41 protein-coding genes, 2 tRNA genes and 1 pseudogene (1 of these 44 running past the window's edge) are annotated in these 42,033 nt (G+C 57.8%); 12 read left to right on the top strand and 32 right to left on the bottom strand.

Annotated features, from left to right (window positions below):
* Nucleotides 1-767: 767 nt before the first annotated feature.
* The 9 genes from EDF70_RS19205 to tssI form a co-directional block, all read right to left on the bottom strand.
* Nucleotides 768-1,874, bottom strand: coding sequence for a hypothetical protein (locus tag EDF70_RS19205; protein ID WP_132276789.1), 1,107 nt, complete (start codon nt 1,872-1,874; stop codon nt 768-770).
* Between the two features lie 3 nt (nt 1,875-1,877).
* Nucleotides 1,878-2,726, bottom strand: a complete 849-nt coding sequence (locus EDF70_RS19200) for a hypothetical protein (RefSeq protein ID WP_132276787.1) — start codon at nt 2,724-2,726, stop codon at nt 1,878-1,880.
* A 23-nt stretch (nt 2,727-2,749) separates the two neighbouring features.
* Nucleotides 2,750-3,682, bottom strand: coding sequence for a DUF3396 domain-containing protein (locus EDF70_RS19195; protein WP_132276785.1), 933 nt, complete (start codon nt 3,680-3,682; stop codon nt 2,750-2,752).
* A gap of 22 nt (nt 3,683-3,704) precedes the next feature.
* Nucleotides 3,705-4,814 carry a DUF4150 domain-containing protein gene (locus EDF70_RS19190; RefSeq protein ID WP_132276783.1) on the bottom strand — a complete coding sequence of 370 codons (1,110 nt, stop codon included), beginning with the start codon at nt 4,812-4,814 and terminating at the stop codon, nt 3,705-3,707.
* A gap of 2 nt (nt 4,815-4,816) precedes the next feature.
* Complete coding sequence (locus EDF70_RS19185) at nt 4,817-5,908, bottom strand: DUF2169 domain-containing protein (protein ID WP_132276781.1); 1,092 nt, start codon at nt 5,906-5,908, stop codon at nt 4,817-4,819.
* A gap of 20 nt (nt 5,909-5,928) precedes the next feature.
* Nucleotides 5,929-6,372, bottom strand: a complete 444-nt coding sequence (locus EDF70_RS19180; RefSeq protein ID WP_132276779.1) for a hypothetical protein — start codon at nt 6,370-6,372, stop codon at nt 5,929-5,931.
* A gap of 262 nt (nt 6,373-6,634) precedes the next feature.
* The gene (locus EDF70_RS19175; RefSeq protein ID WP_132276777.1) at nt 6,635-7,855 is read right to left on the bottom strand and encodes a hypothetical protein; all 1,221 of its coding nucleotides are present in this window, start codon (nt 7,853-7,855) and stop codon (nt 6,635-6,637) included.
* 6 nt (nt 7,856-7,861) lie between these two features.
* Nucleotides 7,862-9,145: a hypothetical protein gene (locus tag EDF70_RS19170; protein WP_132276775.1), complete on the bottom strand. Its 1,284-nt coding sequence runs from the start codon at nt 9,143-9,145 to the stop codon at nt 7,862-7,864.
* Nucleotides 9,146-9,150: 5 nt separating this feature from the next.
* Nucleotides 9,151-11,265 (bottom strand): type VI secretion system tip protein TssI/VgrG, encoded by a 2,115-nt coding sequence (gene tssI, locus EDF70_RS19165; protein WP_132276773.1) that lies wholly within the window; start codon nt 11,263-11,265, stop codon nt 9,151-9,153.
* A gap of 210 nt (nt 11,266-11,475) precedes the next feature.
* Between tssI and EDF70_RS19160 the strand changes: the two genes are divergently transcribed.
* Nucleotides 11,476-12,495, top strand: coding sequence for a hypothetical protein (locus EDF70_RS19160; RefSeq protein WP_245519233.1), 1,020 nt, complete (start codon nt 11,476-11,478; stop codon nt 12,493-12,495).
* Entirely contained in the window at nt 12,495-12,746 is a 252-nt protein-coding gene (locus EDF70_RS19155) for a hypothetical protein (protein ID WP_132276771.1), read from the top strand. The genes EDF70_RS19160 and EDF70_RS19155 overlap by 1 nt, the downstream gene beginning before the upstream one ends.
* 15 nt (nt 12,747-12,761) lie before the next feature.
* Here EDF70_RS19155 and traA read toward each other — a convergent pair whose 3' ends face one another.
* Complete coding sequence (traA, locus tag EDF70_RS19150) at nt 12,762-15,989, bottom strand: Ti-type conjugative transfer relaxase TraA (RefSeq protein ID WP_132276769.1); 3,228 nt, start codon at nt 15,987-15,989, stop codon at nt 12,762-12,764.
* A 191-nt stretch (nt 15,990-16,180) separates the two neighbouring features.
* Between traA and EDF70_RS19145 the strand changes: the two genes are divergently transcribed.
* The 3 genes from EDF70_RS19145 to EDF70_RS19135 are packed head-to-tail and all read left to right on the top strand — an operon-like array spanning nt 16,181 to nt 18,950.
* The gene (locus EDF70_RS19145; RefSeq protein ID WP_132276767.1) at nt 16,181-17,071 is read left to right on the top strand and encodes an NYN domain-containing protein; all 891 of its coding nucleotides are present in this window, start codon (nt 16,181-16,183) and stop codon (nt 17,069-17,071) included.
* Nucleotides 17,068-17,367 carry a mobilization protein gene (locus EDF70_RS19140; RefSeq protein WP_132276765.1) on the top strand — a complete coding sequence of 100 codons (300 nt, stop codon included), beginning with the start codon at nt 17,068-17,070 and terminating at the stop codon, nt 17,365-17,367. The genes EDF70_RS19145 and EDF70_RS19140 overlap by 4 nt, the downstream gene beginning before the upstream one ends.
* Nucleotides 17,364-18,950 (top strand): type IV secretory system conjugative DNA transfer family protein, encoded by a 1,587-nt coding sequence (locus EDF70_RS19135; protein WP_132276763.1) that lies wholly within the window; start codon nt 17,364-17,366, stop codon nt 18,948-18,950. Before EDF70_RS19140 ends, EDF70_RS19135 begins: the two co-directional genes overlap by 4 nt.
* Here EDF70_RS19135 and EDF70_RS19130 read toward each other — a convergent pair.
* Together EDF70_RS19130 and EDF70_RS19125 are read right to left on the bottom strand one after the other, a co-directional pair.
* A complete protein-coding gene (locus EDF70_RS19130) occupies nt 18,925-19,326 on the bottom strand; it encodes a hypothetical protein (RefSeq protein WP_132276761.1) in 402 nt (133 codons plus the stop codon). The two genes, EDF70_RS19135 and EDF70_RS19130, sit on opposite strands and share 26 nt — an antisense overlap.
* Nucleotides 19,327-19,449: 123 nt before the next feature.
* A complete protein-coding gene (locus tag EDF70_RS19125) occupies nt 19,450-19,668 on the bottom strand; it encodes a helix-turn-helix domain-containing protein (RefSeq protein WP_132276871.1) in 219 nt (72 codons plus the stop codon).
* A gap of 156 nt (nt 19,669-19,824) precedes the next feature.
* Between EDF70_RS19125 and EDF70_RS19120 the strand changes: the two genes are divergently transcribed.
* The gene (locus tag EDF70_RS19120) at nt 19,825-20,520 is read left to right on the top strand and encodes a hypothetical protein (RefSeq protein ID WP_132276759.1); all 696 of its coding nucleotides are present in this window, start codon (nt 19,825-19,827) and stop codon (nt 20,518-20,520) included.
* Between the two features lie 209 nt (nt 20,521-20,729).
* Here EDF70_RS19120 and EDF70_RS19115 read toward each other — a convergent pair whose 3' ends face one another.
* Together EDF70_RS19115 and EDF70_RS19110 are read right to left on the bottom strand one after the other, a co-directional pair.
* Nucleotides 20,730-21,986, bottom strand: a complete 1,257-nt coding sequence (locus EDF70_RS19115; protein WP_132276757.1) for a type II toxin-antitoxin system HipA family toxin — start codon at nt 21,984-21,986, stop codon at nt 20,730-20,732.
* Nucleotides 21,983-22,213 carry a helix-turn-helix transcriptional regulator gene (locus EDF70_RS19110; RefSeq protein WP_132276869.1) on the bottom strand — a complete coding sequence of 77 codons (231 nt, stop codon included), beginning with the start codon at nt 22,211-22,213 and terminating at the stop codon, nt 21,983-21,985. The genes EDF70_RS19115 and EDF70_RS19110 overlap by 4 nt, the downstream gene beginning before the upstream one ends.
* A gap of 601 nt (nt 22,214-22,814) precedes the next feature.
* Here EDF70_RS19110 and EDF70_RS19105 point away from each other — a divergent pair.
* Nucleotides 22,815-22,967 (top strand): annotated as a pseudogene (locus tag EDF70_RS19105) (AAA family ATPase); the annotation flags it as partial.
* Nucleotides 22,968-23,229: 262 nt separating this feature from the next.
* Here the strand turns inward: EDF70_RS19105 and EDF70_RS19100 are convergent.
* Nucleotides 23,230-23,520, bottom strand: a complete 291-nt coding sequence (locus EDF70_RS19100) for a hypothetical protein (RefSeq protein ID WP_132276753.1) — start codon at nt 23,518-23,520, stop codon at nt 23,230-23,232.
* Nucleotides 23,517-24,191 (bottom strand): ParA family protein, encoded by a 675-nt coding sequence (locus EDF70_RS19095; protein WP_132276751.1) that lies wholly within the window; start codon nt 24,189-24,191, stop codon nt 23,517-23,519. Before EDF70_RS19095 ends, EDF70_RS19100 begins: the two co-directional genes overlap by 4 nt.
* A gap of 578 nt (nt 24,192-24,769) precedes the next feature.
* Here EDF70_RS19095 and EDF70_RS19090 point away from each other — a divergent pair.
* Entirely contained in the window at nt 24,770-25,006 is a 237-nt protein-coding gene (locus EDF70_RS19090) for a hypothetical protein (RefSeq protein ID WP_245519232.1), read from the top strand.
* Nucleotides 25,003-26,094 (top strand): tyrosine-type recombinase/integrase, encoded by a 1,092-nt coding sequence (locus EDF70_RS19085; protein ID WP_132276749.1) that lies wholly within the window; start codon nt 25,003-25,005, stop codon nt 26,092-26,094. Before EDF70_RS19090 ends, EDF70_RS19085 begins: the two co-directional genes overlap by 4 nt.
* A 70-nt stretch (nt 26,095-26,164) precedes the next feature.
* Here EDF70_RS19085 and EDF70_RS19080 read toward each other — a convergent pair.
* The 11 genes from EDF70_RS19080 to EDF70_RS19030 form a co-directional block, all read right to left on the bottom strand.
* Nucleotides 26,165-26,240: transfer RNA gene (locus EDF70_RS19080), tRNA-Phe, on the bottom strand.
* Nucleotides 26,241-26,431: 191 nt separating this feature from the next.
* The gene (yacG, locus tag EDF70_RS19075) at nt 26,432-26,641 is read right to left on the bottom strand and encodes a DNA gyrase inhibitor YacG (protein ID WP_132276747.1); all 210 of its coding nucleotides are present in this window, start codon (nt 26,639-26,641) and stop codon (nt 26,432-26,434) included.
* 96 nt (nt 26,642-26,737) lie between these two features.
* Nucleotides 26,738-27,358 (bottom strand): Maf-like protein, encoded by a 621-nt coding sequence (locus EDF70_RS19070; RefSeq protein ID WP_132276745.1) that lies wholly within the window; start codon nt 27,356-27,358, stop codon nt 26,738-26,740.
* A gap of 9 nt (nt 27,359-27,367) precedes the next feature.
* Entirely contained in the window at nt 27,368-27,586 is a 219-nt protein-coding gene (infA, locus tag EDF70_RS19065; RefSeq protein WP_004435948.1) for a translation initiation factor IF-1, read from the bottom strand.
* A 156-nt stretch (nt 27,587-27,742) separates the two neighbouring features.
* Nucleotides 27,743-28,222, bottom strand: a complete 480-nt coding sequence (locus EDF70_RS19060) for a low molecular weight phosphatase family protein (RefSeq protein WP_132276865.1) — start codon at nt 28,220-28,222, stop codon at nt 27,743-27,745.
* Nucleotides 28,223-28,236: 14 nt separating this feature from the next.
* A complete protein-coding gene (locus EDF70_RS19055; protein WP_132276743.1) occupies nt 28,237-28,710 on the bottom strand; it encodes a UPF0262 family protein in 474 nt (157 codons plus the stop codon).
* Nucleotides 28,711-28,713: 3 nt separating this feature from the next.
* Nucleotides 28,714-30,012, bottom strand: coding sequence for a histidinol dehydrogenase (gene hisD / locus EDF70_RS19050; RefSeq protein WP_132276741.1), 1,299 nt, complete (start codon nt 30,010-30,012; stop codon nt 28,714-28,716).
* Between the two features lie 61 nt (nt 30,013-30,073).
* Nucleotides 30,074-30,505, bottom strand: a complete 432-nt coding sequence (locus EDF70_RS19045) for a DUF2948 family protein (protein WP_132276739.1) — start codon at nt 30,503-30,505, stop codon at nt 30,074-30,076.
* A gap of 170 nt (nt 30,506-30,675) precedes the next feature.
* Nucleotides 30,676-31,518, bottom strand: a complete 843-nt coding sequence (locus tag EDF70_RS19040; protein WP_132276737.1) for an oxidoreductase — start codon at nt 31,516-31,518, stop codon at nt 30,676-30,678.
* Nucleotides 31,519-31,673: 155 nt separating this feature from the next.
* Nucleotides 31,674-32,966: a UDP-N-acetylglucosamine 1-carboxyvinyltransferase gene (gene murA, locus EDF70_RS19035; protein WP_132276735.1), complete on the bottom strand. Its 1,293-nt coding sequence runs from the start codon at nt 32,964-32,966 to the stop codon at nt 31,674-31,676.
* Nucleotides 32,967-33,097: 131 nt separating this feature from the next.
* The gene (locus EDF70_RS19030; protein WP_165932068.1) at nt 33,098-33,334 is read right to left on the bottom strand and encodes a hypothetical protein; all 237 of its coding nucleotides are present in this window, start codon (nt 33,332-33,334) and stop codon (nt 33,098-33,100) included.
* A gap of 154 nt (nt 33,335-33,488) precedes the next feature.
* Here EDF70_RS19030 and EDF70_RS19025 point away from each other — a divergent pair.
* A tRNA-Thr gene (locus EDF70_RS19025) sits at nt 33,489-33,563 on the top strand.
* Nucleotides 33,564-33,729: 166 nt separating this feature from the next.
* Complete coding sequence (locus EDF70_RS19020) at nt 33,730-33,954, top strand: hypothetical protein (protein ID WP_132276731.1); 225 nt, start codon at nt 33,730-33,732, stop codon at nt 33,952-33,954.
* Between the two features lie 77 nt (nt 33,955-34,031).
* Here EDF70_RS19020 and EDF70_RS19015 read toward each other — a convergent pair whose 3' ends face one another.
* From EDF70_RS19015 to EDF70_RS19005, 3 genes are all read right to left on the bottom strand, one after another.
* Nucleotides 34,032-34,880 carry a DUF6030 family protein gene (locus EDF70_RS19015; protein WP_132276729.1) on the bottom strand — a complete coding sequence of 283 codons (849 nt, stop codon included), beginning with the start codon at nt 34,878-34,880 and terminating at the stop codon, nt 34,032-34,034.
* Nucleotides 34,881-34,931: 51 nt separating this feature from the next.
* Complete coding sequence (locus tag EDF70_RS19010) at nt 34,932-37,190, bottom strand: polysaccharide biosynthesis tyrosine autokinase (protein ID WP_348639727.1); 2,259 nt, start codon at nt 37,188-37,190, stop codon at nt 34,932-34,934.
* Between the two features lie 298 nt (nt 37,191-37,488).
* Nucleotides 37,489-38,685, bottom strand: coding sequence for a polysaccharide biosynthesis/export family protein (locus EDF70_RS19005; RefSeq protein WP_132276727.1), 1,197 nt, complete (start codon nt 38,683-38,685; stop codon nt 37,489-37,491).
* 618 nt (nt 38,686-39,303) lie between these two features.
* On the opposite strand from EDF70_RS19005, the gene EDF70_RS19000 reads away from it, so the two are divergent.
* Nucleotides 39,304-40,089, top strand: a complete 786-nt coding sequence (locus tag EDF70_RS19000; RefSeq protein ID WP_132276725.1) for a metallophosphoesterase family protein — start codon at nt 39,304-39,306, stop codon at nt 40,087-40,089.
* 235 nt (nt 40,090-40,324) lie between these two features.
* Here the strand turns inward: EDF70_RS19000 and EDF70_RS18995 are convergent, their stop codons facing one another.
* Together EDF70_RS18995 and EDF70_RS18990 are read right to left on the bottom strand one after the other, a co-directional pair.
* Entirely contained in the window at nt 40,325-40,951 is a 627-nt protein-coding gene (locus EDF70_RS18995; protein ID WP_132276861.1) for a sugar transferase, read from the bottom strand.
* Nucleotides 40,952-41,284: 333 nt separating this feature from the next.
* Nucleotides 41,285-42,033, bottom strand: the 3' portion of a protein-coding gene (locus EDF70_RS18990; RefSeq protein WP_132276723.1) for a pyridoxal phosphate-dependent aminotransferase. It continues 418 nt past the right edge of the window; only the last 749 of its 1,167 coding nucleotides appear in the window; the start codon falls outside the window, past its right edge; its stop codon occupies nt 41,285-41,287.

Genomic DNA, 42,033 nt, shown 5'->3' with positions numbered 1-42,033 from the left:
TGGCCGGTCTTTGATTGGAATGGTGGCCGGCTTCATATCGGAATGCTGGCCGGTATTTGATCGGAATGGTGGCCGGCTTCACGTCGGAATCCGCAGATTTGAAAGACGTGGCGCTGCAAACGGCAGTTCCTCACATAAATAAGCGGACCTATTGGACACAAACCTATCCCGAACAGCTTTGAGCCATCAAGAGTAAAAAAGTTGCAATATCAACGATAGGTCGAGTGTCGGCCAGCGATACCGCATCAGCCTCATGCCTGGATGACGACCTTTCCGATTGCAGACCCTGAGCCTCCTCGCCCCATCCTTCCGTTAGATGCGGCCGCTCGTGATCGCGTCGTACAAGGCTTGGCGAGCCTGCGGAATCACATGCGGCAGCCAACCGTTATCCCGCGTAGTGCGAACGATCCACGATCACCATAACTTGCACCGTGTCGTTCGCTTCCTGATCGAGAGTAGTCCTCACCATGTCAGCTTCTGGCGCATTGTTGCCGTCGATGTTGCAGCGGTAGCCTGCGGAACGTCCTCCCGCGCTTGGTCAATGTGCGAGGGAAACGCCGCTTACGGATTACCGAGCAATGTTTGGAGAGGCCGGCAATGCGGACCACACGGTGGGGGCGCAGCTGAGGGTGAAATTCTAGCTGAACAGTAGCATCCGGCGCGGAAGGTTCATGCGCCGAATGAATCCTGAAGCTAATCATCCGGCAACCGCATCCGATAACCATCGATAGGTACCTCTTATCGATGGTGAATGCGGCTTGCCTGTCTCAGTTGTCGCGCGCTTTGATTATAATTGCAGATCGCAACCCGCTGTAACCACTGCCAGCCGATATCAAGACTCGCATACCTCTGTGTGCATCAGCGTCGCTGCCACTAAAAGCGGCATCGAACGACTGCTGCGAACGCGCGAGAATGATCGAGAGCCCCCCATAGGCGGCACCGACATCGCCGAAGCGCAAAGAAGGGTAGACAGGCTCCACCACGTCCTGCAAGCAGAATGGATTCAGTCGGTGCATGGCGAAAGACAGCTCCGTCGCGCGGTAGCGACTGTTGTTCCAGTCGGCAATCCAGGCGTTGATCCATTTCGTCTGCCCTTTGGGTGCGGCCATGTCGGCGGCCGCAAATGCCGCATCGCTGAGCGCCGTGAATGCGCTCTCGGCCTGCTCGTATTCCAGTGTGGGTTCAACGAAGTTGCCGGCGCCCAGGACCTGCGGATGCGACGACACATTACTCTGATCCGAGAACAAAAGCATGCCTGCCGCCTCGCCGGGAACAAAACCAAACTGGTTTTGCTTGCTGAACAGTCGTTTCTGGTCGTTGAGACGATTAAGCCGACGGTGATCGCTGTAGCTGTCGACAGCTGCGATCATAATCATAGGCGAATCGTCTGTCCTCCTTTCCAGAAAACAATCAGCGATGGCCGACCCTACACCGGCGTGACCGACAGCGCGCATCACCGTCGAGGAAAAACGAAGGTCGCAAGCATGATTGACCGCATGCTGAATGTTGGCGGCCAACTCCTGCCCGAGCGTGGCAAGCGAGGCCTTGTCCAGACCACCGGCTTCGTCAACCTCAGGAAGCAACAGGATCAGCTTGATCGCATTGCGACGCGCTTCCGATAACGCCGAGACAGACGAAGACAGGCGGGCAATGAAATCTTCGGTCGCTTCCGCCAGCAATTCACGGGCACGATCAGCAAAACGACCGATCGCGTCTCCATCCCGAAACGCGCAAAGTTGCGGCTGAAAATCCTGCCCGAGAAAACGCTCGTTGCGAAACAGAACTGTCTTATCCGCCGTAATCGCGGCAAGCGTGGCTTCGGCACTCGGAGCAAGCGCCGTTGAGAGGCCGCATTCAATAAGCGCGAATGTCACGGATCAACCATCGCTTTCGCTGCGGACATTCAGATTAGCTATCCGCCCACCGGCCACCACATTGAGGAATTCGAGCATCCCGTATTTCTGGTCGCCGTAATCTCCGAACAGAAGTTCGACCTGACCATTATGCTGGCGTGTAAAGATTTCGGCCTCGTTGTCCGGGATATCACTGTCGAGATTGCTGATGGAGGTAAACACGCCACTACCGAAGAGACTGAGGAAACAATCCTCGACTTCGTCGAGATCGCCTGCGGGAAAGTCCTGACCCGCGCTTGATGTGACGATCAGCCTGTCGCCGGTGTAGTTCTCGTTGACCTCATCCCGAAGAGCGGCAAACGCAGGGAAGGATATGCCCTCGCCGGTAAAATTCAGAACATCGGTCGCCGCAGCCTCCCCTTGTTCGGCAGCTTTGACATTGGAAATCTCCAGTGACGCGACGTTTTCACGAAAACTCGTCGGTTGTGACAGCGCATCGGCATCCTCACCGAGAAGCGTGCGCATGGCTTCATATCCTTCCCGGCTTGTGTGATGAAGGCGCGCCACGATCCGAATGGCCGCGACAAGTGCGTTGTGATGCACACCTTCAGACGAAACGGCCACCGACATATTGCCTTCATCACTCCAGCCGACATGGACTTCGGCCGTTTCGCGCGTCGAGAATCTCTCCCAGCAGAAAAAACCGAGACGCAAGGCATCTTCAAGCTCGGAAAATGCTTCTTCGAGCACTTCCCGGCGCTCTTCGTCGGGGGCCATGCCGTCGTTGTAGATGACGTCTAGATGGAAACTGCGCAGGTAAAGCGGAAAATTTGAAAGTGACTGTTTCAGCGTCTCTTTGACCAGGCTGGACACGCGGTATTCTCCGATGAAAATGTTTATTCGAAACGGGAAAGGTAGGCTTCAACCTTATCGTTATGGGTCGGCTCACCGGTTCCCCCGAAGGCGAACGCCTTCAAACAGCCAGCCGGCATTTGCACCGGCGAAAGATAGGCCGCAACAGCCCGGTAGGAGTCGATAGCCTCACCCTTATTGACATCTCCCCAGATGGGCTCGGAACCCGCCGTAATACTCAACACGGAGTCCGATTTATCGACCGCAATATCGGGTTGGCTTCTGAGGTCTTCCGTCGGCGGAAGACGATCCCAGAACTCCTGACCGACCAGAGTTCGCCAGCCAATATCCGCAATGCCGGCCTGTTCTCCGGATTTCCAGCGATAAGCTGAACCTTCGCGCAGCACTCCATCCATCACCATTGAGGGAGAAATCTCGATCGCCGCTTTAAATCGCGCGACGGCAGCGCCCATGATGAATTCGAGACTGTTCTTATATGGCGGCAGAAAGAAGCCAAAACCCATTACGCCGGTTATCAGGTGCACCTTGAGCAACTGTTCCGTCACGAAATCCGCAAACTCAGGGATCGAAGGCGCTGTCTCGGGAAGATCAATTTCCAGAAAATGGAAATGACTGCGCTGTTCGACGCAGAAATACGGAACCGCCGGTTCCTTGAACTCCTCAATCGCATATCCATAGCGACGAATACCTTCACCATATTCGGTATTGTCACGCCGAAAATAGTTCTGGCCGTCCGCAATCAATTCAGGATTGGTCCAACGGATCTTCCCCGTATGGCCGGGAAAGTTGTAGGAGGTCACATTGGCGCTCTCTCCAAACGCCGCCTCGAACCGACTGTAAATCGCTGCCAATGCACCACGGCTCGGCTCTGCATGAATATCGCCTTCGACAATCGCGATGATCCTGAAGGCAGGCACAGCAGAGGGATTACCATTGTACGAAAGTAGGTCGGTCATTCAAAACTCCGGATTTTTGAGGTCAGGCGGACGGGACGACGAGGCCGCCCTTCTTATCGCAGTCGCAAGTGGCGTTATCCACCTTTTTCGGGTTTTGGCCCGAGGCCCTGCGATACGCTTCTTCCTGCTTTTGTTTTTCCTGCCAGTTGTCCTGATAGCCCGTATCGGGATCGTCGAACTTGTAGTCGTAAACATCGATAAGATCGCCGTCTGGCCCCTGAATTGCGACATCCGGAACAACCTTGATGGCCTTATCCATGATCATCTCCGATTGCTTGATCATGTCGTAGATTTCGTAACCGGTGTAGGCTAGGTCTGCAGCATCGACGATGGTGGAAAGTATGTTCAATCCGGGAACAAGCTTCATCCAGGCCTTGCCCGCCATCTTGACGCCCTTCTGGACGATCTTGCGTTTGACCAGCTTGTCGACCTGTCGCTTGATAGCGCGCTCCAGGCCCGCGCGGTCGTAAATCTTTCTTGCTCCCTCGAAGAGCTTGTCGGCAGACGAATAGAACGCCTTTTCCGCATGGCCGATGGCGCCCGGATAACGGCGTCCGATCGCTCGGGACAACGCGCTGTCTCCTTTGTTGAGCGCAGCAGTCGTCCGGTCCTTTGCGATGTTAGAGGGTGTTCGGCAATTCCCGCCCTTTTTCTTGCAATCGTGCCACTCTTCGCGAACCTGGCAGAAAATCTTGCAGAGTTCTTTCATCACTTCCGAAAGGCCCGCAGGCGGCTCATAATGCCCGCCCGCGCCGGAAATGCAGTTCTTGTTGTTCATGAACAGCTTGTCCGACAGGCGGCAGATATTCTTGCCTTCCGCGTAGACGTTCGGTGAATAGGTGATCCACGTTGATTCATGCAGGTTGGTACCCGACATCACCCCCTTGGCGGTCCCCGGCTCATCGCCATAACCCGGCGTGTGCGCTGATCCCCTGATCGCCACCGAATGACCGCCATCGGCGAAAACGGTGCGTGTGCCGCGGATCAGGTCACGCGAGAACGAAATGATCGAATACGGCACCGGGACAGGCCCGGACGGCGTCAGGCAGACATCCGGCGTCGAGTTCTTCTCATAACCACCCGTGCCCTTGTGGGAGATGGTGAAGCCATTGGCGGAAACGGTATTCGGCATCTTCAAACCTCCATGCCGAGGCCGTCGAAGCACTCGGTATCTTCAGGCCGCACACGGAACCCGGACCGCCCCCGCAATGCCAACTCGCTGCGTTCGACCAAAACGTCATTGGCAGCGCTCATCAGCGGCATGGCACCGCAATAGGACAGTGTCAGCAAGCCGTCGTCAGGGAAAAGATGAATGGTTTGCAGCGCCATTGGCGTTTCCTGCCAGCGGCTTTTGAAACGCGTCATCAGCTCGAATTGCAGGGTCGGCAGTTCGGTCGTGAACTGTCGAAGCAACGCATCTCCGCCGTCGGGCAGCATATTGGTCAAAGTAACGATCTGGCCTGAAGAGGGTGCATGGTCGAGCTGCTGGTCCACCGATACACTCTGCCAATAATCCTCATTAAGATCGTCAGGCAGAAGCGGTGATTTCCGGCGCATCCAGTTCTGGTCGTAGGTACCGGAATGCTGCGCACGCTGCGGCCATGATTTAGGAATGGCGCAAAAGCCAACCGGCTCGGCACTGCCATCCCACTGTCTCAAGGGCTCCGCACCTTGCGCATACAAACGCGGCAGCGCCTTGCCTTTTGCCGCAGCCTCGGTTTTCCAGTAACCCAATCCGAGAGGGTTGCCCGGATGCTCCTGTGCAACTTCCGTGTCGCTTGCCTGATCGGTGCCGCCGAACGTCTGGCTGAAGCCAAGGAAAACGGGATCATCGCCGCTCTGCAATTGCGGCTGCAAACGCTCTGACCATGTCATGGCAGGCTGGACCGAAAGGGACTTCGACCACTCGCCGATGGAGGCGGACACCGTGTAGGGCTCATCAATCGCTGTCGTCGCCGGTCGATAGGCATGGCCGGTTACGACGATATCTGGCCGAACCTTTGGAAGCCCGATATCAAGGTCAGCGACCAGATCGCTGACGCCGACACCTTCACGCCAGACCGGTGCGCGAAAAAGATCGACCTGCTTGCGCTCGAAAAGACAAGTCCGCTGATAGCGCATGCGAAAGGTCGCCTTCGCCCACACCAGCCAAAAGCTTCGCCCTTCCTTGTCGCGATCAAAACCCGAAAAGGCGGCAAAGGGTGTACGGTTGGCCAGCGTCCACATAGCGCAGGTCTCCCAGAATCTCAGTTGAGTTCGACAACGGCGCCCTTGAGGCCCATCCGCCCAAGTGCCTCGATGGAAATGTCGTCACCCAAAATGCGCACGCGCCCATCGGGATACAGGCGCAGTTCAGAGCGTCCGCATTTGAGGGAAAGAGGCGTATCCGCTGGTTTATGCGCCGGAGACAACGCGCCCTGAGAGAAAGCGCGTGCAATTGCATGAAACGGCACATGGCCGATCAGAAGGACGGGCCCGGCCGCCAGGTTCATCCCGATCGCCAGACATCCGACCGTGTCTGCTCCAAACTGGATGCCGGAAATGACGATTGCAGGATTCACCCCTGCAAGAACCGGAACACCTGCGTCCGATACTTCCAGAATGAGATGAAGGCAAAACTGACTTCTATCCGCAGCGGCATCGATTGACTGGGAAAGCGGCAGAAGATTGGTTGCAAGATCGTACTTCATGATAGGGCAACTCCACAATATCCGCAGGAAGTATGCTGTTTCAAGTCGAGGACGAGTTCACGCATCGGTTCGCCCAAGAAACGGTTGAACGCACCGGAGGCCACAAAAGCGAGCAAGGCCAAACGTCTGAAGAACATACGAGAACTGATCAGGCCAAACAGGAAAGACACGGGCGTCCTCCAATTTGGAGCCTGTTCGCCGGCCAAAGGACCCAAGTCTCGTTTCCGGCTCTCAGTCTGCCAAGGCGTGAAATACGGAGACATCAGCGTCCCACTGCCCTCAGATCAAATTGTCGCTCGATTTCACTGCGTTCTTGCCCAAGTGATATCTTGGCAACCGAGAATGCTGACACACCAGTCACCCAACCGTTGAAAATCATCTGACGGGCTTCCGCATCAAACGACCGGATGTTTCGCCGAGCATCGTACGTATTCAGTCCCAGAACTGAGATCGACGGCGATGTATTTTTCTGGACATAAATTTCGGAAACGAAATGTCCGCCGGCTGCCATATCCCAAGCGCGCGCGTAAGCATGCGCGACGGTTTCACCAGACGTGTTTTTGATGGTTTGCATCTCTGCATCACCTGAAAATGCCGTTTGCCCACTCTGATCGATCTGCTTGGTAAACTTGGATATCATCTCCGCAGCTACCTCTCGACCTTTCGTCAGATCAACCGGGCGAATGTGGACGACCAGATTGGGATATTCCTCCCCATCAAGTGACAGGTTGTAATCGCTCGTACCTTGGGGCTTACCGCTGCTGTCGACTTTTTTGACGTCCCAGTTCTTAGGATAAAGAAAAGACTCTCCACCTTTGGCTTTTTCCTCGCCCAGGCTCGCAAAAGCATCGCCGTCGTCCTCCATCCGGATCCCGCCGAAAAAGCGGGACAACGCATCCTCGTATTCCGGATAATCCTCGTACTCGAATGCCGCGTGAATAACGAGCACATCACGCCCGTGACTGATTGCGGCAACTCGGCTCATGCGGCTGTAGCCAGCGCCTTCCTTAAACTCGCTGCCGGCGAGAAAGCCGAAAACACTGTTGCCTTTTTCCTGATCTTGGAGGATCCGATTATAGCCATTGATAGCAAGGAACCCGTAACCGGCAGTTTGCGCATCGGCGAAAGACGGAAACCGGAGACGATGGACCTCGATCATGAGCCTGTCACGGTCCTCTGGCTCGTAGATTCGGGCAATAACGCCCTCCTTCTCCTGAGGAGCCTCTTCTGTCCAGATATCCATCTTGTCGTTCAAGATCGACGAAAAGCTGAAACCAGTTTCGCCGAGATCAATCTTCTTCCGAGTGTATTTGCCCGACTCTTCGGTAGAGATCGCAAGAATTCTTTCAGTCGAATAGGTCTGGGCCATGGCCACCTCGGAAATGAAAATGGTAAAGAGTGATGACGCACCAACCGCAAATGCGAGCACGGCCTTTCGACACATTTCACCGAGTTTATAAGGTTTGTTGTATTGCTGGTGCATGTCAGGTTATTTCTCCGGTGTTTGCAGGCCGAAACCAGCCTTAATGCCAGCGCCAGGACCAAACGCCGCCTTGCCTTTTAGTCTCGCGCCGACTTTGCCGTCCTCGAGATCACCCATCTCTCCCTCCACGGCAAGCGCCCCGCCAATACTTGCTTCTCCGCCAATTTCGACAAAAAATCCCCAGTCCCATTCCTTGCCGACTTTATCAAGTCGAGTGTCCCACTCCGCCCATTCTGCTACGCCGTTGAAGGAATGAACGACGAAATTTAGCGCGCGGGCAGGGGTGACGGATACTCCGACTCCGCCGTTGATCTGTCCAAGCGTCGCGTCTATGCCAGCCTTGCCAGTGGTAACAAAGGTGGGGGAGCCGTTGTAAGTGCCGACTTTAATGCCAGCTTCAAGGGCACCTTCCAATTTTCCAACCTCAAAGCCACCTTTCGCGTTGAGCAACCCGTCTTGGTTAAGGGTACCATTCCCCTCGATCAAGCTTACTGCACCAGACACTCCTGCTTTCGCGGTGACGTTCGCATTGCCGCCAACCCAGTCGTCCGACCCGGTGTAGCCGACCGTCGCTTTGCTTGACGCATTGAAAACGCTCAACTTTCCCTGAGCGAAGCCATCCTTGTCCTCAAGGACCTTGTAGGACTCATCGTAAAACTTCTTGTCTAGGTTCGAGCCGGTTTCGTACTTGCCTCTGATTGGCTTTCCGGTTTCCTTGTAGGTGGAAGTGTGTCCCTTTTTTCTCTCAGTGGAACCATCCTCGTATGTTGTCCGAGATCGTTCATACCCTTCTTCGGATTCCACCTTGCTTTTGGCCGAAGTTGTCACTTCCGGATCGTGCGTCTTGTCCTCGTCCTCTTTTTTCTCTTCTTGTTTTATCAGTTCGTTCGCCGGCCGCTGTTCAGCTTCCTTGGCAACCTGTTGGGGATTCCCCTCAGTCTCTATATGAGATGCATCTGTAGCAAAGCCGTCAGAAGACAGCATCGTATTCTGATGCTCGCGCGGTGTTTGCTCGCCAAGCAGGGGGCCGGCCGCCCCATCGGTCGAAGGAGAGAAGCGCCAGGGTTTTAGGTAGGAGCCCGGTTCGTAGCCAGGTTTGTAGGGCGGGCGAACGCTCTGTATCGCCGCCGGTGCGGGACAAAACCCTTCTAGGTCCTTGCGCACCACCTGACGCAATGCTTCTTCTTCACGCGACGAACGCCGGAAGAGCGGTGGTAAGACAGGCCCGAAATTTGGATTTCCGCGCCAATAATCGAGATTAGAAGCTTGCAGTTGGTTTTTGTCGCTCATGACGATCAATTCTCGTCAATACGATCAGCCTGGAAACGGATCCGCTTTGCCTTGATCGTCACATCACCTTCCTTAGACATCGTAATCAAAACGTTTTCGCCGACGCGAATGTTGAACTGGTGACCAACATTGATGTTATGAACTCGGCCGATATCCGCATCATACCGCCCCCTAACGATCAGGCTCATTTTCTTGCCTACCGTCGTTTGTAGGAGGTTGCCAACGATCGTAGACTTCGCGACGCCGACAATTTCCGAACTCCCACCATGAACTATCTCAGATTTGTTCTTTTCAATGAACATCTGATAGTTGCCCTTGGCAAAATTGAAGGGGTCTGGAATTCGCATCTTCTGCATGAAGTCGGAAAAATTACCAAACATGTTCATGGTGCGCGACAAGAGGTATTCGGTGAGTTTGTTCTGCCCGACAGCTATAGAAACGTTGCCCGTCACAACCTGCTCATAGTCACCACCGACGAAACCAGTCTTGTCGTTTGCCACGTGCTGATGGCGGTCATGCTCAATCCGCTCTCGAGTGTCGTTGAGAACGTGAATGTCGTGGTCCTTCTGGGCGTGCAGGAACAGTTGCTCTTTTCCGGCTTCATCCTCGAAGGACATTTCATTGAAGCCCTGCCCCTTGTGCGTATTCGAACGCATGACCATACGCGTCTTGTTGGCCGGCAGATCGTAAGGCACACCATTGGCCGTATTTGGTACAACACCCGTTACCAGCGGCCGATCGGGATCACCATCGACATAGGCCACCATCACTTCCATGCCGATGCGCGGAATGGTCTGGCCACCCCAGCCACCACCCGCCCAGGTCTGTGCGACACGCACCCAGCAAGTATCCGACCCGTCCTTCTTGGCCTTGCGGTCCCATGGGAACCAGACTTTGATGCGGCCGTACTGATCCGGATGGATTTCTTCGCCTTCGGGACCAGCGACGATCGCCACCTGCGTTCCTTCGATGCGCGGGCGCTTCGTTTCCCGGTGCGGCGTCATAGGCACCCGTGAAGGCACCGCTTCGAACTCGTTGCGGTATTCCGGTTCGTTGCTGTTGGTTTCGTAGGAGCGGTCGACTACCGTCTGGATCGACTTGATGATGACGTGTTCGCCGTAGACATTGTCGGGATGCGCGACTTCATACGGCGTAAAACGGCGGCCGGTTTCGATGATGCGGCTGGTAGAAGCACCGAAAACGCGGTCATGGTCGGCTTCCGATGCCTGGGCGCGCAGTTTTTGCGCACGCTCGGCTTCGGCGACCGAAGAGATACGTGCCGGGTATTCGTAGAGCTCGCGTTTTGTGGCATCCGGCATCTGCACCAGAGACGGTGTCATCGTGCCCGGCACCATGCGCGGCGTTTCAAAATTCCAGTCGGCGCCGGCGCGCTGGCCCGGCACGTAGGAGAAACGGCGGGCCCATTCGTTGATATGGTTACGGTCGGACGAGCCCTGCGCCAGGCGCACTCGTTTCTCGCCCTGTGCCGAGGCTGACGGGCCGAGCCAGCCATTGGCGGTATCGGCAACATGCAGCTTGTGTTTGCCGTCCTCGTGGCTGAACCAGTAGAACAAGCCGTCCTCTTCAAAACGGCGGCAGAGATAGTCAAAATCTCGCTCGTTGAATTGGACACTGTAATGTTGCGCAGGCGGAGATGTGATGACACCGGATGTATCGGGTGCCGGGATGCCGTGTTCAGAGAACAGGATTTCGGCGATCTCGATCGACGTCTTGTCCATCCAGATGCGGCAGTCGGAACGACGGGTGAGCAGCCACATCTGCGGGCGCAGCACCATGGCATAGGAGCGCAGGCCGCGGGTGATTGGAGGACCTTCGTTGAGTTCGGTGACCAGGCCGTTGAACGGGCGGCGGATGGCCGGGATATCTTCGCCGTCCCCCTGCTGTACTTCGACCGAAACATCGAGGAGACGACCGATCAGCTCTTCCGGCTTGATCTGCTCCTTCTTGGTGCGGGCGACGAGGCGGATCTCAAACAGCGAGGAGACACTCTCCTCAATGGTGACGCGCTCGGGCAGAAGCTGGTCTTCGCCAAGCGGAGAGTTGATCTTGAGAATGCGGCTCGCCTGGATGAAATCGGCGGCGGAAGATGCATTGTCCATGGTCGGCTCCGGCAATCTGAAAACCAAGAAAAGCACCACAGGAGTCAGGAAACGGAAACCGATGATGCGAAAAAATGCACGTCTTAATCGCCGCGAAAACTAGAGCCGCACTCCGTCAGGTCAACCCTGAATGGGCAAGGTTTCGCAGATTGGGGGAATTTACGGAGCCTAGCAGTTGCAAAGGCTGCCGCGAAAAGCGGACATTGTCTGTTGCAAAAATCGGCGAGACCGGCATCTTTGGTGCCGCGCTTCGATCGAACCGGTTTCGGATTGGTGTGCGGCATGAGGCAAGTCAGACAGGCGGGCGAACGATTGGCCAGGAAAAAAGACGACAGGCAAACGATCGCGCCAATCGCAGATGATGCCGACACCTACGCACTCAATCGTGAGGAACCAAACGAGCGGCGTGGCGGTGGCTGGACGGTGGCGTTGCGCCGGAGGGCCAAGAAGATCGTGCGGCTGTTCAAGGACAGTATCTATGGTTCGTCCGATGCCGCCTATGCCCAGGCACGCGCCTATCGTGATGCCATTATCACTGCCCTGCCCCCGCCGACCAATCTCGAACAGGCAGTCAAGATCCGCAAGAATAACAAGAGTGGCATCTCAGGAGTTCGTCGGGTCGAAACAGAAGAAGGTGACGTCTGGCAAGCGACACTGATGACCAATGAGGGACAGAAACGAGAGAGTTTCTCCGTCGGCCGGCTGGGTGAGGAGACCGCCAAGTCGATGGCGATTGGACAGCGCATGCGTTGGCTAAAGGCACTCCCAGTCAAACATCTCGCCTTCGCCCATCATTCCGAAGAGATCACGCGGCAAAACTTTGACCATCAGCTTGACGTCGTTGCCGACGTGGCACCGCAGGTGCAGATCAGCGAGGAAGAGGTCGTTGCCCGCATCGCTGAGATCAATGCGCGCTTCGATGCCTACCGCCCTCCCCGGTTGAAAGTGCGGGTCAAAAGCTACGGCCCTGCGCGGCTGGCGGTGGCGGTCTCCGATGGTGGTTCTCCCGCCAAACGCAAGCTGGTCAACCTCAATACCGCAAAGATGATGCATGGCGGAGCGCTGGTGGCTGCCACCACAATCATAGACGTTGTTCAGGAGTTTTACAACGCTGACGTTGCCCGCTGGTTTGCAAAGGAGCATGGTAACGCCCTGCTGGCGCGGGAGAGCTTTGATCCTGGCGTCGGCTTCAACGTCACCGTCTGGGTGCCGGTGGAGTTGATTCGCTGATGTCGCAGCAACGCGGTTCGCCGGCCAAGCGGAAATTGGTCACCCTCAACACGGTGAAGCTGATGCATGGCGGAGCGTTGGCCGCTGCCACCACAATCAGGGACGTCATCGAACAATTCTACAACCCCGGTGTAGGTCATTGGTTTGCCACTGAGCACGGCAATGCGCTGCTCGCGCCGGAGAGCTTTGATCCAGCGATCGGGTTCAACGTCACCGTCTGGGTTCCGGAGAAGCTTCTCGGTTCTGCCTGACTGAGCGTCCATCGATCAAAACCCCAAACTCAAACCTTTGCCGAGCCTCCGAGCCAAATCATAGCGGCGCGACAGTTCCTGCCGTTGAGCATGATCGGCTATGCGTGCCACCTTGACGATCCGGCCGATGCGGTCGACAAGATTCTGATCCAGACGCTCTGTATTCCTGATCAGATCCCGCGGATCGGAACCACCGAACCGTTTTTGTAGCGCCGACACGATCGTGTTGGCCTCGTCCATCGCCTGCTTCCCCTCCGGCGTATCCATGATCTTCGCGAGAAACATGTTCTTTTCCTCGGGTGGCTTGGCCTCGAGCTCGCTGAGGATGCGCTCACTGCGAGGCGTCAGCTCCGGCACCTCGATCACATCCTGCTTTTCCCGTTTCCAGGTTTCACTCTCCCTCTCTCGATCAAGATGCCGTGCCCATGCTTCGACGGCAAATCCAACGTGAGCGCCCAGCGCACGGGCCGCATGACGGGCGGCCTTGCGCTGGCCGTTGTCACCGAACATGCCGGTCTTTCCAAGGAGTGGCCCAAACTGTTCCGGCACTTCCGCCGTGGCACGGCCGAGCAACTGGATATCGCCCCCCTGCCCGATGATCATCGACTTCAGGACGGCGAACACGACGACAGGATCGGCATAGACTTTGCCGGCCATCTGCCGCACCGTTTCCATCTTACGGTCCAAGTGCGGAATGGCCTTCGCCTGAGCAACCTCCTCGATTGTCTTGGCGAAATGCGTAACCGCCGGCACCAGCGGCTCGACCTTCTCGGCGCTCGCCTTTGTGTCCTGCAGACCGGTCGTGTCACACCGCACATCGATCTCGCTGCGGGTGATGTTTTCGAGCAGACCGCGCCTGTCGGCAAAGGCCTTGGTGTAGTCGAGCGTCATTTCCTTGGCTCCCGAGCGGCCAAGCCTGGCGCCAAGCGCTTTCATATCCTTCAGCTCATCCTGCCCCGCATAGAGACGGACCTCGTCGCGATGGCGGGTCATGGCGACATAGGTCAGATGACGATCCATGGTCGCCGATGCCATGACGAATGCCCTGTCGACCGTCGCGCCCTGCGCCTTGTGGATGGTGGTCGCATAGCCATGGTCAAAGGCCTGGTAACCTTTGACCGGTAACGTGACGTCACGGGTCGGGTTCAGCCCGTTGCCGTCGAGCCGCATTTGTATTGCGTTGGGCTCGACGGCAAAGACCGTTCCCAGCATGCCATTCTTCACACCGAGGTCGCGATTGTTCTCGAGAAGAACGATGCGGTCACCGGGCGCGAATAAACGTTCGCCGTCATTGGTCTGGTAGGTGCGTTCTGATCCCAGCTTGCTATCCTGCCCCGGATCCCCGTCACCTCCTCGCGCCAGCTTGCCGTTCTCCTGCAGCGCTTGGCGGATGTCGGCATTGATGGCCCTGACATCGATACGACGATGCGCCAGAGCGATGCGTGACCCCGCCGGACGCTTATCGCGATCGGCAAGATAATCGGACACGAGCTCCGCCCGCGCCGCATCACGATCGGCAAGGAAACGCACGTCGCCGCGCTCGTCGTACTTCTCCAGCCCCTCCTCCGTCCGATGGGTGGCAAACGCCGTTGATGCCTCCCGCTGCCATTCCTGTTTCTGCCGACGGATTTCCGAAAGCTCGACCGCGCCAACCTGCTCGACGATTGCCCGGAATGGCGAACCGGCGCCGATCGCCTGTAATTGTTCATGATCGCCGACCAGAACGAGCTTGGCACCCTTCGCCTGCACCTCGCCGACGAACATCGCCAACTGCCGGCTGCTGACCATGCCGGCCTCATCAATGACAAAGATGTCCTGCGGTCCGAGCTCGCCCCTGCTCCGCTGCCAGCCGTAATCCCATGAGGCCAATGTGCGCGAAGCGATGCCGGACGATTCTTCCAAGCCCTCGGCCGCCTTGCCGGCCAGTGCCGCACCATGTACGCGATATCCCTGACGCTCCCAGGCATTACGCGCCGCCGCCAGCATGGTCGATTTACCGGCACCCGCAAAGCCAACAACGGCAGCGATCTGCTCTGGCCCGGTGATGTGCTCGACAGCAGCACGCTGTTCCTGGCTCAAGCCGGCACTGGCGACGTGGCGATCACGATCCTGTTCAGAGATGCGCCCATCGTTCACGCTCTGTTGAAGCGACGTGACAACGCTCGCCTTGATTGCATCATCCTGTACGCCCAGAGCGGCCGCGACGTTTTCGACGTTGACACCATGGCGTTGTGCACCCCCCATCTCAGATGCGCGCGACGCCATGGTGTGTTCGATCTCCACCATCTCCTTTGTCGAATAGCGCGCCAGTTCGCCCTCGTGTTCCGGCCGCAGCTCGACCAGTGCAGGCGACGCCATGACGGCTGCAAAGGCATTCTGGAATTCCTGACCATCATCGATGTAACGATGCAGCATGCGCGCCACGTCATGGCGATCGAACACGCTCTTTTCGCCGGTGATCAGTGTCAGCGCCTGCTCCGGTTTTTCACGGATCAGTGCAGCGTTCTTCTTCGCCGCCGCTGCCTCGTTGCGGGCACGCGATACGCCAAGCCCGCGCCGGTCCATCTGCGAGGCATGCACGCCCATATGCTCGGTCGGCTCGATCTCAAGGCCGCGCTCCTGGTGCGAGCGATGATCGACGCGGATATCGAGGCCAGCCCGCGCCAGTTCGCGATTGGTATGGTTCTCCCAGGACTGTCGGATATCGCGCAACTGCATATGGGAGGTCGGCTGATTGTTGTTGAGCAGCCATTTGTTCTCACGCTCGATCAGGGTCTTTTCGCCAAGGCCGTGTGGCGTCACCTCCCGCGTCGTCATCATCACATGCGCATGCACATTGCGGATGTCGGTATCGCCGGTCGGACGGTGAATGGCAAAATCGACGGCAGCGCCATAACGATCGGCGAGATCTTGCGCGAAGGCGCGCGTCAACGCGATCTGCCGCTCTCGCGACAGTTCATGCGGCAGCGCCAGTTCGAACTCGCGGGCGACGCGGGCATCCTTGCGTTTCTCCGCCCGCTCCACCGCATTCCACAACGTGGCCCGATCCTTTGCCCATTCCGCCTCCACCCCTTCCGGCAGCACGATCTCGCAATGATCGACGCCGCGTTTGGCGGTAAAATCATGCACGAGGCCGTCGCGTTCGTTCAAAAGACGGCTGGCGGTGCGGTAGGCGACCGCCGCCACGGCGCTGCGGCCGCCGCTGCGCGCCACCGGCTTCATGCTGCAATGATAAATTGCCATGACCGCCTCCGGACGTGGAAAGAGCGTTTTTGAGCGCTGAGTTGCGCAGCAACTCGTAAGTGCGCCCTTGGAACTCTTTTCGCTTCGCTCTCATCGTTAAGGGACTTCCCGCTGCGCGGACACTGTAGGATTCACAGTATTGCGACAAATTCTGAGCGTCGTAGCCTCAGTGCGTACCAAAGGAGGTAAGCATGACCAACTCGGATATCACGACAATGGCGTTGATGATCGACGCTAACACCACGTCGCCAAAATTTGCTCCGGCACTTCTTTCGGAGATCACCCAATACGGAGCGGTCGGCGTTCGGCGCATCTATACCGACTGGACAATTGCAGCGCCGAACGGTTGGAAGGAATTCCTGGCGCTCTATGCCCTTCAACCGGTGCAGCAGTACACCGACAGCCCCGGCAGGAATGCCGCCGATGGTGCGTTGATCATTGATGCGATGGACCTGTTGCATACAGGACGCTTCTCCGGCTTCCTCCTCGTATCCAGCGATGACACCCTCGCCCGACTGGCCCTACGCATCCGAGAACAGGGTGTCATGGTCTACGGCTTTGGCGAGCGACTTACGCCCCGCTCATTCGTCACCGCCTGCGACCGGTTCGTCTACCTCGACACACGGGAACCATCATCTGCTGAGCCGGAAAGTGTAGAGCCGCAGGACGCCGGCCGCAGTCCGCTTCGCGCGCTGATCGACAAGCGCGTGATGACGAAAGCGAAGGAGGTATGCCCGCCCCCCGGCCAGCAGAGGCTGGCAAAACAACGGTGCAGGTTTGACGACCCGGTCTTCGACGAAATCGCGCACGCGGTCTACGCCATCGCCGACCAGGACGGCCGAGCGACACTGGGGGCTGTGGGTACGCAGATCCTCAAGCAGATGCCGGGTTTCGATGTCCGCGACTATGGCTATGCCAAGCTGAGCGATCTCGCGGAGGACTGCTTCTTCCTGGAGGTCGAACGGGTCGGCGACATCATGCAGGCGATCACCGTCAGGCTCGTATCGATCCATTCGGACGTGCCGATACCGGTGGACGATCACCGGACGCTTGAAGATCGTCGGCAAAGTGGCGGCCAATGACCCGCAAGCCTATCTCGCAAAGGATTGCCGAACTCGAAGAGCGGCGACGGGTGCTGATGACGCGCCTGGGCAAACAGGAGCGCGCCCGCGACACGCGGCGAAAGATCCTCATCGGTGCGCTTGTTCTCCACCGGCTGGACAAAGCCAGGGATCCGGCTTTTTCGATGCGGTTGCGCGACTGGTTGCGCGCCGAGCTTCCCGGGTTTCTCACCCGGGAAGGCGACAGCCAGCTCTTCGACGACATTCTCGGTTCTGCACCAGCTCAGCCGAGCAGCGACCGGGCGGAAGATCGATGAGCTTTTCCCATATCGTCAAGTCGTTGTTGGCCGCGCCATTCTTCGCGCTCATCTGTATCTTCATCGGAACGGTGTTTTCCGCGCTGATCCTGCTGATCAATTCTGCCGTCCTGGTCATCGGCGATTTTGCGCCCGGACGGATCAGTGAAGCGATTGCGTTGGTCGCCCGGTATGTCCCGATGGTCTTTGGCATTCTCGGCGGCCTTTCCGCCTTCATGGCGGACGGGCCAATCCCTGCCGTGTTTGGGACCGCGCGATGGGCGGACAGAAAGGAGAGGAAACAGCTCACAGCCGGGAAAGATGGCCTCCTGATCGGCCGTGATCCGCAGACAGGCGATCTCCTCCGTTATGACGGGCCGGCGCATTTGCTGACCATGGCGCCAACCAGAACCGGCAAGGGCGTCGGCACGATCATTCCAAATCTGCTGACAGTGGATAGATCGGTGATCTGCATCGACCCCAAGGGCGAAAATGCCAAGGTCACCGGCCGCGCGCGCCAGATGTTTGGGCCGGTCTTCTACCTCGATCCGTTCGAGGTCACTGGACGGCAGGGCTCGGCATTCAATCCGCTTGATGGTCTGACTGCTGAAGCGATGGATGTCGCTGAAGATGTTGGCATGCTCGCCGATGCGCTTGTCGTTGATGATCCGGGCATGTCCGGCGATGCGCACTGGAACGAGGAAGCCAAGGCACTGATTGCCGGGCTGCTTCTTCACATCGTCGCCGCCGAACCACCGAGCGAGCGGCATCTTAGCACACTGCGGAAACATCTGACGTTGGCGCCGCAAGCGTTCGCAGCACTGCTCACGGACATGCAGGTCATGCCGGACTGCAACGGTCTGGTCGCGCGTGCGGCCAACAGGCATCTCGGCAAGTCCGATCGCGAGGCCTCCGGCGTGTTGTCGGCGGCGCAGCGGCACACGCATTTCCTCGACAGCCCACGCATGACCGCAGTGATGGCGCGGTCGGATTTTGCGTTCTCGGATCTCAAGCGACGGAACGCTTCAGTGTTTTTGGTGCTGCCGCCGGACCGCTTGTCGACTTATTCGCGATGGCTGCGGCTGCTGATCACCCAGAGCCTGACCGACATGGCACGCAATGCCACCACGCCCCGCCAGCCGGTGCTTTATCTTCTCGACGAGTTTGCCGCTCTCGGCCACCTCGCCTCGGTCGAGCGTGCTATGGGCCTGATGGCCGGTTACGGCGTGCAGCTCTGGCCGATCCTGCAGGATATCCATCAGCTACGGGCAGCCTATGGGAAGCGCGCCGGCACGTTTCTATCGAATGCGGCCGTGTGCCAAGTGTTCGGGGTCAATGACGTGGAAACGGCCGAGCTCGTCGGCAAAGCGATCGGCAAGACGGATGCGGTGTATACGACGCAATCCTGGGGCGAAGGAAAGACCTCGACCTCGCAGCATATTTCGGCGCGGGATCTGATCAACCCGGATGAGATCATGAGGTTGCCGGGCGATCGGATGATCCTTCTACGGCAAGGGCTACGACCGGTTTGGGCGAAGAAACTGAGATATTTTGAGGACTGCGAGTTCAGCGGATTGTTTACGAATATAGCCGGATCGGAGTGACCATTAGCTTGCTCAACTCGGTACACGTTTCTTGTAAATCTTCTATATTCAATGAGTGTTTTGTGCCGTCTGGTGCAACGCAGACTATTACCGCGCTGTTAGCAGTCCATGGGTCGGCGGAAAGCGAATAGATACAGTGAGCGAGAAGATTTCTTACACGAGCCACTTTTTCAATCGGCTTGAGAAGCTCTTCAGCTCGGTCTGGATATGTGCGCCAGTGAACGATCACAGGCCCCTTCATAATCTTCTTTTGAAGACCAGCTCGCTTCGACTGCCCTCGCATCGTGTTTTCAAGAAACGACCAGCCGACCAGCACCTGCCCAATCTCGAACTTCAGGTCTTTCAGCGTCGGATGGGTCAGCTCAGGAGCACTCATGCTGCCGTTCTAGCCGATATTCAGATCCCCGAAAAGTCACCGGCGAAAACCAAGTCCCTCTGCAGAATTGCTAGAGCCTTATCCTAACCCACCCGCGCTAGATCTTGCGCGAAAAGGCTGCAGCTAGCTTCCGCCAGACGTAGGCTTGGAGAACCGCACCCCTGCACCTCCGCCATTCTCCTCTATAAATTCTAATCCAGCCGCCTCAAAAGCTACTCGGATAGCGTCCAAGGTGCCGGCAAATGCAGGTTTACCCGCCTCGATACGGGATACCGTAGTCGCGGTAACATCAGCGTTTTTCGCCAAGTCTCTGACACCCCACCGAAGCGCCGCGCGGGCCATACGAACCTGATCAGACGTTATCAAATTAATACCTTGACTTAATTTTGTTTTGATTCAGACTTCCTCAACTGGCTCACAGCCCGGAATGCGGTCAAGCAGGATGCTGTAACATCCTCGCCTGACCTGACCACACACAAGCTATGGGGAGCTCGGATCATGGCTGATTCTGAGGATAGCAGAAATTTGCCTTCAAATACCCGCACAAATCGCAAATCCTCCAATAGGCGCGATACCGAATTTCCATCCCGTATCACCCGCAAAAACCTTTTGAGTGCAACCGCGCAAGTATTGCTGTCGCTCACGTACGATTTGGAGAAGGCACCGGAGCGCAACGTGCCAGGTCCAACGTCAACGGCACGTCTTTGGCTGAATTGGTACGAGGCCCACCAGCGGCTGGCTCGCATTACAAAATACCAACAGCAGATTGAATCCAAGGTGCTTGCTATGGCGGGGGCATTCCCTGTCGTGCAAATGAATGTCTCTGCGGACGAGCCGGCTGTCACGGTTTATTCGCTGGCCGACATCGACCGGCTAAAATCACGCGTAGACGCGACAAAACTGGCAGCAGCACGATCACTCTTGCGGAAACGCCGCGAGAGTTGGAATTCGGCAGATCGAGAGCTGGGCTACAGTCCTGCCCTAGCTTTCGAGCACGATTTGGCGGAACAGGAACGACGGCTGTCGCGTGTGCTTTCCTTATCGAGACCGAAAACGACAGTCGAGATTGCGGCGAAATTGCATTGCCTTCTGAGTATGGAGGATCCCGGCAATAAATTTACTGACGCCCCGTGGGCTGATCTGAGAAGAATATTGCTCGACCTCATCGAGGTTATGCGTTCCCGTGCCCTGTAAGAACCCTCTGCCAATCCTCGCCGTTGGTCGCGGACAGGTGCCAATCTGGCTGTAGAGCGGGAACGTTCCTTTCCAGCTCCGCCTTGCTGCATGTCTTTTGAAGTCGTGATGCTAGCGGCTTCAAATTTCGTGGATTGTGCTTGGCACTGCTTCAAGCAACCGAACGATATCGGGCAACAGAACCACTTCACGGTTACCCAACTGGACATTTATCCGACTGACAGAGACACCAGAATAGCGCGGTTCTGGACCGATTCGGACACTTCTGCGGTAGCAGCTAGATCACCCCGCACGATCGCTGAGGCACCCCGCCCGTGCTTCATGACAGCCCCGCATAGTTCGAAAATACGCCGGCGAACCAGAGCAAAACCGATCCCGGCATCTTTCGCAAATGCCTTCCATCCATCGGCATCCATCTCGGCCAAGGTCGCTCGCTTCCCAATCCTCATGGCTATTTTTGACGACAAGTCAGGGTAGGCTACCGTCGAAAGCAAATCATACAGTGGCGCCATTCTCGGTCCCTGCTCGTCGTACAGGATCGAGTAATTCTTGCCGTGAGCATCGGCATTTCCGACAATGAGATTGAAAATCGCTGCATCCAGTAGCTTCGCGATATCCGTCGCCGGCCGCGCCGACACACGCCGCAGCAGCTCAAAGCAATCCTTGAAGGTCGGCCCGCCTTCGCTGGCATATTTGCTTTCCGGTGGCACCCCGAGCGCCTGACAAAAATCCTCCTGGTGGATACGGTGCATGACGCCGAGATCATCGCGCACGCGATCATATCGCTCGACCAAGAGGAATGGACGGCCCTCCGCAGCCCTTGCCTCTACTGGGGCAACGTCAAGGCCAATCGCGGCGGCGAGGCTCATCACGAATGCTTCGTTTTCGGTCGTGCCTTTAAAACGCGCTATCGGCGGCTTGAGAATGTGCGTGGTCGGTTGCCCCGGCAATGGAAGGGCAATCCGCCCATTAATGACCACAACAGGCACCTTCGATTGCGCGCCAGCCAAAGATAGTCTCAACCCCTCCTCCCCGGCTAGTAGGGGCCTGTTAGGAAGAGCGTCCAGTATTCGGACGATCCCGGCATCATCCAGTGGTGTCGGCTGAGTCCCGGCATTCACCTTTACATCAGGCGGCAACTCACCTTCCGGCAGCATCTGAAGCGCACCGGCAACGTCGCCGCCTAAACGATCGAGAAGCGCGAAGTCGTTCCCTGGCGAAACGCCCAGAGCCTGTGCAGCAACCAGGCGCTGGCTCTCTTCAGGGAGAAGTCCACCGAAAAATGCGCGGCATTCGCGACGAGAGAATTGTTCCGGCCGCTTCGGCAAAGAGGCGGAAAGCGGCGGCGTCGTCTGATCGCCAAGCCATGCCTCTGCATACTGAAAAGCGATATCACCGTGTTTGTCCTGGGTAAACTGGCCGACGACACGGCTATCCCACCATACGTTGAGAACCTTTGTCGTCATCGCCTGCGCTCACCAGGTTCCAGAATGTCGATCGAACAACCGAGCGTTTGCAGAACTTGCAATACTTTTCCGATCTGCGCTGTCGGCTTGCCGGCTTCGAGATCGACAATGAACCGCAGGCCAACCCCCGCGACACCGGCAAGCTCGTCCTGCCGCAAGTTTTGCTCCTTACGTGCGGCTCTAACCAGGGCGCCGATATCGGCTGGACTTTTCACTTGTTTTGCCATTTGAATTTCCCGATCGGGAAAATAACAGCGTATGCGCCGGATTGTCCAGAAAATTTTCCCGATCGGGAAAACACCCCAAGTGAACGAGAAAACATCCACCAGAATTCCCGAAGGGGAATATTTTCGTTTAGTAAAATCGGTGGGCCAAAAACTTTTCACGCTCTGGCGTCTTATCAATTGAGTTACCTGAGCGCCAACGTGGCTACATCGCGGTAACGTTTTTGTCTGATTCCGCGTCCTGCAAATCTTTGGGCCGTCAAGCATCAAGTCCGTGATGTTGCGAACCCGTTCTTCTCAACGAGAGGGCGAGTGTATCTAGAGGAATTGCCCTTCACGGGTCTCCTCCTCAGCGGCCGCGAGCAACCGGCGCCTCAGAATCGGACCCTGCGCGTAGAAATGTATCATTGCTAAAATCATGCCTGAAACAAATGCGACGCCACCAGCAAGCAGATGGCTGGAATACTCCCATCGCAGATCTATCTCCACATTTTTCAATTGCAGCTTTCAACGCAAACACCAGACCTAACTTCCAATCTGCCGACCCTCGACTTCCAAATAGCCGAATAGAATACTCCCAATCAGCGCAGCTTAGGAGCACTGAATGTTTGGGTGGTTTGTAGAGCGGCGAGCAGATGAGGCATTATCGGACACACCCGTTGTTTTGATAATTGGACCACGTCGGGCCGGCAAAACAACGCTCGTCAGAAAAATGGCGACTTCGGAGCGTACCTACATAACGCTAGACGATCAGACGCCACCGCTGTCCTGTTTGTGGGATTGAGATGATAACCATAAACAACAACTCGCAATTGCTGCAAGACGATCAAAAGGCGACCTCTCGCGGTTCGCGGGTCAAAATGAGGCTTCCTGCTTTCTGATTGACGCTTTCAAATCGATCGACGGAAAACTCTCAACGAACTCCTGAACCGGTTTGGGTGCTCTGCAACCAAAAACGAGCGTTAACGTTGACGCATCAACGTTGATCTTAACGCATCATGACGCTTTACGCAGAATACTCAGACGCCCGCTCGATCCATCAACTCTTTCAATGCTTCAGGATAAGACATCCTGTTCTGTTCGCAGAACTGCAAGAACCGGTTGAAGGTCGTCACTGGCGGTCGGATATTGAGATTGGCAGACGGTTCAGACGGCTTTCGCCGTGTCAGCTTTTGTATAGGCTCTCGAGCAACGAACCCGTGTCGATCACCGATCGCGTCGACCTTGGCATCGGTGACGCCAAGACTGTCGTCTTTGTCAGGGGTGATATTGGCAAGCCTGCCGCCAAATCCTAAATTTTTCCCGCTCATGCCGCTTCCTTCGCGCCAATTACCAGATTGACCAGTTCCTCAGCCAGCCGGAACGCGTTGTCACGCGCTGCCGGCAAACCATTGACATCGCGGCTATCGAGCTCATTCAAATCGAGTTGGTAGAAAAACATAGCTTTGTAAGCTGAGCGCTCATTCAGGTGGTTGCGAAACATTGGCACTTCGCTCGCTTTAAGCTGGGATGTAATCTGCCGCTCCAATTTAGTTGCGATTGCAGGCGACGTCCGTGTGAACAGGATTTGATAGGGTATGCTCTTCTCAAATGCCTGCTCTTCTTCCTGAATGAGGTTGATCGCACGCGCGGCGAGCTCAGCATCCGTTGGGCTTGCTTGAATAGGGATGACGACCAGTTGAGCTCTAGCGAGCGCCCTGGACATAAGCCGGCTTGCTGTTCCCTCTAGATCGACAAAAACGAACTGGAACTTTTTACGATACTCATCGAGCTTTGCTGTGATGGAACTCTCGGTGACGTCGCCATCGACAAGCACCGGATTTCGGGAAGAACCCGCCCTCCAACCCTTGATCGCTCTATTGGGATCGCAATCCAAAATAACCACGCTAGCCCCCTGCTCCGCCAGAGAGGTTGCAAGAACTAGTGTAGCGGTCGATTTCCCTGCCCCGCCTTTAGGATTCGCTACGGTGATGACAGGCATTTCCGATCCCCCTTTCCGGTTTAACGTTGACGCATTACCATGCATCATCATGCCTTACAACGCTTCACCGTCAACGCGCGTCAATCATAACGCAATTATGTGTTGCCAACCAAATTTCCAACGGTCTGAATTGATGCCGCTTTTCTAGTTAGGCAATGTTTTTCATATGACCCGGCACACCCCCGTAAACCTCGAATATCCCGCTCAAAAGAGCGCCTATTAAGCTGATTACTGGTCGGATCTCAGGCAGAACAATATCGACATGCTTGGCTTCTGTTCGATGGCGTTCCGCTGAGCAAATCCTGATCCGCGGTATTCAAGAATCAAAAAATGAGTTTGATTGATCAAACGCCCCGCCATGTTCTTCTTTTGTTCTACGTAGAATTCTACAGTTTCCAGAACTCATGGAATCGTAGTCCAATGGACCACATGAAAACATTTCGGAGAGAGCGGCGCACCTTCGTTAGTCGTCAAATGGTGTCAAACCAATGGTGCACTGGTTTCCGCAGAACCTTGAAGCGATCGCATAAACAATCTGCCCCAAGCCGAAACTACAAACTAGCAAAAGGAAAAACGCAATGGCGAATGCACTTTTGAATATCCGCATCGTTCAGCCGCGAATGATTTCATTAAAACAAGCAGCAGACTATGTCGGCCTGCCACTGAAACGATTTCCAAGGATCTGCTCGGTCCGACCAGTCGAAATCCCTGAAAGCGAGAAGCGGTATGATATCCGCGATCTCGATCAATGGATCGATCAGTTGAAGGCAGGCGACACCGAAGCCGATCAGGACATCTTGGAGCGACTGGGATGACAAAGGCGGAACGGCGACGACCCAACAAATACAAGGGCTGGCAGATCTTCCGGGATAGGAATGGTGACTGGCGCTGCTATCACCGCAAAACGAGAGCAACGATTGATTGCCGGAAATTCGAAACCTACTCGCTCGCATTTGACATGAAGATCCATCGGATCAACGAGACGATGATCGAGAAACAAAGCAAGCCGGGAACGCTTGGCATGCTAATAACAAAGTATCGTGCCGGCACAAGATTCCAAAAAGAACTCGCACCGCGTACCCAATCTGACTACCAAAAATGCTTCGACTACCTCCAGGCTATAGAAGATACGCCGCTGGACCGGTTCACGCCGCCGCTTGTCGCGAAAATTCGAGACAAGGCACTTGAGAAGCGCCAGTTCAGGTTTGCCAACTATGTACGCTCCGTACTTTCGGTCATTTTTGATTGGGGCCTTGAATACGGGTACACGACGGACAATCCCGCTGCGAAAGTCAAGCCAGCGAGACGACCCAAAACCCTGCCGGACGCCAACCGTCCATGGACGGACGCAGAGCGCGAAACAGTGCTGGCAGCACTTCCGGCACATATGGAGCTCGCAATCGCACTCATGATGTTCTACGCGCTGGATCCTCAGGATGCTTTGGCACTCCCGAGATCGGCGATAAGCGACAAAGGACTCGACACGCGCCGCAACAAAACTGGCCGACCGATTTACCTCCCTCTATTTGAGCCGGTCGCATCAGCCATGGCGCGGGCACCAAAACACGATGCTGTTACGATCTGCGCTAACAGCTGGGGTCGCCCTTGGACCTATAGCGGTTTCAGCTCAAGTTGGATCACGTTGAAAGGGAAGATGGAGGCAGAGGGTGTCATCCAGCCAGGACTGACACTTAAAGGGCTCAGGCACACGGTGGCAACCATCTTGGCCGAAATGGGCAAGGACCACGGCACGATAGCGCTGGTGCTTGGTCATGCCACCGAAGCGATGGCAAAACACTATTCGAGACGCGCGGACATGACCCGGCGTGCAACATCGGCGGTCAGCGATTTTGAGGCTGAATTGAACAAACGGAAAACGAACTCTGTCAAACACACAGTTTGAAACTGTCAAACCATAAAACTTAGAAGGTAATGAGAACGTGGAAAACCCGACACATAACAAGGGCATAGAATGGTGCCCGGAGGCGGATTTGAACCACCGACACGCGGATTTTCAATCCGCTGCTCTACCAACTGAGCTATCCGGGCATCTTGGCTTTTTTCGAAGCCTACCAGCCGTTTCCGGCTGACCAGAGGATGTTTCCTCCGGGAGCGAGCGGGGTTATAACATCTTGTTCGGCCATGGCAAGCGCCCCATTGCAATTTTTTGACAGTTCCACGATTTTATCAAAATCGACCTGTGCAAAACCGCGAAAACGCCTGCAAACCAAGCGCTTACATCAATTATCGTCGAAGTCGTCCGCCTTTGATTCATCGTCCGCGACCGGGATGGCATAGGAACCCTTCAGCCATTTCGACAAATCGAGCGTACGGCAGCGATCAGAGCAGAAAGGATAGTGGTCACGCGCCGACGGCTTTTTGCAGACGGGGCATGGCATGGTCTTGCGCAAGGGTTCCACCTTGCCGCCAGTCCTGATCGGATCAGACATGGATCGTCCTTTCAATATTCGTCCGAGAGCCGCCATCCCTTTAAAGGGAGCGACCAGCCCGCTTGCGGGCCAGTCTGTTGCGGCATCTCACGTGGCTCAGCCCTCGGCCCAGCCGGTCGTCACGTCAAAACCCTCGCCGGACAGCAGGCCAAGCGTCTCATAGAGCGGCAGGCCGACGACATTGGTATAGGAGCCGACAAGTTTCTGCACGAAGCCACCGGCGATACCCTGAATGGCATAAGCGCCTGCCTTGCCACGCCACTGGTCGGAGGCGAGGTAGTGTTCGATCTCGTCGCCGGACAGGCGTTTGAAGCGCACCTTGGTTTCGACGACGCGAATGCGCGCCTGACCACCGGGGGTAATCAGGCAGATGCCGGTATAAACCTTGTGGCCGCGACCGGAGAGGAGATGCAGCGCTGAAGACGCTTCATCCGAGTATTCCGTCTTCGGCAGAATGCGCCGCCCGACGGCCACCACCGTGTCGGCCGAGAGAATGTAACTATGGCGCCATTCGAGATCGCCCTTCAGCACAGCAAGCGACGCTTCCGCCTTTTCCGTCGCAAGACGACGGGCGAGCGAGCGCGGATGCTCCGACTTCTTCGGGGTCTCGTCGATATCCATCGGCATCAACCGAGCCGGCTTGATGCCGGCCTGGTTGAGCAGGTCGAGTCTGCGCGGAGACCCGGAGGCCAGGATGAGTTTCTGTTCCTGTGCCATGAAGACCGCTTACTTGAAGCGGTAGGTGATCCGACCCTTGGTCAGATCGTACGGGGTCATTTCCACCAGAACCTTGTCGCCGGCGAGAACGCGGATACGGTTCTTGCGCATGCGGCCGGCGGTGTGAGCGATGATCTCGTGTTCGTTTTCCAGCTTCACGCGGAAAGTCGCGTTCGGCAACAGTTCCGTCACGACGCCCGGGAATTCGAGAACTTCTTCTTTAGCCATCTAGAGCTTGTCTTCCTGTTTTCTTGAATGCGGAATAGGCCGCCGAACCGGCAGCCTTGAGAATTTGCGCGGAAACTACACAATCAGCGGCGCTTTGTGAACATTGATTCTCGGTCTTGTTCGCAAGCGCCGAAATCAATGCTTTTGCGGCACCCGTCAGGGCGTTTGCGCACGGTGGCGCAGACGACGCGCCAGACGTTCATCGATCAACGCCCAGAGCCGGTCCCGCACACCGCGATAGGCTTCCAGCCGCTGTTCGCGCGAACCGGTCTCCACAGTCGGATCGGGCGTCGGCCAGTAGATCACCTCGACCGCGTTCGACCGCGTCAGTTCAAGGGCCGCGTGATGCGCCTCAGGTGCCAGCGTGATGATCAGGTCGAAAAAATCGTCCTCGAGGTCTTCCATCGTGCGCGGCACATGGCGTTTTTTCAGCTCTAGCCCGAGCTCCTCCAGCACGACGCCTACAAACGGATCAGCGTCGCCGGCCTTCACCCCGCCCGACTGGATATAGATATCAGGTGGCAGAAGGTGTTTTGCAATGACTTCCGCCATTGGCGAACGAATGGCGTTCATACCGCAGACGAACAGGATCGCGTTCGGGCGCTCTATATGGGTTTCGAAAGGAGGGCTATCCATGGTCTCCATGGAGGCTACCCCTTCCAATAGAGCACGCTGACCAGCGTGAACAGCCGGCGGGCGGTATTGAAATCCACCTCGATCTTGCCCTTCAGCCTTTCCTGCAGGGTTTCCGAGCCTTCGTTGTGCACACCGCGACGGCCCATGTCGATCGCCTCGATCTGGCTCGGCGTCGAGGAGCGGATCGCCTCGTAATAACTTTCGCAGATCAGAAAGTAGTCCCTGATGATACGGCGAAACGGCGTCAGCGACAGGATGTGGGTGGCGACGTCACCGCCCTCTTCCGTGGTGATGGCGAAAACGAGGCGTGGGCCTGCCACCGCAATGCTCAGACGATAAGGCCCGCCATCATGGCCGATCGGCTCGAAGCGGTTTTCCTCGACGAGATCGAAAATGGCGACGGCGCGTTCATGCTCGACATCCGGCGTCGACCGGCCGACGCTGTCGTCGAGCACGATGTCGCAGAGCCGGAAGTCGCCAGCCGCCATGGGTCAGCTCTCCTGGTTGAGCCGGATGGCAACGGAACGGGCATGGGCATCCAGCCCCTCGGAATGGGCAAGGGTGATGGCCGCCGGCCCAAGTGCCCGCAGCTGCTCCGGGCCGAGCCGCAGGATCGAGGTGCGCTTGACGAAATCGAGCACGCCGAGGCCCGACGAGAAACGCGCAGACCGCGCCGTCGGCAGGACGTGGTTGGAACCGCCGACATAATCCCCGATCACTTCCGGCGTGTGGCGGCCGACGAAAATAGCACCGGCATTGGTGATTTTTGCCATCAGCGCGTCGGGATCGGCAACGGCAAGTTCCAGATGTTCGGCGGCGATGCGGTTGGCGAGCGGGATCGAGTCGCTGAGATCCTTCACCAGAATGATCGCGCCAAAATCGCGCCAGCTGGCGGCAGCGGTTTCTGACCGCGACAGGGTTTTCAGCTGGCGTTCGACGGCAGCCTCGACCGCGCGACCGAATTCGGCATTGTCGGTGATGACGATCGACTGGGCGCCGGCATCATGTTCGGCCTGGGCCAGAAGGTCGGCGGCGATCCAGTCCGGATCGTTTTCAGCATCGGCAATCACCAGCACTTCAGACGGGCCGGCGATCATGTCGATACCGACAGTGCCAAAGACATGGCGCTTGGCGGCAGCGACATAGGCATTGCCGGGGCCGACGATCTTTGCCACCGGCGCGATGGTTTCGGTGCCATAGGCGAGAGCGGCCACGGCCTGCGCGCCGCCGACACGATAGATTTCCGTGACGCCGGCAATGCGGGCGGCAGCCAGCACGGCGGGATTGATGGCACCGCCACCGGCGGGCACGACCATGACCATGCGCGGCACGCCGGCTACGCGAGCCGGTACGGCATTCATCAGCACCGAGCTTGGATAACTGGCGGTGCCACCCGGCACGTAAAGACCGACCGCCTCGATGGCCGTCCAGCGCGAACCGAGGCCGACGCCGAGCGCGTCCTCATAGATATCGTCCTTGGGCATCTGGCGGGCATGGTGTTTTTCGATGCGTTCGGCCGCAAGCTTCAGCGCGTCGAGCACTTTGGCATCCGTGGCGGCGACGGCGGCATCGATCTCTGCTTCCGTCACCTGCAGGCCGACGGTGTTAAAATCCACCTTGTCGAAACGCAGCGAATAATCGGCGAGTGCTGCGTCGCCACGCACCTGCACGTCCTTGATGATATCGCGCACCACGGCGTTGACGTCTTCCGACACTTCCCGCTTCGTCGTCAGGAAAGTCTTGAATTTTGCCTCGAAATCGGCCGCCTGCTGTTCAAGCCAGATCGCCACTCGTCATCCCCTTACACATTCAATTCAGTCTGCCAATTCAGCCTGCCGGTTACGCGCCTTATCAGGCGTGATCCGGCCTGTTGGTGGTTTCCCAGGCGCCGCCGGTATCGGCCAGCTGTGCCTCGATGCATTCGACGTCGAGGCTGATGGCGGCGTCACCGGCCAGCGTCAGCTCGATCGTGCCATCTGGCCCCTCGCCCTTCTGTTCGAAGCGGATGGCCAGCAGTGCATGCACCGCCTCGTCATTGCCACGGCTGACACCGAGCGAGCGCACGGCCTGCACGCGCTTGAACACCAAAAGCGCGCGGCGGCGCTCATGCCCCTTGGCACGGCGATCGCTCTTTTCCCAGACGAAACGGTTGACGGCCACCGAGAACTGCTGGTGCTTGGCATCCCAGGCGATATCCGGTGCCTTGAAGACGCTGTCCTGCATATGCGCCGAGACGATATCGAGATCGTCCTTGTCCATGGCCAAAAGCCTGAGATCGCTCATTGCAGGTTTCCATCCTTGGCGCGCTTTCCACGATGGAAAACGGCACATCTATTCATGGCTCTGGAAATAGGATGGCACGAGACGAGAAGCAACAGCAATGCGGCAAAGGTGGCATGATGCGGTGAAGCGCGGGCGGAGCGATTTTGACGCCCCGCCCTGCCGGTATTGGCCTATGACGGGAAGTCGGCGCCGAGGCTGGCGCCCTTCAGGCTTTCCACCTGCGCCAGACGTTCCTTCAGCTTGGATGTCACGCCTTCGAAAGCGAACTTGCCGAGCACGAGATGGCGTGGCGGCTTGTCGCTTTGCGTGGCCGCAATCATCGCCTCGCCGGCGCGCACCGGATCACCCGGCTGCTGGCCGCTGTAACCGGCGGTGGTTTTCATGCGGGCACCGGCCGTTTCCTCGTACTCAGCGATTTTCACCGGCGTCTGTTTCAGCGAACGGCCGGCCCAATCGGTGCGGAACGGCCCCGGCGCCACGCAGGTGACATGGATGCCGAGCGGCGCGGTTTCTGCCGCAAGCGAATCCGAAAATCCTTCGACGGCATGTTTGGTGGCGGCGTAATAACCGGAACCGGGGAAGCCGGCGAAACCGGCAAGCGAGGTGATGTTGAGAATATGCCCCTGACGCCGCTGCCGCATGCCCGGCAGCACGGCCCGCGTCATCGCGAACAGGCCGAACACATTGGCATCGAACATGGCGCGGATGTCCTCTTCAACGCCTTCCTCGATCGAGGCCTGATAACCGTAACCAGCATTGTTGACGAGCACATCGATGCGACCAAAGCGGTCTTCGGCGGCTTTCACCGCTGCTTCGACCTGGGCCTGATCGGTGACGTCGAGATCGAGTGCGAGAACGTTTTCGTTGCCGTTTACCAGATCGGCAAGGCGGGCCTTGTCACGCGCGGTGACGACCGTCGGCCAGCCGCGGGCGATGGTGAGTTTGGCCAGTTCGTGGCCGAAGCCGGTCGAGCAGCCGGTGATGAACCAGACGGGATTGGATAGCGTGGTCATGAAAACTCCGTGTCATGCCTATGTCGACAATCATTGATCGCCGGCACGTTGGAGATGGTCGTTCGATGGGAACACGGATTTAGATAGGCATGCGAAAACGGGCGGCAAGAGATGCTCTGCCGCCCGTTTCAAAATGTCACGAATGCTCGAGAAAATTATTCGCTGACGCGCTCGACGATGGCGCCGCAACGCGTGAGCTTTTCTTCCAGACGCTCGAAACCGCGATCGAGGTGGTAGACGCGGTTGACCAGCGTTTCGCCTTCAGCCGCAAGACCGGCAATGACCAGCGATACCGAGGCGCGCAGATCGGTTGCCATGACCGGGGCGCCTTTCAGCTTGGACACGCCTTCGACGCGAGCCATCTGGCCCGACAGCGAGATCTTTGCGCCCAGACGCGCCAGTTCCTGCACATGCATGAAGCGGTTTTCAAAGATGGTTTCGGTGATGTGCGACACGCCCGAAGATTTTGTCATCAGCGCCATGAACTGTGCCTGCAGATCGGTCGGGAAACCCGGGAAAGGTTCAGTGACGACATCGACCGGCTGGATGCCGTTGCCATTGCGCACGACGCGCAGGCCGGTTTCCGTCTGGGTGATGGTGGCACCCGCCTGACGCAGGGCATCCAGCGCGTTTTCGAGAAGCGCGCCATTGGTGCCTTCGAGCGTCACGTCGCCGCCGGTCATGGCAACGGCCATGGCATAGGTGCCGGTTTCGATACGGTCGGGCAGGACGCGGTGACGGGCGCCGTGCAGCGACGACACGCCTTCGACGGTGATGGTCTTGGTGCCGGCGCCTTCGATCTTGGCACCCATGGCGGTGAGGCAGGCGGCGAGATCGACGACTTCAGGCTCGCGGGCAGCGTTTTCGATCACCGTCGTACCCTTGGCAAGCGTTGCCGCCATCAGCATGACATGCGTGGCGCCGACAGAGACCTTTGGGAAGGTATAGTGCGTGCCGACGAGGCCGCCCTTGGGCGCGGTGACTTCGACATAACCGCCATCGATCTCGATGGTGGCGCCGAGCGCCTGCAGGCTTTCGAGGAAGAGATCGACCGGACGCGTGCCGATGGCGCAACCGCCCGGCAGCGAAACGCGGGCCTTGCCTTCACGGGCCAGAAGCGGGCCGATGACCCAGAATGAGGCACGCATTTTCGAGACCAGCTCATAAGGCGCGACCGTATCGACGATGGTGCGGCAGGTGAACTGGATGGTGCGGGCGTAGCTTTCAGCCTGGCCTTCACGACGACCGTTGACGGAGAGGTCGACGCCGTGATTGCCGAGAATGCGCATCAGCTGCTCGACATCGGCCAGATGCGGCACGTTTTCAAGCGTCAGCGTATCGCTGGTCAGGAGCGATGCGATCATCAGCGGCAGGGCCGCGTTCTTGGCGCCCGAAATCGGAATGATGCCGTTCAGCTGATTGCCGCCGATAACTCTGATGCGATCCATTTTTGACAACGGGCCGGGCCCGCCTTTCTTGTTCTTGCGCGAAAGCGGGCGTCTTAGACGATATCCCGCGCGGCTTCAATTCGTTGAAAATACACCCGGAGAAACAGGGCTCATGAGAAAGTCGAACACAATCACGATGATTCGTCCGTTTTTGCGGCAGGAAGGCCAATCGTTGGATCTTCCTCGCCGGCGCGGCGGGCACGCGCCTGCTGTTTGCGCCGCTGCAGGTTTTCGCGCAGTTTTGCCGCAGCCCTAAGCTTGCGCTCGGCCTCGCTACGCTCGCCGCGCTTCAACAGCTGTTCTTCGGTCGCCTCTGCGCCCTTGTGAACAGGCGTTCCGGCGCGGTTCTGCTTGTCGTTTTCGTTCATGAGATCGACATAGAACAAAAGCGGCGCGACCGAAAGCCATCCCAACTTTTCCACGCAAATGTCACGAAGTCGTTTTTTGCCGCTTGCGCTCTCGAAAAACCTATGGCAATAGGCCGCATCCCAACGCGCCGGGGACATCAACCGGCTGCCAGATGCTGCTATAGCTCAGGGGTAGAGCACTCCCTTGGTAAGGGAGAGGCCGAGAGTTCAAATCTCTCTAGCAGCACCATTTTCCTTCCTTAAACATCCCCAAAGACACGTTCTGCCTGACCGCAGAGACCTCGGCATCAACCCTGCCGATAATTATTTCGCCAATTTTCACATTTCCGCGGAACCTCGGACAGGTCATCGGCATTAATGGCCGCCAACCTTCATTCATCTCCCCCGAGGCATCCATGAAAAACGTTCTTCTCGCCGCCGCCATCGCGGTTTCTTCGATCCTGCCCTTCGCAGCCTCTTCCGAAGCCGCAAGCGTGACCGTGCGCACCGTCGAGCGCGTCGATCATCGAGGGGGCCATCACGCCCGCCCGCGCCATCACCGCGAAAAGTGCGTTGTGAAGAAGGTGCGCACCCAGCACCATGGCCGCACCGTGGTTCGCACCACCCGCGTCTGCCGTTAAGCGCCGAATATTTGAACGTGGCCGTCATCATGGTCGATGCGGCCACGTTTTCTTTTAGGTGAATTCAAGTGCCCATATCAGGGCTGAGCATTTTGCGACTCGGCTTCCGGTGCGCCCTGCTCCTCAGCCGTCGCCGCCGGCTCCCTGACCTTCGACACGGCAATGAAATTGAAGCGTGAATTGTCCACGCCTTCGGCCCGGAATGTCATGCGGTAATCGCCGATCTCGGTTCGGAAAGCCTGCTTCCCGGCCATCCTCTCCTCAAGATAGGCGCGATCGTCCTCGCTGATCGGGGCCAGAATACGCCGCGCCAGATCACCGGCCTTTTGCGGTAGTGCACCTCCCTCGCCATCCTCTGCGAAATTGAGCTTCATGCGCAGGCTGGAGAGGCTGTCGCCCGCCGCCCTCACCTGCAGAAACAGCGAACTGGCCTTTTCCGCCTGGCTGAGCGCAATCAGCACCGTGCATTCCGAACGGCCATCAGGTGCTGCCAGAAAAACCGGCTTTTCTCCCGTTGCGCCCGGCTCAAGCGCATTGCAGCTTTTTTCCGGCTGCCAGGCTTCTGCGGGTGGAGAAAGATGGGATGGGGGATTTTCGAGGGCCGGCCGGGGTATGCTCCGGTGCACCGGCTCCGCCGTGACGTCAGGTTGCTGTTGCGGGGCAGACTGCGCCTGTGGCGGCAGCGGCACCCGTTCGGTCTTTCCACGCCACCAGTCGTGCAGCGGCAAGCCGAGGCGATCTCCGGCAATCTCGAGGTTGCGGCCATTGTTGGCGAGCAGAACCGGCACGATGACGCCACAGATGGCAATCGTCACGAACAGGATCATGACGATGCGCCGGCCGCGATGCGGTTGCGGGTAACGTTCCGCAGCGGATGGCACGGCTTCCTTCGATATGGATTGCGTCGGCTCACGATCCTCAATCATTGTGGCAATCGCTTTTCCGTATGCATGCCGGCATCATACCTGACGCCAAGATTATTTGTTCTCCTGATAATATTCGGAGTAACGCGAATAATAATATTCGCTCGATCCATAGGTCCGGTAGAGCTTCATCTTCTCGTGATCGACCTTGTTGAGGATCACGCCGAGCGTCTTGTCGCGCACCTGCGGTTCATTGCCGATCGTCTGGCGCACGGCGCGGCGTGCCGTCTTGCCCCATTCGACCACGTAGATGAAGCTGTCGATGCGGTTGGCGGCGGCGCGGGCATCGACCACGGCGCCCAGCGGCGGCAGGTCGACGATGATGTAATCGGCCTCTGCCGACAGACTGGTGAGGATATCGCGCATGGCAAGCGAGCCGATCAGTTCGGCCGAATGCGGCACGCGGCGCTTGATCACCGCCGGCAGGAAGGCAAGCTTGGTCTCGGGATTATAGAGCAGCAGATCGCCGACCGGCTTCTTCTCCAGGATCGCTTCGAGAATCCCCTCTTCCGCATGCAGGCCGATGGCGCGGGTGGCGCCGGGATTGCGAAGGTCGCCATCGATCAGCACGGTACGGGCGCCCTGGCTTGCCAGAAGCTCGGCGAAATTGATGGCCGTCGTCGACTTGCCCTCGCCCGGCAGGGTCGAAACGATGCCGATGATCTTGCAATCCTTGCCGGCCAGCGTCAGGTCGGCGGCGATCTTGGCGCTGCGCAGCGTTTCGGCAAAAGACGACAGCGGGTGGTCGATCACGTAATTCGAGGCGATATTGCTCTTGCGCAGCGCCCGCGGGCTTTGGCCTGCCGGCACGTCCGAAAGCTTGCCGGCGCTCTCATCGATCATCGGCGCGGTGCCGATGAATTCGAGATCGAGCACATCACGTACCTGATCGCCGGTGCGGAAAAACCGGTCGCGGAATTCGCGGAAGGCACCGATGCCAGCCCCGGCGACACCACCGAGGAAACAGAAGGCCAGCAGCATGATCAGCTTTTTCGGATGGCTGGCGCCATCCGGCTCGGTCGCCTTGGTGATGACGCGGGCTTCGGTCAGCGGAAAACTCTGCTGCTGCAGGGCTTCCTGATGTTTCTGCAGAAAGTTCTGGTAGAGGTTCTTGTAGGTATCGGCCTCACGCTCAAGCTCGCGCAACTGCACCTGCGTCTCGTTGGCGCTGAAGGTTATGCCCATCGCCTTCTGGACGCTATCCTCCAGGCTCTTCTGGCGCGCCTCGGCAACCTCAAGCTCGCTCTGGTAGCTCTGGGCGATGCGGCTCAGTTCCTCGAACATCTGGCGACGGTATTCCGCCATTTCGCCGCGCAGGCGCACAGCCTGCACATGGTCCGGGCCGAGACGTTGTGAAATATCGGCTTCGGTCTTGGCTGCTTCCAGATATTTCTGGCGCAGGTCGTTGGAAATCGAGCTGTCAAGCACATCGTTGACGATGGCATCGCCCTGGCCGGCATCGATGATCTTCTGGATGCGCTCGTGTTTTGCCCGCGACTGCGCCGTTTCCGACTGGGCAACGATCAATGCGCTGTTGAGCTCGGTCAGCTGCTGGTCCGACATCAGCGTCTGGCCGGCGGAGACAAGACCGTTTTCCGAGCGGAATTTCTGGACGGCGAGATCGGCCTCCAGCGCCTTCTGGCGCAATTCGGCGATGCGGCCTTCAAGCCAGCTGCCGGCGCGGCGGGTGGCCTCGTAGCGGGATTCCAGCTTGTCGTCGAGATATGAGTCACCAACGGCATTGGCGACACGCGCCGACAATGCTTTCGATGGCGAGGTATAGGCAACGCCGATCACATAACTGCGGCCGGCGCGGGCCACGGTCATGCCACGACCGACCTGTTCGATGGCGGCCTGACGGCGGGCAGCGCTATCGGCCTGTGCTTCCTTCGGCGAATAAAGGCCGGTGAGGCTGATCAGCGACTTGATGCCATTCTTGACGGTGGCAACGGCGGAGGGTGTGCCGACGAATTCGGGATCGTTGGTGAGATCGAGCTTGTCGACGACCGCGCCGATCACCGCCTGGCTCTGCAAAAGCGCGATCTGGCTGGTGATCATCGCTTCTTCTTCCCCCGGTGCCGGACCTGCCGTGGAAAGCTGGGCGACCACCTGGCTGGTATCACCGCGATCGATCATCACGCTGATGCCGGCCGTATAAAGCGGCGTTGCCGTCATCACATAGGCGATGCCGAGCATGGCGCCGACAGTCGCGCAGAGAGCCACCACCAGCCATTGACGCCGCGCGATGCCCATGATGGCCTCGACATCGATCAACTGGCGGCGGGCGGCGGGTGCGCTGAGCTTTTCCAGCAAGGCACCGCTCGGCAAATCCCTATTATACAGCTGCAAATTCTTGACCTCGACGTCGGGAGCGAAACGTTAAGCACTTCGGGTGCCCGCGGCGGAAATAGGGCGGGGCGCACGGCTGTCGAGTATCGAGCAAGTGCCCGATGACCGTTCCAACCTCCTCCCAAGGCTTTTTTATGGAACGGTCGGATTTCGACCTGCTGGGAAAACGTGGCACATGATCGGACAATGATCAAGTTTTAGATGAAATGTCTCTTTTTAAAGACGCCGGGAGGCGCGCGCGGCGCCTCCCGGAAAGTTCGCCTTAAAGGTCGCGGATCGCGTTGCGCGTACTCAATGCGTCGTTGCTGACACCCGAAGCTGTCGATGTGACGTCGTTGAGGATATCGAGGAACTTGGTCAGCTCGACGGACTTCGAATTGGTCACGTAGAGAATGTCCTTGTCCTGCATCGGGAACTTCTGGACCGCGAAGAACATGGCCGGATCACGCAGGTTGGCGCGGAAGATCACAGGAACTTCCTGACCCTTGAAGCGTGACGTATCGACGCCGAGCTTGACCAGCAGATCGCGGCTGACGGTGCGATACAAAAGAACCTGCTGCGGATCGGCCTTGCTGTCGAGCAGACCACCGGCCTGGCCCAGAGCTTCGCCGAGTGTCAGCGAGGATTCCTCGAAGTTGAAGCGGCCATTCAGACCCGAAGCGCCGAAAGCGAGATAGGTGCGACGCTCGCGCTTGACGACGACGGTATCGCCCGGCGCGACAAAGATGTTTTCACGCGGGTTCTTCACGAGGTCTTCGTAATAGACCTTGCCGGTGCGGCTGCCGCGCTGGAGCGTGATGTAGGTTTCCTCACCCGGCACGCTGAGGCCACCGGCCTGCGAAACGACGTCGAGAATACGGTCGCCGGCTTCCGTCAGTTCGATCTTGGTCGGCTCGTTGACGTCGCCGAGGACGGCGACCTGTGCGGAGCGGCTGTTGATCTTGGTGATGATCGCCTGCGGCTCGATGGCGCGGTTGGCGAGCTTTTCCTCGATCTCGCGCTGAACCTGCTCGACGGTGCGGCCATTGGCGCGGATGCGGCCGGCATAAGGCACGCTGATCATGCCATCGCGGCCGATCGTATAGTTCGGCAGGGAAACGAAGTTACCGGAACGGCTGCCAGCATCGGCGGGAATGAAGAGACCGCCGGACTGGGATTCGAACACCGTGACCTGAACGACATCACCGACGCCGAGCGGCAGGTTCGGAGCACCGCCGCGTCCCGTGCCGAAACCGCTGGCAAAGGATGGCGTGACCGTATCACCCACATAAGCAAGCAGCGTCTTGTTGAGATCGACCAGCGCATAATCGATACCGGCCGTCTTGGCCTTGCTGGCGGAGGTAACCTTGACCGCCGCATTGGACTCGACCGCTTCCGATAACGGGCCGGAATTCGGGAGTGCCGTGCAACCGGCCAAACCCAGGGCGGTTACTGTCAGCAGCATTACGGAGCAACGCATGATCACTCGGATCTCCTTCAGTCGTGCAGACATATGCTGCAATGCAATAGTCAAAAAACGTCGGACGTACCACCTCGGCACGTCCGAAACACTACTCCTGCGAGTCATCTGGCAATCTTTGTGTGGCGTTTGTATCACAGATGATTAACACCCATTAACCACCCTTGATTGCATTGGGCTTTTTTGGCGCGGATTGGCAAGAACATGGTAAACAGACGCTTAAAGTCAATATTGCCAAACAATCACCGGCACTTTGTTAAAATTGAATCTTTTCCCATTGGAGGTCATCGGCATGCGATTATTATCATTTGTCAGATATGGACGCGCAGAAGATGCAATCATGGCACGAGCGTGACCATACCGAGATTGACCACCCTTAATTCCCGCATAGGTTGATTTCTTGCTGCCAAAAGATCGATCTCGCGCATCATTTCAACATCCAGGCGCAGACATGTGGAAAACCTGCTCATCCGGCCGGTATCGACTTATTGAGTGGATCACGTGCAGATGCGAGTGGACGCGAAACCGAGAAGGCCTCATGCTTATCGCGGGTGAACAGGGTACAGTCACGCATGATCGCTGATCGCGGTCGGTGTATTTTATGAAAAGCATGACCGCATGAAATCTCTCCTGCAACGGTTTTTCCGGCAGGGCGGGCCGACACAGGCAACGCCGCCGCGCCGTCGCTTCACGCTCGGCCAACCGGGACCGGCATACCCGCTTTATGCGGTGGGAGATGTGCATGGATGCCTCGACCAGCTGCTCGACGCTGAACGGCGTATTCGTGATGACGCCAGGCAATACGAAAGGAAGGGCTTGACCATCCTGCTCGGCGACTATGTCGATCGCGGCCCTCGTTCGGCGGCAGTTCTCGAACATCTGGCACGACCATCGGACCCGACCCTGCGGCGGGTACCGCTATGCGGCAATCACGATGATGTTTTCCTGCAGTTCCTGCGCGATCCGAGCCAGATCGACCGCTGGCTGGAATTCGGTGGCCGCCAGACGCTGCTGTCCTACGGCATGGATGCCGAGCATCTGGTCAGCCGCAGCGGCGGCGATCCGGCGCTGATGCGCACGATCCTCAAGGATATTGTACCGGCCCATCACATCGAATTTCTGGAAAGCCTGCCGGTGCTTCTGGCGATCGGCGATTATGTTTTTGTGCATGCGGGCCTGCGCCCCGAAGTGCCGATGGAGGAGCAGCGCGACGAGGACCTGATGTGGATCCGTCAGCCGTTTCTGTCGAAGGGGCCAATGCTGCCGAAGATCGTCATCCATGGGCACACGCCGGTGGACAAGCCGCAGTTCTCGTCTGGCCGTATCGGCATCGACACAGGCGCCTATTACAGCGGCCACCTTGCCGTTCTGAAAATCATCGACGGCAAGGCCAGCATTCTCTAGAATTAGCCGTTGCGCTGGCGAAATGCCTTAATACGAACAACGGCCATCGTTCCAAGCGCCTCCGCTATCGAGGCATTTATCCTGAGTGATAAAGGAGGAATAGCGGACCACTACGACAAGCACGATAACCGCCAAGGCCAGAAACCATAACATTCGGTTGCCAGAGATACGCATGCTCGTTCCTTGCAAGCTTAGGTGAACCAGTAGGCGTTATATCGACATACTACCGAGGGCTTTAGAAACCCTTGCCGCCGCGCAGTTCGGACACAACGGTTCCGACCATGATGCGGATATCGAACCAAACGGAAAACTTGTCGATATAATGCAGGTCGCAGGCAATGCGGGCACGTGCCTTGCCGGGGCGGTCTGTCGGACCACGCAGGCCGCGCATCTGGGCAAGACCCGTCATGCCGGGCTTTACCATGTGGCGGCGATGATAATCCGGCACCAGATCCTCGTAAGGGATGCCGGCGGCCAGCATGCCGATGGCGTGGCAGCGCGGGCCGACCAGCGACATGTCGCCCTTCAGCACGTTCAGAAGCTGCGGCAGTTCGTCGATATTGGTCTTGCGCAGGATGGCGCCCAGCTTGGTGATGCGCGGATCGTTCTTGATCGTCTGAGCGACACCGGTCGCATCACCGAGGTCGGTGCGCATCGAGCGGAACTTGTAAACCCTGATCTTGCTGCAATCCTTGCCCCAGCGGGTCTGCCGGAAAAGCACCGGTCCCTTGCTGTCGAGCTTGATCAGAACGGCAACCGCCAATAGCAGAGGTGCCAGGGCGATAAGGGCCATCAGCGAGACGGAAATATCGACCGCACGTTTGGCGGCGAGATGTGCCCGCGAATGGCTGACCTTCCGCATCACCGCGGCTGTGCCATAGTCCTCGATATTGAAAGAAAATGGCTTGGGCTGCTCATCCGCCACCCGAATTGCGTCTATCTGGCGTCCCGATCCCGTCACGTCATCCACCCGCATCTGTTCCACACTCAGTCGCATTTGCCAGCGCCATTGGCCGCGCCAGGAATTTGCCGATCCTCAATGCGCATCCTCAATGAAGGGTTAACGCGACAGCAGGACGACCAGAGATGGTACATGTTGCAGTGCAAGAGCTTTTCAAGGCTTAATGAGCAAAAGTCATATTTTGTTTGAAAGGGCGGCCAATGGAATGCCAGCGACCGCCCTCTCAAGCCATTGTCAAAGCTTGAGAATATACTCCGCCAGACGGCCGGCTGCCTCGCGAACCTGAACGGGATCACGCAGGAAGCAGGCGCGCAGGAAGGGAGCACCGCCCGGACCGAAGGCCGTGCCCGGCGCCAGACCGACCAGCGTCTTGTCGACGATATCGAAGGCCGCGGCACGGCTGTCGGTGATACCATCGACCTTGAGGAAGGCGTAGAGGGCACCATCGGGTTTACGGGTTTCCACACGATTGGTGGAAATCAGCGTGTCGCAGAGGATGTCGCGCGAGATTGTGGCGCGCTCGATGTTCTGGCGCACGAAATCGTCGCCCTTGTCGAGCGCCACGACGGCGCCGCGCTGCATGAACTGCGCAAGACCGGAGCTGGAATACTGGATGAGATTGCCGATAACATCGCCCATTTCCGGCGGCGCGACGATCCAGCCGACGCGCCAGCCGGTCATCGACCAGTTTTTCGAAAACGAGTTGGCGAACAGGATGCGGTCGCCCTCTTCCATCACGTCGAGGAAAGATGGCGCGCGGCCGCCCGCATAATAATAGAGCGCGTAAATCTCGTCGGCGATGATCCACAGACCATGCTTGCGCGCCAGCGTCAGGATATCGGCGAGATCCTGCTTCGTTGCCACCCAGCCAGTCGGGTTGGACGGGGTATTGATGAACAGTGCCTTGGTGCGCGGCGTGATCAGCGCTTCCAGCTTGTTCATGTCGACCTTGAAGCCGCCATCGACGAAATCGAGCGGCAGGC

The sequence above is a fragment of the Neorhizobium sp. JUb45 genome (genome assembly GCF_004343585.1).
Classification (GTDB): domain Bacteria; phylum Pseudomonadota; class Alphaproteobacteria; order Rhizobiales; family Rhizobiaceae; genus Neorhizobium.
This window is presented reverse-complemented; position numbering and strand designations above follow the sequence as displayed.

What these genes read in the sequence shown, in the direction of transcription:
- EDF70_RS19085 (WP_132276749.1), top strand. Translation starts at nt 25,003, where the DNA reads ATGACAAAGGCGGAACGGCGACGACCCAACAAATACAAGGGCTGGCAG.
- EDF70_RS19155 (WP_132276771.1), top strand. Translation starts at nt 12,495, where the DNA reads ATGTCGCAGCAACGCGGTTCGCCGGCCAAGCGGAAATTGGTCACCCTC.
- EDF70_RS19070 (WP_132276745.1), bottom strand. Translation starts at nt 27,358, where the DNA reads ATGGCACAGGAACAGAAACTCATCCTGGCCTCCGGGTCTCCGCGCAGA.
- traA (WP_132276769.1), bottom strand. Translation starts at nt 15,989, where the DNA reads ATGGCAATTTATCATTGCAGCATGAAGCCGGTGGCGCGCAGCGGCGGC.
- EDF70_RS19135 (WP_132276763.1), top strand. Translation starts at nt 17,364, where the DNA reads ATGAGCTTTTCCCATATCGTCAAGTCGTTGTTGGCCGCGCCATTCTTC.
- EDF70_RS19130 (WP_132276761.1), bottom strand. Translation starts at nt 19,326, where the DNA reads ATGAGTGCTCCTGAGCTGACCCATCCGACGCTGAAAGACCTGAAGTTC.
- EDF70_RS19060 (WP_132276865.1), bottom strand. Translation starts at nt 28,222, where the DNA reads ATGGATAGCCCTCCTTTCGAAACCCATATAGAGCGCCCGAACGCGATC.
- EDF70_RS19000 (WP_132276725.1), top strand. Translation starts at nt 39,304, where the DNA reads ATGAAATCTCTCCTGCAACGGTTTTTCCGGCAGGGCGGGCCGACACAG.
- EDF70_RS18995 (WP_132276861.1), bottom strand. Translation starts at nt 40,951, where the DNA reads ATGCGGAAGGTCAGCCATTCGCGGGCACATCTCGCCGCCAAACGTGCG.
- EDF70_RS19185 (WP_132276781.1), bottom strand. Translation starts at nt 5,908, where the DNA reads ATGTGGACGCTGGCCAACCGTACACCCTTTGCCGCCTTTTCGGGTTTT.
- EDF70_RS19180 (WP_132276779.1), bottom strand. Translation starts at nt 6,372, where the DNA reads ATGAAGTACGATCTTGCAACCAATCTTCTGCCGCTTTCCCAGTCAATC.
- EDF70_RS19020 (WP_132276731.1), top strand. Translation starts at nt 33,730, where the DNA reads ATGAAAAACGTTCTTCTCGCCGCCGCCATCGCGGTTTCTTCGATCCTG.
- EDF70_RS19140 (WP_132276765.1), top strand. Translation starts at nt 17,068, where the DNA reads ATGACCCGCAAGCCTATCTCGCAAAGGATTGCCGAACTCGAAGAGCGG.
- EDF70_RS19170 (WP_132276775.1), bottom strand. Translation starts at nt 9,145, where the DNA reads ATGAGCGACAAAAACCAACTGCAAGCTTCTAATCTCGATTATTGGCGC.
- EDF70_RS19100 (WP_132276753.1), bottom strand. Translation starts at nt 23,520, where the DNA reads ATGAGCGGGAAAAATTTAGGATTTGGCGGCAGGCTTGCCAATATCACC.
- infA (WP_004435948.1), bottom strand. Translation starts at nt 27,586, where the DNA reads ATGGCTAAAGAAGAAGTTCTCGAATTCCCGGGCGTCGTGACGGAACTG.
- tssI (WP_132276773.1), bottom strand. Translation starts at nt 11,265, where the DNA reads ATGGACAATGCATCTTCCGCCGCCGATTTCATCCAGGCGAGCCGCATT.
- EDF70_RS19090 (WP_245519232.1), top strand. Translation starts at nt 24,770, where the DNA reads ATGGCGAATGCACTTTTGAATATCCGCATCGTTCAGCCGCGAATGATT.
- yacG (WP_132276747.1), bottom strand. Translation starts at nt 26,641, where the DNA reads ATGTCTGATCCGATCAGGACTGGCGGCAAGGTGGAACCCTTGCGCAAG.
- EDF70_RS19055 (WP_132276743.1), bottom strand. Translation starts at nt 28,710, where the DNA reads ATGGCGGCTGGCGACTTCCGGCTCTGCGACATCGTGCTCGACGACAGC.
- EDF70_RS19175 (WP_132276777.1), bottom strand. Translation starts at nt 7,855, where the DNA reads ATGCACCAGCAATACAACAAACCTTATAAACTCGGTGAAATGTGTCGA.
- EDF70_RS19145 (WP_132276767.1), top strand. Translation starts at nt 16,181, where the DNA reads ATGACCAACTCGGATATCACGACAATGGCGTTGATGATCGACGCTAAC.
- EDF70_RS19195 (WP_132276785.1), bottom strand. Translation starts at nt 3,682, where the DNA reads ATGACCGACCTACTTTCGTACAATGGTAATCCCTCTGCTGTGCCTGCC.
- EDF70_RS19045 (WP_132276739.1), bottom strand. Translation starts at nt 30,505, where the DNA reads ATGAGCGATCTCAGGCTTTTGGCCATGGACAAGGACGATCTCGATATC.
- EDF70_RS19005 (WP_132276727.1), bottom strand. Translation starts at nt 38,685, where the DNA reads ATGCGTTGCTCCGTAATGCTGCTGACAGTAACCGCCCTGGGTTTGGCC.
- EDF70_RS19190 (WP_132276783.1), bottom strand. Translation starts at nt 4,814, where the DNA reads ATGCCGAATACCGTTTCCGCCAATGGCTTCACCATCTCCCACAAGGGC.
- EDF70_RS19015 (WP_132276729.1), bottom strand. Translation starts at nt 34,880, where the DNA reads ATGATTGAGGATCGTGAGCCGACGCAATCCATATCGAAGGAAGCCGTG.
- EDF70_RS19030 (WP_165932068.1), bottom strand. Translation starts at nt 33,334, where the DNA reads ATGAACGAAAACGACAAGCAGAACCGCGCCGGAACGCCTGTTCACAAG.
- EDF70_RS19095 (WP_132276751.1), bottom strand. Translation starts at nt 24,191, where the DNA reads ATGCCTGTCATCACCGTAGCGAATCCTAAAGGCGGGGCAGGGAAATCG.
- EDF70_RS19115 (WP_132276757.1), bottom strand. Translation starts at nt 21,986, where the DNA reads ATGACGACAAAGGTTCTCAACGTATGGTGGGATAGCCGTGTCGTCGGC.
- EDF70_RS19040 (WP_132276737.1), bottom strand. Translation starts at nt 31,518, where the DNA reads ATGACCACGCTATCCAATCCCGTCTGGTTCATCACCGGCTGCTCGACC.
- EDF70_RS19110 (WP_132276869.1), bottom strand. Translation starts at nt 22,213, where the DNA reads ATGGCAAAACAAGTGAAAAGTCCAGCCGATATCGGCGCCCTGGTTAGA.
- murA (WP_132276735.1), bottom strand. Translation starts at nt 32,966, where the DNA reads ATGGATCGCATCAGAGTTATCGGCGGCAATCAGCTGAACGGCATCATT.
- EDF70_RS19125 (WP_132276871.1), bottom strand. Translation starts at nt 19,668, where the DNA reads ATGGCCCGCGCGGCGCTTCGGTGGGGTGTCAGAGACTTGGCGAAAAAC.
- EDF70_RS19120 (WP_132276759.1), top strand. Translation starts at nt 19,825, where the DNA reads ATGGCTGATTCTGAGGATAGCAGAAATTTGCCTTCAAATACCCGCACA.